This window comes from Pseudoalteromonas sp. S3260 (assembly GCF_005886925.1).
GTDB lineage: Bacteria > Pseudomonadota > Gammaproteobacteria > Enterobacterales > Alteromonadaceae > Pseudoalteromonas > Pseudoalteromonas tetraodonis.
The window spans coordinates 1-57,671 of the sequence record NZ_PNCV01000035.1 but is presented as its reverse complement, the minus strand read 5'-3'; the positions used below and the strand labels follow the sequence as shown (position 1 = coordinate 57,671).

The following is a 57,671-nucleotide window of genomic DNA, read 5'->3' as shown; positions in this document are numbered from 1 at the left end:
AAAGTTTAATTATTTTGAGGCACTACAAAATTGTTTTAATTGGCAACAGCAAAGCGAGCTAAAATCTTTACTCCCACTGCGGCTAACAGTACCAAGTGGCTCTAACATAAAAATTGAATACCAACTTGATGGACCTGCCAAGCTTAGTGTGCGCATGCAAGAAGTATATGGTTTAACCAGCACGCCTATGTTAGCTAACGGTAAATTAACACTGCTAATGGAGTTGTTATCGCCAGGCAAGCGTTCACTACAGTTAACTCAAGACTTAGCGCATTTTTGGAATAGTAGTTACCGCGAGGTACAAAAAGAGATGAAAGGGCGCTACCCCAAGCACTTTTGGCCAGACGATCCTGCCAATAGCGTTGCCACCAATAGAGTAAAAAGCAGAATGTGATCACGCTTCCTTAATGTCACTTAATGTTAAACGTTGACCATACAAATAACGAACATTTTTGGGCGTTTTACAAGCGACTAAACTATTATTACTTTAATGCTGATATTTTACAGAGTAAGACTTACTACGCTAGTGTACATATGAGTCGTAAGGTAGCGAGCGTTTGTAACTAATTGAAGATGCAGCTAACAATCTAAAAGTGATAATAGAGGGAAGATGCATGAAAGGCGTTATCTTTAGAGGGCTTGAGGCACTGGTTATTGAAAAATGTGGCATGGCTGCATGGGACGACTTACTTGAAAAAATGCACCTGAAGGTCGTGTTTATATTTCTGCAGAAAGTTATCCAGATGAAGAAATAGTTGGTTTGGTACAAGATGTAGCCACTGCACTTTCTATGCCAGAGGTATTAAAGGCCTTTGGAGAGTATTTATTTTCTCACTTAAAGGCACGTCATCCAAGCATTGTTGCTAACTTTAATTGTTTTGCTGATCTCATTATTGGTATTGATAAAGTAATTCATGTTGAAGTAGCTAAGCTTTATAATGAGCCTAATTTACCTGAAATTGACGCCCAAATTATTGAAGACGGGTTTATTTTAATGCGTTACAACTCTAAGCGACAGCTTTGTATGTGCGCCGAAGGGCTTATTTTTGGTGCTGCGGCTCATTATGGGGTTGATGCTAAACTTAATCATGCCCAGTGTATGCATGATGGGTTTGATTCGTGTTTAATTGAAATAAAATATGAGACTCCCCATGGCTGAAGACGACTACAATTATAAAAAAGCGTATTTGCGCGAAAAATCAGCCAGAGATCAATTAGAAACCCTACTAGAAGACAAAACACGGGCATTGTTTATTGTTAATCAAGAGCTGGAAGAAAAGCTCGAAACGGTTAAAAACCAACAAATAACCTTAATGCAAAGCGAAAAAATGGCCACGCTAGGGACACTCTCTGCTGGGATGGCCCACGAAATAACCCGCTTGCTTACATAACCAGCAATGTAGAAAGTATAAATTTATAAAGCCCGTGTTGGTTTCGTTAATGACGGCGGCTCAACAAATTGTAGATATATCGATTTCAGTATCGCAGTTAGAGTCTATTTTAGTTCAGCTCAATCAAGAGAACGATTTAAGCTTTATTGTGGACGATATTGATGACTTAGTTGATGATACCCAAGAGGGATTAGAGCGTATAGCTCATATTGTTAGTAACCTTGTCGACTTTGCAAGCCTAAAAGACAACGTAACTGCAATGGCAGATATTACAGAATCACTCAATGGCACACTAAAACTACTCGACAACCAGCTAGGGACGTGTGCTATAGAGTTACACATTGAAAAGTTACCTCTAACACGGTGTAATATTTCATCTATGAAACAAGTGTTTGTAAACTTATTAATTAATGCCAAACACGCCTGCGACGATTTGCGCGATCAGCAAGGAAAAATAAGTGTTAAGCTGTTTGCCAATGAAAACAATATTTACATAGAAGTGGCAGATAACGGCTGTGGGATGGGCGCTGGTACACTTAAACAAATGTTCGATCCTTTCTTTACCACTAAACCCGTAGGCCAAGGCACAGGTATGGGAATGGCTATAGTTTACAATGTACTTAAAGAGCACAATGGCACTATAGAGGTTGAAAGTGAAGTGGGTAAGGGGTCTTTAATACGTTGTGTAATACCTATTACTACATAACTTTGTAAGCTTAAAGTTTTAAAATGTAGGCATGACTACAAAGTGTGTTGTGGCTATTGAGCGTAGGTATAAGTATCTTAACTCGATACTTCTTGTCCGCCGTGTTGCTCGGCTAAATCATCAAGTTCGGCAACGGTATAATCAAATCCGCTTTCATCATATTCGTAGCTTACTTTAACGCTGTCGCCGCCATTAAAAAGACGTGTTTTTACGTCATTGACTGGCCAATCTTTTAATTCGTGTAAAAAGCGGTTGGCTACTTGAGATGACTCAAACCGGTAACTAATCTCTGTTTTCATAAATAATAATACCCTGATAATTTTACCCCCGTAGTTTGTTGATTTTTACCAAGGAGTCAAGTTATCTACTTTAAAAGGGCAATAAATTATGACTTTATAGATACTTATCGGTCATAGTAATCTAAATTGGAGTGTTAACAGTATAAAGCTGTTTAAAAAACAATAACCATATAACAATAACGGAGTAGGCAATAAAATATTTAGTGACCTTAGTTGGGCTTATCGCTTTTTTAATGGTGGTACTACCGGGACCTCTTTATAAATTTAATATGGTTGAGCTAGGTACTGCCTTTGCTGGTTTTAGGTTAGGCGTTTATGTTGGTGGGGCAGCATTAGCCTTATTGTTAGTTCAAGTGCTATTCATGCGTAAAACAGTGAGCCTAACCAGTGCAGTGATCACGGTTATTTTTGCAGCTGTTGCTATTGCAATGCCGATTAACATGATGAATACAGCAAAAAGTGTTCCGCCAATTCATGATATTTCTACCGATTTAATTAACCCACCTAAGTTTGTTGCGGTTGTGCCTTTACGTGCTGATGCACCTAACCCTGTTGCTTACGCGGGTGAAGAAACGGCAGCGCAGCAACGTGAAGCGTACCCAGGACTAAAACCGCTCGAGTACAACCAAACCCAAACAGAGCTGGTGGCAGCAATTACTAAAGCCATGGAAAACTTAGGCTGGGAACTGGTTAATAGTGATGTTAATAATGGCATTGTTGAAGCAACAGACACCACGACCTGGTTTGGCTTTAAAGACGATGTTGTGGTTCGTATTAACGATAAAGGCAGTAAGCGTGTGGTCGACATACGTAGTAAATCACGCATTGGTAAAAGTGATTTAGGTAAAAATGCACAGCGTATTAAAACACTGATTGAAGAGTTAAATGCCGTTGTTGTGGAATAATTGAATACTAATAAACAGCCCTTGCATTTTTCAGGGCTATTTGCAGTTGCACATGATCAGCTTATGTTCATAGCTGACAGTGCATACTGTGGATGATTTTTAATAAACTATGGAGTTATTATGAAAACAGTCGGATATGCAGCAAAAAGCCAAGGTTCTGAGCTTACAGAGTTTTCTTTTGAGCGCCGCGATTTACGAAATAACGATGTAGCAATAGAAATTTTATATTGTGGTGTGTGCCATTCAGACTTACACGCAGTGCGTAACGACTGGGGGGGTAGTAATTACCCATTAGTTCCTGGGCACGAAATTGTAGGTAAAGTAATATCAGTCGGTAGTGATGTAAAAAAATACAAACAAGGCGATACAGTTGCCGTAGGGTGTATGGTTGACTCCTGCCAAAGCTGTGACCAATGTGATAATCACGAAGAGCAATTTTGTCGTGAAGGCATGGTCGGTACTTACAGCGGGACCGATAGAGTTAACGGCGAAATGACTCAAGGTGGTTACTCTAAACACGTTGTAGTACGCGAAGAGTTTGTATTATCAGTGCCTGAAAACTTAGAATTATCGCGCGTGGCGCCGTTACTTTGCGCCGGTATTACTACTTATTCACCGTTACATAAATGGGGTGTAAAAACAGGTAGCCGTGTTGCAGTGGTAGGCCTTGGTGGATTAGGTCATATGGCGGTTAAAAATGCAGTAGCAATGGGGGCAACAGTTACTGTTATTGGTCGTACTGAGTCTAAAAAAGAAGATGCAATTAAGCTCGGCGCACAGCATTATTTAGTATCAAACAATGATGATGAAATGAAAAATGCGCAGTCAGCGTTTGATGTCATTATTGATACCGTGCCTGTAAAGCATGACTTATCAATTTACACACCACTACTTGATATCGATGGCACGTTAGTGATTGTTGGCCAAGTAGGCCCAGTAGATGAGCTAAACACAGTTCCTCTTTTAATGGGTCGTCGTCGTGTGGCTGGTTCGTTAATTGGCGGAATTGCAGAAACACAGCAAATGCTTGATTTTTGTGGTGAGCACAACGTACTGCCAGAGTGTGAAATGATCAACATAGACGAAATTAACACCGCTTATGAGCGTATGGAACGCTCTGATGTGCGATACCGTTTTGTTATTGATATGTCATCTATTAGCGTTTAATACGCTAAAGAGTAAAATGTAAAAAGAGCCGCTTAGCGGCTCTTTTTGTTTTTATTAACAAGGCTGTGCCTGTTTAGTTTTGTTGCCGCTAATTTGTATATAACTAAGCAGCCACATTAACAGCCCACCTAAAAATAAAGCCGCAGCAACATAGCCTGTTTGATTTGGCGCTGCCCCTTTTGCAATAGCAATGCCGCCAACCCAAGGGCCAATAGCATTTGCAATATTAAACGCACACTGCACTAATGCCCCAATCATGGCGTGGCCGTCAGGTGATACATCCATTAATAGCGTTTGCACTAAGGTTGATAGCCCTAAGCTGCAGCCAATAAAAAATATAACCGCATACAGCAGATAAATATTATAGCTGGCACTGACATATGCAAATGCAAAAACAATGGTAGAGGCAAGCGTAAATCCGGTGGTTTTAATCGCTGATTTATCGGCAGCTTTACCTAGTACGTAATTACCGAGCGTAGAGCCAATACCAAACATCACCATAGCAATTGAAATTGTATAGGGCGCGCTCTGAGTGACCTCTAAGATCGTATCGGCCACATAGGTATAAATACAAAATACGCCACCAAAGCCAATAATAACAATCCCTAATATTGACCAAACCAGTTTGTTTTTTAGCACCCCTAATTCGTTGAGTAAGTTAGAAGTATGGGTGTTTTTAACATTAGGCACCACGTTATACACAAAAATAAAGGCAATAAACGCCAACACCCCAGCTGCAGCGAGGCAATAACGCCAACTAAGATTTTGCCCAACCAATGTCACCACCGGCACACCAACGATAGTGGCTATGGTTAAGCCCATAAACACTTTTGACATAAAGCTAGCGCGTTTTCCTTGCGGTGCTATATCAGAGGCCAGTAATAACGCGGCACCAAAATAAGCGCCATGGGGAAGGCCACTTAAAAACCTAAACAGCACCAGTTGTTCTAACGAGGTCGCTAATGCACTTAAACTGTTTGAAATACACATTAAGCTTAAAAATAATAATAGCGCTCGTCGTTTTCGCATATTTGCCGTTGCCAACATTAAAATGGGTGCGCCAACCACCACCCCAAGAGCATAAGCACTAATAGCATAACCACTTTGTGACGGAGTACTGCCAAATGCCTCACTAATTAATGGCAACATAGGCATCATAGAAAATTCAGATAACCCCAAAATAAAAGTACCCAACGCCAGCACAATTAAAATAGCGGTTCTATTGGGCTGACCCGACGGCGATGTAGTATCAACGGCCATATAAAATCCTTGAAGATAATAAATAAAATTTAATAACAAACTAAATGCCAGTGCGTTTAAAAATAAAGCACACGCGCTTATTTAGTTGAATGTGGAAATGAGGAGTAAAGAGACGTGCATTTTAAATTAAAAGCTCTCTTTCGTCATGGACTAAACCATAATTTAAGATGAATAAAATTTAACTTAAGCCAACCAAAGGATGGTTAAGTAAGTTCAGCAAAGTATTAACGCAATCAAAAATAAGCAGTGTTAAATTTAAAATGTAATGTTAACTTGACTTTTTGTAAGGCATGAATGATATTTGTAAAATAAACATTACTTTTAAAAACAGGATAAAGGCAATGAAAGCAGAATTAAATTTAAAACAACGCCAAATTAAAAATACCAGTTACCTAGCTAAATGGACCTTAATATGGCTTTTTACTTTAGCTATTTGCAGCTTTGGCCCCACTTTAATCTGGGATCGTTCAGCGCTAATTAGTGGCTTTTTTATTATTATAAATTTGGCTGCTGGCGTAGGGATGATTTTAGCCAACAAGCGCTATTTGCAAGGCATGGATGAATTAATGCAAAAAATACATCTCAGTGCCATGGGGTTTACCTTAGGTGCAGTGTTAGTAGGCGGGCTGGCATACACCAATTTAAAATTGAGTGGTTTAATTGATTTTAAAGCGCAAATACCCGACTTAATGTTTTTAATGGGGGCGGTGTATTTAATTAGTGTGTATGTGCTTAATAAACACTATTGCGCAGGTGATGAATGAAAAATAGATTAAAAGTGTTAAGAGCCGAGCATAATTTCACTCAAGCAAAGTTGGCCGAGCTGTTGGATGTATCGCGCCAAACGATTAATGCCATTGAAAAGGGCAAGTTCGATCCCAGCTTGCCACTGGCTTTTAAGGCCGCAAGGTTGTTTAAACTTAAAATAGAAGACATTTTTGATGACGAACAGGATTAAAAATTAACAAAGTGCGACAATATGTCGCGCTTTTTAACTTGCCGCAGCACGTATAATTTACCCACAAAATTTTTGTGGTAAATCAATAATGACTGATAAAAAAAATCCCCTAACCTCCTATTTAGTATCGCCTTTGGCACTTGTTATAAGTGGCGTACTATCGCCTGTTGCCTTTGCAGATGACGCCTCAATTGAAGTTATTGAAGTACACGGTCAAGCACAAAACAAACACCTATCGTTAGGTTCATCTGAATGGTTATTAACTGATTTAGGTGTGGACTTTTCAGCCGCCGGTGGCATGGCTAACTTACCTGTTTTAAATGGTTTAATGGGCGATAGAGTGGCGGTACTGGTCGATGGAGCGCAAATCAACGCCGCCTGTGCTAACCAAATGAACCCGCCACTGTCGTATATTTCAGCCAATCAAATTAGTAGCTACAAAGTAATTGCGGGTATTTCTCCAGTAAGCGCCGGTGGCGATAATATTGCAGGGGTGATCGCGGTTAATTCTATTTCACCCCAGTACAGTGAAAGCAAGCAACTTGGCTGGCACTCTGGCTACGTATCAGCCCAATACAATACGCTAGATAGCGGCAAAAAGGTCGGCGCAGGTATGCGCATTGCCAGCGATGTATTCAGTTTTAATTATCAAGGTGCGTTTAGCGATGCTAACAGTTATGAAGATGGTAACGGCGATTTAGTGCTCGATACCCTGTACCGCGCGCAAAACCATAGTTTAAGTGCTGCCATGCGCGATGATAAGCAAGAATTAGTGGTTAAGCTAAGCCATCAAAAAATACCCTATCAAGGCTTTGCTAACCAATATATGGATATGACAGATAACACCAGCTATGGCGCTGTTGCCCAGTATAAGCGTGCTTTTACAAACAGTGAGCTTGAAGCGCAGTTAAACTGGCATAGCGTAAAGCATGAAATGGGCTTTTTCAGCGCAGAAAAAACCGGAAAAATGCCAATGAAAACCGACGCCGAAGATATAAGCACTCAGTTAAAATGGCGATTAGCGCTTGATAACAACAGCCAGTTATTACTCGCCCAAGAGTACCATTATATGAATATTGATGATTGGTGGCCTGCGGTTGAAGGCTCAATGATGATGGGGCCAAATGACTACAACAATATTAATAACGGCCGGCGTCAGCGTATTGCCCTGCTTGCTGAATATGAAAGCCAACTAAATACTCGCTGGTGGTTAAATGCAGGCATTCGATTTGAAAATGTAATGACCAACACCGACGATGTACAAGCATACAACGCAGGTATGGCCGCTAAAGAGTTTAATGGTCAGAACAAAAAACAAACAGACAACCTAGTCGATGCAAACGTGCTGATTAACTATCAACTAAGCAATAATGACGAGTTACAAATTGGTTTAGCTCGTAAAAATCGTGCGCCTAATTTATACGAACGCTACAGCTGGGGCGTAGGTAATATGGCCACCACTATGATTGGATGGTACGGCGATGGCAACGGCTATATTGGTAATATAAACCTTAAACCAGAAACCGCACACACGCTTAGCAGCACGTACACCCGCATGGCAAAAGACGACAGCTGGCGTATCAGTGCTAATGCATGGGTGAGCGACGTGAATGACTATATTGACGCCAATATAGTAAGAAGCTTTAACCGCACAGCGCTTGCTGCCAATACTCGTAATGTACTTATGTTTAATAACCTAGATGCCACGCTTTATGGAGTAAAGCTAGATGCGGTTTTAGCACTGCATGAGTCTAAGCAGTATGGTAGCTGGTCGTTAAAAGCTAATATTAGCAACACCCGTGGTAAGCGCGACGATACTAATCAGCCGCTTTATCAAATTAAGCCGCTGCAAACCCAATTTGCGATTAACCAGCAAGTTGGCCGCTTTGAAAACGCTCTCACGTGGCAGTGGGTCGATAGTAAAACCCGCGTAGATAGCAACCGCCTAGAAAACCAAACTGAGCAGTATCATTTACTTAATTTAAGCTCTAAAGCCAGTTGGGATGCATTGACCGTGAGTGTTGATATTACCAACCTGCTTGATGAGTATTATGAATTACCATTAGGTGGCGTAAGTATTGCAGAATTTAAACAAGATATGTCGCAAGGCTTTAATCAATTAGCTGGGCAGGGGCGCTCTATAAATTTAGCCATGAGTTACGCGTTTTAAGATGAGAGAGTAAGTTAGTACCAGCCGTCAGATTCGATTTTAGGTTAATCGAGTCTGACGGTTTATTGCCATTAATTTTTAAGTTTGCTTGTGACAAAATTCTATAAACTGCGTTAACAGTGGGTTTTTGTATTTGTCTTTATGCATCACTAACCAAAACTGCCTTTGCATGGAGTGGTTTAAGTTAAGCTGCGTAACGCGGCCATCGTTTAAAGCGTACTGTGCCGCGAGTGACGATAAACACCCCAGCCCTAACCCTTCTGCAACGCTGTTGATCAATGCCTCTGTGGTATTGAGCTCAAAGCTTTGACTCCAATTATCGATATGCGTAGCAAGGTTTTGTAAAAAGAAGGAACGCGAGCCTGAACCAGTTTCTCTTAATACCCATTGGCTACGATTAAAGTCGTTAAAGCTAAGTTGCTTTTTTGCAGCCAATGGGTGGTTTATTGGCGCAATAATACACATGGCGTCATGGCTAAACACATTAGAGACTAAATCGCTTTGGTGGGCTTGGCCCTCAATAAGTGCTATATCGAGCTCGTAATCTATAAGTTTTTGACAAATAAGCGTCGAATTGGAAATCAGTATTTGTTGCGAGTAATGCTGTTGCTGCGCTCTAAAGTTGCTTAACAAAGCAGGCAATACATGATTACCAATCGTGTCGCTGGCACCAATTTTTAAAGTTCCGCCGGCAGGAGCGTTGTCTAAAAACAAGTTATCGATAGTATTTGCCCGATTTAATAGTTCATCAGCAAGGGGCAGTAGTTTTTGCCCTTCTTGATTTAATAATAAGCGATTATTTACACGATCAAATAATGGATGGCCTAACTGCTTTTCAAGTTCGCTAAGCGCCATACTCACCGCCGCTTTAGATAGAAACAATGATTCAGACGCTGCTGTAAGGGAGCTGTGCTGGGTTATGCCTACAAATACTTTAAGTTGCTTAAGTGAAATATTCATTATGCTATGTTTAGTTTGCCTGAACGTGTGTTCTGTATAATTAGATTTAACTTAACAAAATGCAAGCGTAAACTTCTCTGTAAGTTACAACCACAGGGTGGAATAGAGATGTTTAAACATATAAAAACAAAAGTATCTGGTGCACCAACACCAATGGGCGGTTTGGCATTAGGTATTGCCAGCCTAGGTTGGGCTTGGGAGAGTATGGCTAACCTAAATGGCGTAGCACAATATGCCGGTGCCGCTATTGCGAGCGTATTATTGCTATTGTTAACACTTAAGTTTTTATTACATCCTAAGCTGCTTAAAGCCGATTTAGCCCATCCGGTTGTGGGAAGTGTGGTGCCTACTTTTGCTATGGCTACTTTAGTGGTGTCTAATTCTTTAAGGCAGTTTTACTCCCTTGCGGGAGATGTGCTTTGGGTTGGTGCATTTTTATTGCATTTGGTGTTTTTAATAAGCTTTATTGCTCATCGCGTGATTGAATTTAAAATTGAGCATATGGTGCCAAGCTGGTTTGTACCGCCGGTTGGGATCATTGTTGCCGATGTCGCGTTTTCAGGGAATCCGGCTCTGCTATTTTTAGCACAAGGGGCGCTTTATTTTGGCATGCTGATGTATGCAGTTATGTTGCCTATGATGATTTACCGGATCATTTTTGCTGCGCACATTCCTGATGCTGCGCAACCTACACTGGCTATTTTAGCGGCGCCAGCAAGTTTATCGTTAGCTGGTTACTTTACAGTTATCAGCGAGCCGTCACCGGTTATTATTGGCTTGTTATTTGGAATTGCGGTACTGATGACCTTTATAATTTACGTCGCATTTTTTAAATTACTGCGCCGTCCATTTTGCCCAGGTTACGCTGCCTTTACTTTCCCTATGGTTATTGGTGCTACTGCGTTATTTAAACTCGCCGCATGGATGCATGCAGAGGGTATTGATTTACAGTTTGTTAAACAAATACAGTATTTAGCAACGTTTGAACTGATTGTGGCAAGTGGGGTAGTTTGCTATGTGGCGGTTCGTTATTTGGCTCACTTTAAGCTTTTTAACACTCAATTTAAGCCTCTCACCCTATCGCAATAACAATTAAACGCTTGTTTGCACTACTTCGTTGGCCGCGTGCTCAATTGCTTGTTCGGCATCTTGCTCAGCAAGCTTTGCGCGCTCTGCTTTTGAAACATAAGTCGGTTTGTTGCTTTTATGCAGCTTGGCATTAGCGCGCTTATCTTTCTTTTGAAACTTAGTAACGATTTTTTTTCTGCGATTCATGATTAACCCCGTAATTTTGAGCTGCGCATTATACAGGCATCTTGTTCAAAGCTGTTAGATAAATTATAAGCTTTGCTTGTGGGTCTGCCGCAAAGCGCTGTTTGTCACTTTACAAGGAGGTTATAATTAGTGTTCTTTGTTGTTAATTAAATGGAATCTGTTTTGAACAAGCTAGCTTTAGCAAGTATTGCCTTATGTGCATTTAGCGCTCATGCACAATTAAATAAACACAGTGAAAGCGTGGCCGATTACGCAGTTAATAACTATCAAAATGCACAGGTGCATACGCTTACTAATTTAGTATCGTTTCCTACGGTTAATAAAAGTGAGATCAGCGCACCACAAAACCCCGACTTTATAGGCTTTAAAGCGTTATTAAAAATGAAAGCCGCTGAACTTGGCTTTGACTACCAAGATTTAGGCTATACCGTACTCATAGGCATGGGTGAGCAAAAAGAAAAAGTAACCATAGTGACTCACGGTGATGTACAACCTGCAAACGCCAGCAAATGGAAACAAAGCCCATTTATTATTGATACCTCAGAGCCGGGTAAATTAGTTGGCCGAGGTACCGAAGACGATAAAGGCGCTATAGCCACCGCTTTATATGCGATGAAAGCCATAAAAGATAAAGCCATAAAAGATAAAGGCATAACCCTTGATAACCGCATTGAGCTGATGGTTTATTTGGCCGAGGAGTCTGATTGGGGGCCGTTAACTGAGTTTATGAAAACTTATCAGCAACCAAAGTATGCGATAACCATTGATGCCTCATACCCTGTAGTGGTTGCTGAAAAAGGCTGGAGCTTAATTGCGCCAACATTTGATGCAACATCACCACAAACAGGTGTGTATGTCAGCAATGTAACGGGTGGTGCCTTTGCTAGCCAAATCCCTGAAGATGCCAGCTTAACTTTGCATAATGCGAGTCCTGAATTGGTGGCTCAATTAAAACAAACAGCCAAGGTTCTTAAGCAAGTAGAATTTACCTTTGATGATCAAACAGATGGAACTTTAATTAGTGTTAAAGGCATGTCGGCTCACTCATCTGAGCCAGAGTCAGGTGTTAACGCCATTGCTTATTTGGCTGAACTATTTAAAGCCGTTGAGCTTGAAAACAACAGCGATGGGCAGCTCATTAAGTTTGTAAATCAGCTAATTGGCCTAGATATTCACGGTAAACAGTTTGGTGAAATTGCTTATGAACATAACTTTATGGGGCCAATGACCGTAGCGCCTACGGTTATTGAACGTGAGGGTAATAACCTAACGTTAGCGGTTAATGCTCGTCGTCCTATGGGTAAAGAGGCTGACTTACTAAAACAGCAAATTAATAGTGCGCTTACTCAATGGCAAGCTGATAATAAAGTAACATTAGCCAATGTTAAAACCACCATTGGTACACCCATGTTACTTGATGACGCGCCCCATGCGCAGAAGTTACTTGATATTTTTAAACACTTTACTGGCGATCAAGACGCAGATTTTGTCTCTATTGGTGGTGGTACCAACGCTAAGTTATTTGATAATGCCGTATCGTTTGGCCCATCTATGCCGGGCAAACGCTACACCGGGCACTCAGAACATGAGTTTATTACCCTTGAGCAATTAGCACTTAATTTACGTATGTACACCGCAATGATGATAGAGCTGGGGAATATGTGATTTTGGATATATAACCTATATCTAATACGAAAAAACCGCCGTAACGGCGGTTTTTTTTATAGCAACGGTGTGCTATTGAAAATCAACTTCTGGCAAGCATTCAAATCCAGGTTTTGCAAATAAATAACCTTGCATTAGCTCAATACCTGCGTGTTTTAACCACTGATATTCTTCAACGGTTTCAATGCCTTCAGCCAGAGCTGTAACATTTAGCGCGCTAAACATGTTTAAACAGTGGGTAACGATTGCCTGGCGATTTTTATCTTTGTCGATATTTCTGATCAGCGCCATATCAAGCTTGATAATATCAGTTTGAAAATCGGCTAATAGGTTTAATCCAGAATAGCCTGAACCAAAGTCATCGGTGGCTGTTTTAAAGCCTAATTCTTGGTAATAGCTCACAACACGTTTTACATGTGCGCTGTCTTCTATTTTTTCGACTTCTGTAAATTCAAACATAATATTTGTTGTAGGGAAGTTATACTTTTTAGCGGCTTCTAGGGTGGTACGAATACAACGCTCTGGCTTGTAGATAGCGTTTGGTAAAAAGTTAATACTAAGCATCGAATCTACACCTAGCTTTGATGCAAGTGCAATCGCTTTAATTCTGCATAACTGATCAAACGTATAGCGGTTAGTATCGTTAACACGAGAAATAATAGAGTAGGCCGATTCATTATTTAAACCACGGACAAGTGCTTCATATCCAAAAATAGTATTATTTTGACAATTTACAATAGGCTGAAATGCCATGGTAAAGTCAAAATCTAGTTCATTCGAATCAGCGCAATTGCTACAAGAAACTTTTTCGCAATTTAGTGATTTATCATTCATTCATCGTACCCTTTGTTTTAACCTACAAAATAAGGTGTGGTTAAGCCTGCCCTTAATCCTAACAAAGTATTGATATTTTACATAATCTATTTAACTGTTTTTGTTTAACCTTTTTGTAACTCACTGCGATTAAATAGTGCCTTTATTTCTATGATTAATGAAAAAGTAGCAATAAGGTTATGGCTTTTTTACATGCGCATAACCTTACTTTTCATGAGCTTTAAGCGCTTTGCGCCTAGCTTAATACACTCGGTATTTACTTAAGTGTGGCGTTAAGCGAAATCTCAGTATTTAATAATTTTGAGATAGGGCAGCCTTTTTTGGTTTGTTCGCACAATGCTTGAAATTGCTCATTTGAAATATCTGCAATGGTTGCATTTACTTCAAGGGCAATGTGCGTCACGGCAAAGCCATCATCCACTTCATTTAAACTAACCACTGCTTCGGTGTTTATGTTCTCAGCGGTAAAGCCCGCTTCACCAAGTGCCAGCGATAAAGCCATACCAAAACAGGCACTATGTGCTGCACCCACTAACTCCTCTGGGTTTGAGCCTGGCTTATCTTCAAAGCGAGTATTAAACCCATACGGCTGGTTATCGAGAGCACCACTTTGAGTTGATATAGTGCCTTTACCACTTTTAATATCGCCAGACCAATTTGAGCTTGCCGTTTTTTTAATTGTCATCATGTTCTCCTTGTTGAGGGTGTAGGCTTTTTAGGTTAATTAGTCATACCGTGTAGTGTTTGCAATACGTTGTAAACACTACACGGTAAAACAGCTAAAAAGCGTTATTTACATAGATAGTTGCAAAATAGAAGCCAAATAATTTAATAAACAAAACTCACGTTACGTTTGGGATTATTTATTATCCCGAATTTAAGTTATGTCAGCTATTTGCAGGTGATAAGGAGGCGTACTTTCACGGTTTTGAAACGCTAAAATAGCGTTGTTTTTAATTATTCCGTGTTCAATATTGATAGCGCGGCGAATGGTTTCGTCTTTTTGCCATTGCTCTGGACCGGCTAAAACAGTTGGCAAGTATACAATGAGCGCGGCAGAAATAGAGCGCGTTGCACTTTCCCATAAGTAGCTAGGGGTATGATCAACCGCGTAATAATCCGTGGTTTTATAGCTAAACATCGGGTGTTTAAATGTTGTTGGCTTTGCAAAAAAGAATCCCATTCCTTCATCACAACTTACATCTATTATAAGGCTATTGGGTTTTAAGCAATTGGCTTCAGATTCAATCACAAAATTGACGGGGTTTGCGGTTTCTTGGTAGGTGCCATTAACAATAATGTCAGCTTCGCTAATAAGCTCAGTAAGCGGGCGCTGCGACCCATCGTGCTCAACCACCATCATGCGATCTTCGCCTTCAATGCCTGGGCGTACTTTAACATAATGACAATCAAGTACTTCTTCACGCACTTCATGATCGGGGCGCTGTATACAAATTGTAATATCTCTAAAACCATGAGCTTTTAATGCATAAATAGCGCCTCGGCTAACAGCGCCAAAACTAAAAATAATGGTTTTACGTTGATTACCGTAATGGCCATCAATGCCTTTTAGTTGCAGAGCATGTAACACCGCACAATAACCGCCATTTCATTGTTTTTATAAAAAGTATGACGGCCAACATTTCCCTGTGGTGACCATACAAACATGTCTTCAAAGGCAATAAGAGTAAGCTTTCTATCAAGGGCAGCTTGGGTAATTGCTTGTTGTTGTACGCAATGTACATAGCCCCAAATTGTGCCGCCTTCTTTAAGTTCTTGTAAATCAGCAAGCACTGGTTTGGCAATAATGACGGTGCCTAATTGGGTTAAAATATCACTGCGGGTGGCAATGCCGCCTGTCAGTGCTGCAATTTCTTCGTCGCTCATATTAAATGCCGCGCCATAACCTTGCTCAAAAATCATATTTTTTCTGAGTTTTTCAGGTATACGCATTAAATGCGCAGGATGAATAGGGTAGCGTCTTTCATCTGTTTTACGTGATGTTCCAATTACGCCAATAGTTAATTCACTCATGCTATATCCTTGATTAAAGTATACTGAGTTTATAAACGAATAATGCTACATCGCTAACAAACAAAGAGGGGTTTTACAGGCAAGCTCACGCCATGGCTGTAAAAATAATGCTTGGTAAAGGGTGTTCTTTTAATTAGCTGTGCTAGGTGTAATGAATGTTGAGCAGGCAGAGGGTAGAGTGTTAACTTGCATTGAATAACAAGTTGAAACGTTAACCACTATAACAGCTATGTAAGATATAAAGTGAGATTAAAGCGAATATGCGTGTATTGGTTTTTATAAGCGGCTATTTGCTGCGTTTGCACCGCTCTGAGCAATAAATAACGTTATCCCAGTCTCGTTGCCATTTTTTACGCCACGCAAACGGTTTATTACACACAGGGCATATTTTTTCAGGTAGGGTTAGTTTTTTATGTACCATAGTTATTTGCCTGACTGCTTTTTGGATTTACGTACCGAGGGAGTGATGGCTACATGTTTTTTTAGTATGGCATGAATAGCACGTTTAACATCGCTACGCTCTCGGTATTGCCACAATCGCTCGCGTGCCTCTTTAGATGCTCGAGTTAAATCAAGCATCGGCTCTGGGTAATCTTCACCAAGTTTAAAGTCATTAAATAATGCTTCCATGGGCGTTTGTTCCCAAGGTTGATGTAAATATTCAATGGGGAGCTTTTCAAGTTCGGGGCACCATTTTTTTATAAATGCGCCGGTTGGGTCTTGATCCTCCGATTGCTTAATTGGGTTGTAATGACGAATAGTATTAATACCGGTGACAGAGGCTTGCATTTGAATTTGCGGATAATGAATACCTGGCTCAAAGTCTAAAAAGTAATTAGCCAGCGGAAAACTTGCCTGTTGCCAGCTGATGTTTAAATGATGGGTTACAAAGCTCACCAGCATAGCGCGCATTCTAAAGTTAATATAACCGGTGGCTTTTAAACAACGCATGCAGGCATCAATAATAGGAATACCGGTTTGCCCCTGTGCCCAGCGTTCAATATCGCTAGTAACCTTAGCGTCATCACGATACGGAAATGCATGGTAACCCGGATTTAAGGCTTTAAATTCCATGCTGCATTCGCTTTCAAACTTTTGCATAAAATGGCAATGCCAATGTAGGCGAGATACAAACGCAGCAAGCGGACGCTTCCAGCCTTTTTTATCGGGATGGGTTGAATGGTATGCGTCTATCGCCATTTGATACACTTGCCTCAGGCTGATATTTCCCCACGCTAAATAGGGCGATAACCTAGAGCAATGCGTACGGCTTAAGCTTGGGCTGGATATTCCTTTTTGATAACCCTTACCGCGTTCAGCAAAAAAGCTTTGCATTACTTCACGGGCAAGTCGCGGCCCTCCGAGTTGAAAATTGTCATCGTCAGTCGTGTAATTGTCTGGTAACTCTGGCGATTGGTAGTGTGTGAGTGTCACTGTTTTAATGTGTTTCCAATCTGGGATGGCAATTGGCGCTTGCATTGTTTGTTGCCAGCATTCATTCCAATTATTGCGATTTTTTTTACCCCGAATGACAGCCCCCGTTGGTGACTCTAACCAGTTAATCTGATTATGTTGGCACCATGCTTTAATCGCTTTATCGCGCTCAAATGTATTATTTAAGCCGATTTCTTGGTGACTAAAGAGATTAATTATTTCAAACTGGGTGAGTAGCTCTTCAAGCAACGACTGCATATTTTGTTTAAATATGTACACGCAGCTATTAAAGCGATCAAGTTGTTGGTTTAAATCACATAGTGACTGATACACAAAGCGCCAATGTCGCTCGTTATAATGAGCATCTTCGAGTAACAGCGGCTCAAAGTTGTACAGCAATAATGTTGGAAGCCCATTGCTAAACGCATGTTTAAGCGGTTGATGATCGCTTAAGCGTAAATCGCGTTTAAACCAGACAATGTTTATTTTTTGGCGCATGAAATTAAACTATTTGCTAACGGTGTAGTATTAATGAAGATCCAATCTATAAGTACGTATTGCCTAGTACTAGGGTTTAGTTTTTAACTTAAAAGTGAGAAATAATGTTTTTAGATTTAATTCAAAACAACAACCGCTCTGTTTATAGCTACTTAGTTGGCGGTATTAGTCCACGACCGATTGCATGGATAAGCACCCTAAGTAATGAGGGGGTAAGCAATATTGCACCTTACTCTTTTTTTACCGTAGCAAGTTGTCAGCCTGCAGTGCTAAGTGTGACTCAAGTTAACCCCAGTGATAAAGCCAATAAAGATACACTGACAAATTTACTAGCCACCAAAGAATGTGTGGTTAATATTGTTAGTCATGCCTTAGTAGAGCAAATGAACCAAAGCTGCGCTAATTACCCTAATAATGTCAGTGAGTTTGATGAGGCCAGCATAGAGAGAGTCCCAAGCCAGTTAGTTAATCCGCCGAGTGTTGCAGCTTCAAAAGTACGCTATGAATGTAAGCTTCGAGAAGTGATCACTATTTCAGATAAACCAAGCGGTGGCAAAATGATGCTCTTAGATGTAGTGGGAATTTTTATAGATGACGCCACGTTGGTAAATGGCTACATAGATCCGACACGTTTAGATGCAGTAGGTAAAATGGGCGGCGATTACTTTAGCACCACCAAAGATAAGTTTGTACTAAAACGCCCACAACTTTAAAGGTGAGCGTTTTAATTACATCAGGTTAAACAGCACGCTATTTACTCTGTTTTTGGTAAAAACAGTGCACTCATTGCCCCCAAAAAACCTAACCCACTGTAAAGCAAAATAAGCTCTGCGGTTGATAAAAACGATTCTAATAAGCCTATGCTGCCCAACATCAGTAATAAAACCCCAATAACGGTATTACTAACCGACACATAATCGGTGCGTTTGTTATCCTCTGCCATATCGACGAGGTACGTTTTTCGCCCTAAGCGTACTCCTTGGTGCGCAACTGAGAGTAAAAAGTACAAAATAGGCATAGCCCACCAATTTAGTAGCAGCTCGTTATACCAAGTTGCAATAACAAATACAGCCAGCCCATTAATGGTAACCAAAGTGGCACTGAGTACCAGCACTCGCTGGCTAGATAAGTCACTTAAGCGCCCCCAAATCGGCGCTGAGACTAGGCTTGCAAAGCCGGAAACGGCAATAAAGGTGGCAAGTAAAGAAAATTCAAACGACTGTTTATTGGCTAAAATAATATAAAAAGGGGCACTCAATGCTGAACAAAGCAGTAAGGCACGTGTAATAACAAAATGCGCAAACTGTTTGTCTTGGTATAAAATTTTTAACTTTGAAAACGCGTGCAATAGGCCATTATTAGCTCCTTCGGTAGCGCCACTATATTCGTTAATTTGTGCATAAAAAAACGCGGCAATCAGCCACATTAATGCACCCAGTAGTAAAGCGATGATCACAATGTCTTGATCTTTTTGCTGTGAAAAAAACCACATCATGATACCAAACGTTAAGGTGGCAAAACCGGCAATGCTCGCAGCAAGCCCGCTAATGTTACCGCGTTGCTGTTTAGGAATAACTTTGCCCAGCACATCTTTTGCAGCGACAGAGTTAAACCCTCTGGCAAGGCTAAATAAAATTAATAAGCCAATAATGGCGTAGCCTGCTTGTGCGCCCTTGAGGGTGAACGCCACCGCAACCATGGCTAAAATGCATCCTGCTTGCATCACTGCACCTATTACCCATACCCATTTACGAACGGGGAGTTTGCGAATAACGTTAGCAATAGCAAGTTGGGGCAGCAATGAACCCGATTCTCTAATTGGTACTAACCAAGCAATAAAACTCGCTGGTACATTTAAGCTTTGCATTAACCATGGCAGCGTTATTTTTGGATTAAGCAGTGCATCGGCAAATTTACTAAACAGCTGGCTAATGAGTAAAATAATAAAATTACCAGGTACTTCCTGACAGGCATTGTCGTCGATGGCCTTGCAAGCTCGGGCGTCTTCTTCATTGTTTAAGCGTTTATAGATTTGTTCTTTTGTCAGTTTTTTCACAATTAATAACTACGCTATCAGTGTAAATATTTAGATATATTAAGATGGTATGCTTAACTTTTCTACTGTTGGGATTACAAAGTCATTTTACCTGCTAAGAATAAAGGAACCCCAAATAAACACAAAAAAATCAGCTAAGCGCTGATTTTTTGTTTGTACTAAAGCAGCGTCTTATTCAAAATCACGAGCACTGTGGCGCTCTGCCATTTGTTCTTCTTCTGGGCCCCAAGTACGATTAACACGGCGGCCTCGTTTTACACCTGGGCGCACAGCTATTTGCTTAGCCCAACGAACCACATGGGTATAAGATGCAACATCTAAAAATTCGGCGGCATCATATAAGTCGCCTAATACCAGTGAGCCATACCATGGCCATATTGCAATGTCGGCAATTGAATATTCGCTGCCTGCCATGTATTCGTTGTCACTTAAATGGCGGTTTAGTACATCTAGCTGACGCTTAGTTTCCATGGTGAAACGGTCAATCGGGTATTGCATTTTGGTTGGCGCATAGCTGTAAAAGTGACCAAAGCCGCCACCTAAATAAGGCGCCGATCCCATTTGCCAAAACAGCCAATTACGACATTGTGTTTTAGCTTGAAAATCATTAGGAATAAGCGCATCAAACTTTTCGCCAAGGTATTGTAAAATAGCGCCTGATTCGAATACAGGGGTTGCTGGTGTTGTAGAGTGATCCATCAACGCAGGTATTTTTGAGTTTGGGTTTATATCAACAAAATCAGAGCCAAACTGGTCGCCTTCACCAATATTAATTAAATAAGCATCGTACTCAGCCTCAGTAATACCAAGCTCCAATAGCTCTTCAAACATAATACTGACTTTTTGCCCGTTGGGGGTCGCTAATGAGTAAAGCTGAAATGGATGTTTGCCAATAGGCAATGTTTTATCGTGAGTTGCTCCTGCAATTGGGCGGTTAATGTTTGCAAATTTACCGCCACTTTCACTGTCCCATGTCCATACTTTAGGCGGGATGTATTCGTTGTTTTCACTCATAAATAACCTCTATCTTTATTAAACGCGTGTTTTAGTTGTTGCTTGCTGATCTTTTAATTTATCTGCTTTTGCTAGTTTATAGCCTAAAAACAATCCACTTAATGCACCAAACAAATGGCTCTCAAACGAGATATGAAAACGCTGTAGTAATACGCCCCAGATAAAGCCGCTGTATAAAAATGCCACGATAACAGCGATAAAAATCGATTTAAATGAACGCCTTACAATGCCATAGCATAAAATAAAGCCCCACAAACCATAGATGACTCCGCTTAGACCCACATGAATATTACTGCGAGCAAACATCCAAACTAATAGACCACCTACTAAGGCGGTGAATATAAATACACTATAAAAGCGCTGTACGCTGTACTGGCAAATTAACCAGCTTAATACAGCAAATGGCAACATATTACTGGCAAAATGCCACCAGCTACCGTGTAAAAAGGGAGCACAAAGAATACCAACCAGCCCTTGAATACTTCTTGGATAAATACCTAAACCGTTTAAATTAATGCCTGGTAGGCTATTAATAAGCTGCAATACAAAACAAATAATAATAATGCTAAAAATAGCAAAGCGGGTACTGGTAATAAGTGAAAGCGTGTTTGGTTTAGTGGCCATAGTGTGATCCTAATTTACCGAAAGTGTTGCCAGTATAGGAATTGTATAAGGTAATGAAAAGCAATTAAAAAAGCACAGCATAAAATGCTGTGCTGATTTGAGTTGTTGGCTGCTCTATTAACCTAGTTTAGTTAATAGCTTTTTAGCTGCAAGTTCTGAGCTTGCTGGGTTTTGACCGGTGATCAATAAACCATCTTCTAGAGCAAGTACGCCCCAATCATCGGTTTTTTGGTAATCGCCACCTTTTTTGATAAGTTCGTCTTCAACTAAAAATGGAACAATGTCAGTAAGTTGTACAGCAGCTTCTTCGCTGTTAGTAAAGCCCGTTACTTTTTTACCGGCGACTAATGCATTGCCATCAGCGTCTTTAGCATTTAAAAATACCGCACTTGCATGACAGACGCCAGCGACTGGTTTTTGCTCTTTAATAAAGCTTTCAATGAGCGATACAGAATCGGTGTTATCGACTAAATCCCATAAAGGGCCGTGACCACCAGGGTAGAATACGGCGTCATAATCAGAAGAGTTTACTTCGCTTAAAACTTTAGTATTTGCCATCAGTGTTTGTGCACCACTGTCTGCATCGTAACGTTTGGTTGCCTCAGTTTGAAAATCAGCAAGTGTACTAGTTGGGTCAATCGGTGGCTGACCGCCGTTTGGAGAAGCCAATGTTACTTCAATACCTGCATCAACAAATGCGTAATAAGGGGCTGCAAATTCTTCTACCCAAAAACCAGTTTTTTCGCCTGTGTTACCAAGCTCTGCATGTGATGTAATAACCATTAGTATTTTTTTAGCCATGTAAGGTATTCCTTATGATGATTTAAATTAATTAATCTTGCTTGATAAACACTATATGCACTAAGAGAGCTTTAAACAACGATGATAAATTTAACTTAATTGATTCAATAATTGATACAATTAGGGGTTGAAGTTAAAACCGCATTGGAGCACCTATGAAAGTCTCGTTTGAACAGTTAAAAAGTATGGTGGTATTTGCACAAATTGTAGAGCAGGGCAGCTTAACTGCAGCGGCAAAACAATTAGGGCTTACCCGTGCTGTAGCGAGTTATCACTTAAAAAAATTAGAAACACAGCTTGAAGTGACGCTACTTAACCGTTCTACCCGCACCATGGCGCTAACCGAAGCCGGAATGGCCTATTATGAGCGTTGCCGTGTTATTACAGAGCAAGCTAATGCCGCTAATCAGCAAATAGAAAATATAAAAAGTGAACCTCAAGGGTTATTAAAAATAAGTTGCCCAGTAAATGTAGGGATGCAGTTAATTGTACCGGCAATAAATACCTTTAAACGTCAGTACCCTAAAATTGATATAGATTTACAGCTCACAGATGACGTTGTGGATATTATTAAGCACGGGTTTGATTTTGCAATTAGAGGGGTTGCACTGCGCGATTCGAACTTACAAGCCACTAAGCTCACTACTATGAGTACCTGTATTTGTGGTGCGCCCGATTATTTTGCGCATTTTGGTAAACCCACCACACCCGATGAGTTGGCAAAGCATCAATGGGTGGTTTATCAATTAGGCAGTAAAACGCTGACCTTACAAAAAGAAGGCAAAAAGGTCGATATTACAATGCAAGGTAGTTTAAGCACCAATAACGCTGCTGCACGCACTGCGTTTGTAGAGGCGGGGCATGGTATTGGCCGTATTCCACTTTATGATGCATGGCCAAAAGTACAAGCGGGTTTGCTGCAAATTATACTTGATGATTATAAAAGCAAAGACATTGAGCTTTATGGGGTGTTCCCGCCTGGGGCGGCGGGCTCTAAAAAACTGCGTTTGTTTATTGATTATTTAAAAGCGTATTTTGTAAAGCAACATACCGCATTAGGTATGCTTAAATAATAGCGCTTAAAGCACTCGGTTAAACAAAGCAACGGCTTGCTGATACATGGTGATAGCAAGTGCTGCGTCGTACCGCTCGCCTTCATCACGCATAAAGGCATGTTGCGCGTTCACTTCTTGCCATTGGTAATTAATACCCGTACTAACCGCTTGTTGATAAATTTTGTCGCGACCTTGTTGTGGCACATGGGGGTCTTGTTTTCCCCAAATAAAGTGGATTTCACCTTGTATATCGGCCATACGTTCAAATGAATTATTCCCTTTTTGTGCGGGAAGAGTATCGCTATGAATATCAGTGGGATATAAGCAAAAAGCAGCTTTTATTGCGGGGTTTAATGCGGCCCTATACGCTAAATGCCCACCAATACAAACACCCATTGCACCCACAGAGCCAGTACAATAATCGTGTGTTTGTACAAAGTCGATTAACGCTTGGGTATCGCTGTCGTGAGATTCAAGCGGTTTTGCCCATTTATCGTTATTGCCTTTATCTTTACCTTCGTCATCATAAGCAAGCACTGTCCCGATAGGGTTAAGCTCATGAAATACTTCTGGTACAAGTACCACAAAACCATGACTTGCCAAAATAGCGGCGCTGCGAGCAATAGGCGCGGTTTGCTGAAAAATCTCAGAGTAAAAAATAATGGCTGGGAATTGCCCGTGAGCGTGTGGGCGATAAACCGTAGTGCGCATTAACCCCGTTGGGGTAGGCAAGTCAGCATGGTGGTGTTGGATGATCATAAAAGTGCTCAGTTAAATCATATATAAAATATATGGTAACTGAGCGCGATAAAATAAACACGCCTTAAAGTTTAAATACTTGCAGGCATGTTATTACAACTAGCATAGTAACTTACGGTTGCTGGCCAATCGGAAAAGATACCCATTACACCTACGTCTTGCGCTAACACATCAACCACAGTGAACATATCGCCATCGTTATCTATAACATCACTAATTGACTGATAATAATAACCGCCACCTTGATTTAGAGGGCCTGAGCGCTCAAGACTCCATGCAATGATACTAAGCCCCGCGGCTTTAGCGTCAATGGCATACTGTGAGGGAACAATATTACTGTTGTTATCTATGCTTAATAGCATCCATATGGGTGGCGCAATAATTTTAACGCCGTCGTTTACGAGCTCTGCCATAGATGGCTGCCATGTTACAGCGTTGTTTGGATCAAACCCTGCATTGCTGTCGCGCCCATCTAAATAGACACTCTGCGCTGCAAATTCAGGATTAGTATTAATCCAATATTCTACGTCGGCTAAATTAAATGATTGCGGATACACTCGCGAAGCGGGTACATCCATTTGCGTGTATTCATCCAGCATTTTTTGTGCGTATTGCGTTTGGGTCATACCGTTAAAAGGCATACTTACTTGAGGGGATTTAAGCTCTGGGGTCATTTTTACTCCCAGCTCTTTAAAGAGTGCAATACTTTGTTTGTGGGTCATGAGTGTACCAGAGGTGGCGTATAAGTCAGTGCGCCAACTGGGTGTACTTTTCATGTAATCGCTAACATTGGTGGCACTGGTGTTCGCGCCATCCATCTTGCCCTCAAGAGTTAAAAATTCTGTCAAACTAATATCACTGGTACAACATTTAGCTGAAGCAGGCGTGCCACTGTTAGAGTTTGCTGGGGTAAATGGCTCACTACATTTAGCAGCCAATGTTGGAATGGCTAAAATATTGGTGGTGGTGTGCAAGTCGCACTGAGAATGACGACATACTAGCTCTTTATCATTGGTAAAGGTTACATCGCATTCGACAACACCTGCTCCCATGCGAGCGGCTGCAATATAAGATTCTTTAGTGTGTTCTGGGTATTGCATTGGAGCACCGCGGTGACCAATTGAAAAATCAGTACGATAAAAAGGACCTTCCTTGCACGATTCTAATTTTGTTTTTAGTGCGCTGCTAGCCATAGCGTCAACTAGGTAGTCTGGGCGAGTACCTAGTTGAATATTAGTGCCTTGTGCTACTTCAACAATAACCGGGGTAGATACTTCAACAATTTCAACGTCAGTGTTGGTAACAACCACTTCTTTTTCGACTATTTTTACATCGTCATCACAGCCAGTAAGTGAGCTTAATAATAAAAAAGTTGTTAGAAAAGGTATGCGCTTCATTATTTGTCCTTAAAAATAAAAGTGGACGCTACCTTACTAATTATTAATGACAATTTCACTACAGAGTGATTAATTTGCTGATTTAGTCATTATTTGGTTTACCACTAAGGCAACCAGCATCACTCCCGCGCCAATGCTTAATCTAAGTAGGTCAGCGTCTCGATTCCAAATAAGCACATTAACAATTATACCGGCAGGAATAAGTAAGTTGTTCATCACCGCCAGCGCACCAACATTGACAAGCGTCGCGCCTTTATTCCACATAAAGTAGCCTAAACCAGAGGCCACAATACCTAAATAAATCAGTATGCCCCATTGAGTTGAGGTACTTGGTAATTTGTTAAGATCACCAAATAAGGCGTAACAGGCGCTTGCAACAATTAGTGCGCCAATAAAAAACCAACCAAATACGGTTTTATCATCGAGTTGTTTATTAAGCATTAATCGTTTGTAGGTTACTTGGCCGATGGCAAAACTAATATTAGCGCCTTGAACCAGTAATAATCCGACTAAAAAGTTACTGTCTAAGTTTTCATAACGAATGGTAATAGCACCTAGTACGGCAATAAACGCAACGATAAAAAACTGCGGATTAAACTGTTTATTTAGCGCATCGTTTAAAAGCGTAATGTAAAGCGGGGTCATTACAGTAAATAACAGCACCTCAGGCACACTTAAAAACAAAAATGAGTGGTAATAAAAGCCATACATAACCCCCAGTTGCAGTGCGCCTATCAGCATGAGTTTACATGCAAGCGGGGTGGGGATTTTCTTTAAAAAAGGCAAAAATACTAACGCTGCTAAAGCAACACGAATTAACACACTAAACCATGCATCAACTTGGCCTGCTAAATACACACCAATTAAACTAAACGAAAACGCCCAAAGAAGGGTAACTGCAAATAAATAGCCCATAACACTCATCTTGTCTTAAGTAATGGTGTCAGTTTATCTGTTATATATTGTTCTATAAACAATAAAAGCCCGCAAGCGGGCTTTTATATCAGCTGATTAAAAATATTAATTAATCAACTAAACCACGGCGCTTAAGCAGGGCGTCAGTGGTTGGTTTTTGGCCTCTAAACTCAATGTAGCTTTGCATTAAGTCACGGCTATTACCTTTTGATAGGATCTCTTTACGGAACTTATCGCCATTTTCGCGCGTTAAGCCACCGTTGTTTTCCATGTGAGCAAACGCATCGGCTGCAAATACTTCAGTCCACAGGTAAGCGTAGTAACCTGCTGAGTAACCACCTGCAAACGTATGGCTAAAGTAGTTTGATTTATAACGCGGCGGAACAGGGTAGTAATCAATACCATGTGCCTTTAATGCGTCACTTTCAAACTGCTGTACGTCAGTTATTTTCTTATCAGAACCAAATGAATGCCATTCCATATCCAGTAGTGCTGCTGCTAAATATTCAGTGGTACCAAAACCTTGGTTGAACTTTTGCGACTCAAGTACTTTATCAAGTAGTGCTTGAGGAATTGGCTCTCCAGTTTTGTAATGTTTAGCGTAGTTAGCAAGTACCGTTGGTTCAATCATCCAATCTTCGTGTGCTTGTGATGGAAATTCAACAAAGTCACGTGCTGTTGCAGTACCCGCTAGGCTTGGGTATTTAACGTCAGAGAATAAACCGTGTGCCGCATGACCAAACTCGTGGAACATAGTTGATACTTCGTCAAACGTCATGAGCGTTGGCTCGCCTTCAGCCGGCTTTGGAATGTTTTGTGCGTTGTAAATAACAGGTTTAGTGCCTTTTAAGCCGCTTTGGCTTACGTATGCACTCATCCATGCACCGCCACGCTTACCTTCACGTGCATATGGGTCCATGTAAAATAAACCAATTGCGCTGCCATCGGCGTTAAATACTTCAAATGCCATTACATCGTCGTGGTAAACCGGCAGGTCTTTACGCTCTTTAAAGGTAATACCGTAAAGTTTTTCCATAGCGAAGAACAGGCCGTTATGGATAACCGACTGCATTTCAAAATAAGGCTTAACTGAGGCTGGATCAAGGTCGTATTTTTCAGCGCGTACTTTTTCTGCGTAGAAAGACCAATCCCATGGTTTAAGTTCAAAGTTTTCACCCGAATCATTAATTACTTTTTGAATTGCTTGTGCTTCTGCTTTCGCTTTTTCAACGGCTTTTGGCGCTAAGTCATCTAAAATGCCGTACACGTTATCAGTAGTTTGCGCCATGCGTGAAGTCATTACATAAGAAGCCCAATCTTTAAAGCCTAACAGTTCTGCTTTTTGTGCGCGCAGGTTAGTTTCTTTAATAATGATAGGGCCATTTGTTTTAGCAGCACGATTGGTTGATGCTTTAAAAATTTGCTCACGTAGTTCGCGATTTTCAAGGCTTGCTAAAATAGGCTGTTGCGTGGTGTTTACTAAGGTGATCATGTAGCCATCTTTGCCTGCTTTTTTAGCAGCGGCTGCAAGACCGGCAATTTCACCTTCAGATAATCCCGCAAGTTTGCTTTTATCAGTAACCATAATGACGTCTTCTTTAAACGATTTTAATACGTTTTGAGAAAACTCAGTTGATAGTTTTGCAAGCTCTGCGTTGATTTCACGCATTTTTGCTTTTTCAGCATCGTTTAATTTTGCACCGGCTTTTACAAACTGTTTGTAGTAAAAATCGACTAGGCGTTGATCTTCAGCGCTTAACTTATCTTTATTGTCGTACACCGTTTGTACACGTTTAAACAATGCACCATTTAAATAAATGTCATCAGAGTGAGCCGAGAAAACTGGCGCCATTTTTTTATCAATACGTTGGTATTCATCGTTTGAAATAAGGCCTGATAGGTTATAAAACGCAGCTGATGCGCGGTTTAGTAGCTCGCCTGCCAGCTCCATTTCAACTAAGGTGTTTTCAAAAGTGGCTGGCGCTGGGTTGTTGGCAATTGCCAATATTTCTGCATTGTGCTGTGCAATACCTGCATCAAATGCGGCTTCGTATTCAGTCGTACCAAACTTATCAAACTCAGGTGCCATGTATTGAAGTGGACTTGGTTTGAACAATACATTGCTTGCGTTAATGTCTTGAACTTGCGCTGCGGTTTCTTGTGTTGTTTCTTTAGTGCTCTCAGAAGAGCAGGCAGATAATAAAAGTGCACTAGCAATCGTAGTGGCAATCAGTGTTTTACGCATAATAACTCCATAGAAAAAATAGCCGAAATAGGCTTAGTGAGTCGAAAACACAGTTAACTTACCAAATTTTGACTTATATACAACAAAGTTTATCTATTTAAAGCAGGATTTAAACGCAAATTAGATTGCAAAAATAGCTTTAGTAGATAAAAGCAGCAGTACACAGCCCAAATTACCCCAAGGTCAAGGCAAGCATGTCGACACGAGGCAATCACGGTTGTTTTACCGTCATTATTTTAAACAGACTGTTACTTATTTAATTTAACCACATGCTAGACTCACTCAATTATTAGCATTTACTGATTTACAAACTGCTAGCTTATTTTTATATGGAATAATCATGAATATAGAACAAATTAACGACATACTAGGTTTTGTGCTGTTTAGTTATAACGACGTACATATTACGGTTGCTAAAGTCATTCAAGTCCCACTGATTTTATTTACTATGTGGTTTGTGGTTACACGTATTGGTAAATTGATTAAGAAGTCATTACTTGCTCGAAAAATGAGCCCAGATGCAGTGCATTTATTCACGCGTTTTTATTTTATTTTAAGTATTGCGATTTTACTTTTTACCTCCCTTGAGGTGCTCAACATTCCACTAACCGCATTTGCCTTTGTATCGGGTGCCATTGCCATTGGTGTGGGGTTCGGTGCACAAAATATTATTAATAACTTTATTAGTGGCTGGATATTAATGTGGGAGCGTCCAATCCGCATTGGCGATTTTCTAGAAGTTGGCACTGCAAAAGGGGTGGTTGAAACTATTAACACTCGCTCTACCCGCATTCGCAGAAACGACGGGGTGCATATGCTGATCCCGAATAGCCAGTTATTAGAAAATACGGTTACAAACTGGACGCTCATTGATGGCAATGCACGCTCGTCGGTAAGCGTAGGCGTAGCTTATGGCTCTGATGTATTACTGGTTAAAAAGTTAATTCAGCAAGTATTAGATGAACATGAAGCCATACTCGTAACGCCCCAATCAACCGTGTTGTTTGATGACTTTGCTGACAGCTCGCTGGTCTTTAATGCTATTTTTTGGGTGTGCGCTGAGTCTGAAACTCGCTTAAGGCAAGTGCGCAGTGATATTCGTTTTAGTATTTATGAAGTGTTTGAACAACACGATGTGGTTATTGCATTCCCGCAGCGAGATATTCATATTGATGGTGAAATTGCACTGACGCGTTCTTTAGTGAAAAAGTAGTATCTAAAAAGCACCGCCATATTTGGCTATATTTTTTACTGGTTTATTGTAAGGACATATGTCCGCTTTTGGGTGTTTTTGTTGCTAAAAGTACACTAAAAGTCGGGATAGTGCGCTTAAGTGTTAAAAATAAGTTTATATTTTTCGCGCTCAGTATGCGGTAAATTAATTACAGCATGGTATAATCTCGCGCATTCAGTCAGCCTTATTTATGCCGTTTTTGTACTCTCGGTAATAAGGTCCGCGCCGCATAGAGCAAGTCGCGAAAAATTGACTGAATCCGTAATTATTTAATTGCGCAACACATCAACCGTTGAACAAGAGTGCACTAAAAAGGTTAACCCCGACATGAAAGCAATGAAAAGATCTACGTTAGCAACCCTTATCAATGCAACGTTGTTCTCTGCCGTAGCAGGTACTTCAATTTCAGCTGTAGCCGCTGAGCAAGAAACTACTGCTAAGAAGAACCAACTAGAAGTTATTCAAGTAACAGCTCGTAAACGAGTAGAAAATGCCCAAGAGGTTCCTGTTGCTGTTTCAGCCCTGCAAGGCGATAGCTTAGATGCTTACAGCTCAGCTGGTATGGATATTCGTTTTATGAATGCGAAAATCCCAAGTTTATCTATTGAATCTTCATTTGGCCGTTCATTCCCACGCTTTTATGTACGTGGCCTTGGTAACACTGATTTCGATTTGAATGCTTCACAGCCTGTGTCGCTTGTGGTTGATGAAATTGTACAAGAAAACGCAATCTTAAAAGGTTTCCCTGTATTTGACGTAGCACGTGTTGAAGTGCTTCGTGGCCCACAAGGTACGTTGTTCGGCCGTAATACGCCTGCTGGTCTAGTTAAATTTGATACCGTAAAACCAAGCCAAGAATTTGAAGGCTATGGCTCTGTATCTTACGGTAGTCGTGGTGCTGTTGACTTTGAAGGCGCTGTTGGTGGTTCATTAACAGATCGTTTATCAACACGTGTTTCAGTACTTTGGCAAGATAAAGACGATTACATTGATAATCGTGCACCAGGTTTTGAGCAAAAAGATGCCTTAGGCGGTTATACTGAACAAGCAGCCCGTATTCAATTTTTATATGAAGGTGACGATTTCACTGGATTATTTAATTACCATGGTCGTGATTTAGATGGTTCACCAATTCCGTTCCGTGCCAATACTATCAAGCCTGGGACTAACGAATTAGTTGATGACTTTGAGAATGACGTGGTGTATCACGATGCCGCATCTCGTGCGACGCAACAAGTTGAATCACAAGGTGCAAGCCTTAAGCTTGAGTGGGACTTAGCTAACCATACAGTAACGTCAATCTCTGGTTGGGAAAGTGCAGAAATTTACTCTCGTGCTGACATCGATGGTGGTTTGGATACATCTAATCTTCCTAATTATACGGGACCAGGTTCTACTCCTTTTTCTTCAGAAAGTGCTGATGGTATTCCAGACCAAGACCAATACACGCAAGAACTTCGCTTATCAAGTAACTTTGCCGGTGATGTAAATTACCAGGTGGGTGTTTTTTACTTCGACGAAGCATTAACAATTGAAAACTTTAGCTATGATACAGCCAATAATGGCGTATTAAATGGTTTTGTTAGCCAGCAGCAAGACACTAAAGCGTGGGCTGTGTTTGGCTCAGTTGATTACACCATTACTGATGATCTGAAAGTAACCGCGGGTCTTCGTTATTCAGATGATGAGAAAGAGTTCTCAGCAAATCGTACATTTGGTCCATTACCAGGTGAGGCAGGTGCTCCGTTATTTATTGAGCGTGATGTAAGTGATGATCACGTAAGCTGGGATTTATCAGCTAACTATAAAATCAACGATGATGTAAATTGGTATGGCCGTATTGCTAACAGTTTCCGCGCACCAAGTCTTCAAGGTCGTATCTTATTTGGTAGTGAAGTAACCGTTGCAGATTCAGAGACGGTTACTTCGTTTGAGACAGGTATTAAATCTGATGTGTTAGATGGCCAAGGCCGTGTTAACGCAACCGTATTTTATTACACTATGGACGACCAACAGCTAACAGCTGTAGGTGGTGGTGCTAACTTTAACCGTTTATTAAATGCAGATAAAACAACTGGCTATGGTTTTGAGCTTGATTCTGAGTGGGTGTTAAGTGATGAGCTAAATGCTACATTTAATTTAAGCTATAACAAAACCGAGCTTAAAGACGATACTCTTAGTATTGCTGCACCAAGTCGATTGGAGCTTTTAGATCCAATCATCAATGGTCAAGCTATGCTTGATGGCAACAGCTTACCGCATGCACCAGAGTGGATCTCTAACATCACACTTCGTTACACTAAAGAACTCGCTGAAGGTGAATTCTTCACTTACGCTGATGTGTCGTACCGTAGTGAAATTGACTTTTTCTTATATGAATCAGTTGAGTTTGAAGGTAAGCCATTGACAGAAGTAGGCCTACGTGCTGGTTATGCATGGGCACAAGGCGACTACGAATATGAAGTATCAGCATTCGTGCGTAACCTATTTGACGAGCAACAAGCAATTGGTGGTGTTGATTTCAACAACAACACAGCAATGGTTAACGAAGAGCGTTACATTGGTGCTGAATTTAAAGTTAACTTTTTCTAATAGAAAAATTTAACGTTAAATTGTAATTATTGATAAAAGCCTGCCTAGTGCAGGCTTTTTTATTTTTGTAGAGCTGCTAAAGTAGCGCTCATATGTTTATTAAAGAGAAAAAGTAATGGCTGGATTTTGGAATTACCGTGTAATTTTTTGTGAAGCAACCAAAGATGAAGCAGCGCAATATCAAATACATGAAGTGGAATATAACCTAAATGGTAAAGTAACTAACTGGTCAGAAACGGGTGCAGCGCCGTTTGGTACTTCGTTAGATGAACTAAAAGATGATGCTGAGCGCTTAAAAACCGCATTTGAAAAACCCGTACTTAAAGTGATGCGCAAAGCCCGTGGTTACGAGTTAGTTGATGTAAACACCGGTGAAGACGCTTATGCTGAGCCGCCAGCAGGCTTGACTGAGTAACACACATTAATGAAAGGTGCTTAGGCACCTTTTTTAATATTCAGGGCATAGGCTAAACAGCTAATTTACCGCCTTTAATGCCTTATGCTGCAGATATTTTATTCGCGGTTAAAGAGCAAGGCTTAAAAATGGCGTTAGTAACAGGCAGCGCACGCCATGAAGCTGAGCCAATACTAAAAGGATTAGGGTTTTATGATTTATTTGATACGGTGGTTACAAAAGACGATGTAACCAATCCAAAGCCTGCCGGTGATCCTTATTTATTAGCACTTAAAAATATGCAGGTCGCTGCAAAAAATGAGATTGCTGTTGAAGGTACCTTCACTGGTGTAACAGCAGCAAACAATGCAGCCTTAGCCGTTGTAGCGATTGCTAATAAGCACACTGAGCAGCACGACTTCAGTAAAGCAACACAGCAAATGCATAACCTTGAAGAATTTTGGCAATGGCTTCAATCTCAACTATAGTTTAAGCCATATTTAAATTTGCAAGGATGCAGTTATGGTTACTATTCAAAGATACCTATTTATTTTTTTTACGCTTTTTAGTGCGAGTTTATTAGCGCAATTGCCGCAGGTGCAACTTGCTAATGTTTATGATGAAACTAAGCATGAGGATATTCGCCAATACTTGGTGAGTGAAAAGTTTGACGGCGTTAGAGCAATATGGACGGGGAAACAATTTGTTACCCGCCAAGGTAATCCAATTAATCCTCCTAAGTGGTTTACCGCCCCTTTGCCTGATGTTTGGTTAGACGGTGAGTTATGGACCAAGCGGGGGCAATTTTCTGTTCTCAGTGGTATTGTTAGAACAAAAATACCCAACGACTTACTCTGGCAAACAGTGACTTATCAAGTATTTGATATGCCAGATACAAGCACGCCTTTTCATCGTCGCTATCAAAATTACCTGACACTCATTACTAAGTTAAATAGCCCCCATATAAAGGCGGTTAAGCAATATCAATTTAGCGACAATCAACAACTAAGTGATTACTTTAATGAGGTCACCAAACAAGGCGGGGAGGGCGTTATGCTTCATTTAGCAGAGGCTAAGCATTCGAGTGGTCGCTCCAGTGCATTGTTAAAACTCAAACCTTATTTGGATGCTGAAGCGCTAGTTATTGAACATTTACCAGGTAAAGGTAAATACACAGGTATGCTCGGGGCATTGCGAGTGCAAACCAAGCAAGGCGTAACCTTTTCTATTGGCACGGGCTTTAGTGATGAAGAACGCAAGCGTCCGCCAGCCATTGGTTCAACAATCACTTATCGATACCACGGATACACTAAAAATGGTTTACCGCGTTTTGCTAGCTTTTTGCGAGAAAGACCCGAAAAATAAAGAGTGTAGGTCAATTCAGTATATATTTTTTAGCAATTATGCTAAATTGCGCGGCCTTTTTGGTAATGTTTGGTGATCTATGTTTGTTGGTTTTGATTATGGTAGTTCTAATTGTGCTATGGGTGTTTTAAACGAAGAGCGTGTTCAGCTCATCCCTTTAGAGCAAGGCAAACATTATCTTCCATCAACTTTATACACACATCATAGCGCTTTAGTCGTTGATTTTGTTGCGCAGCATTTGCAGGGCTCAGAGCATGAGCATGCCTATAAAACCGCGCGCCAACCCTTACTTAATACACTCCCGCGAATTAAATCAGACCTAGACTTACAAGCCGGAGACGACACTCTATTTATTGGCCGTGAGGCAATTAGTGAATATGTACAATTTCCTGAAGAGGGTTATTTTGTAAAATCCCCTAAATCATTTTTTGGCGCAACGGGCTTAAAGCAAGGGCAAATCAATTTTTTTGAAGATATTGCCACAGCAATGATTTTAAAAATAAAACAACGTGCTGAATTATCGTTAGGGTATACGCTGAGCCAAACTGTTATTGGGCGCCCAGTGAATTTTCAAGCGGTCGGTGGTGAGCAGTCAAACCAACAAGCCGTGGGTATTTTAACACGCGCAGCAAACCGAGCGGGCTTTAAAGATGTTGAGTTTTTATATGAGCCACTCGCGGCTGGGATTGATTATGAAAGTGATTTAACGCAAGACCAAAAAGTATTGGTGATTGATATTGGCGGTGGTACCAGTGACTGCTCATTTGTACAAATGGGGCCAAGTTTTAGGAATAAGCAACAACGAGATGCAGACTTTTTAGCGCATAGCGGAAAGCGAGTAGGCGGAAACGATTTAGATATTGCTTTGAGCTACCATGGTTTAATGCCGTTACTCGGGCTTGGCAGTACGTTTAAGTCAGGTTTACCACTACCTAATCAAGCATTTTGGCAAGCTTGTAAAATTAACGATGTGAAATTACAGAGCCAGTTTTATAGTGCCCAGCATTATCGTGAACTCAGTGCGCAGTTACGCGATGTCAGCGCTCCTGAACTTTATAAACGACTTATTCACTTACAGCAAAATAAGCAAGGTCACCAATTAGTTCAACAAGCTGAAGCGGCTAAAATTGCATTAACATCCGCAAATAGTTTTAATTGTGATTTAGCCTTTTTAGATAACTCATTAAGCAAAGATATTTCAGTCGCTGATTTAGCGCTTGCTGTTGACGATAGCATAAGTCAGATTGTTACCTTGGCTAAACAGGCAATTACTGATGCGAATACCACTCCCGATGTGATTTACTTAACGGGAGGGAGTGCACAGTCTCCATTAATTAAAGCAGCGTTGAGTGAGCATTTAGGCAACATAAAAATGGTGAACGGTGATCACTTTGGTAGTGTAACTGCTGGCCTTACTAAATGGGCCAGCATACTTTATAAGTAAGCTACTATAGAGATATTTGTCGGGTTGCGAGGTATTTTTCGTAATCTGGCAATGTTCGCTCAAGCTCTATATCCATTAATGGTGAGCTAAGTAGCATATCGGCACTCACTTCATTACACGCCACAGGAATATTCCACACAGCAGCTAAACGTAGCAGAGCTTTAACATCGGGATCATGCGGTTGCGAGGCTAAAGGGTCCCAAAAAAAGACTAATACATGTATTTCATGCTCCGCTATTTTCGCCCCGAGTTGTTGATCGCCGCCCATAGGGCCACTTAATAATTGAATAACATCAAGCCCTGTTGTTTTCTCAATTAAATGCCCAGTAGTCCCTGTGCCATATAAAGTGTGTTTACTTAGAGTGGCCTTATGTTTTTCGCACCATAACTTAAGCGCGGCTTTTTTGCCGTCATGTGCTACTAAGGCTATATTTTTTTGCGCAGGTAGAGATTGTATTTTTTGATCCATGCTGATTCTTATTAGTTAGAGTAATAAATTGATAGCCAAGGCAATAAATACAATGCCTGTGAACCTATCAATCCAGAGCTGGCTATTTGGGTGATTTCTAAAAAATTGAGCTATTTTATCGCCGAAATAAATATACGTGCAGTCAATCGGAAAAGCAAAGATTGGATACAGTAGCCCAAAAAACGCCAGCTGAAAGGTTGCAGATGACAAGCTAGGGTCAACAAATTGTGGGATAAAAGCAATAAAAAACAAAGCCACCTTAGGATTAAGCACTTCTGTCATCATGGCTTGAAACATGACATTTTTGTTTTTATTGGTTGTAACATGCGGTTTATCGCTTTGCTCACAAGATGGTGGCATAAACGTGCCTTTAAGCATCATAAAACCTAAGTAACATAAATAGGCTGCACCTGCATATTGTACGCTGGCATAGGCAGTTTCAGAGGCTTTTAAAATAGCGCTTAAACCGACAACCGCAAAAAATGTATGTACTACGCCACCTAACGCAAAGCCAAAAGCACTCTGCATACCTGCTTTTCGCCCATTTGCAAAAGTTTGCGCCATTAAAAACGCGTTTGATGGTCCAGGCGCAACGGCCATTAAAAAGCTAGCGAGTAAAAATGAAAGTAAAAAGTCAGGATTGATCATTAAACAGTACGAAAAAGAAGTGATGAGTGATTTTATCAAGCAAATACAAAAATAAAAAGCGGGCATATTGCCCGCTAAGTTGAGGATACTAAGTTGTTATAAAACTAGCCGTTATGCTTTTAAACATAACGAAGTGCTAAATTTATTAAAAACTAACGGTGATATTATTTGAGCACACCGTAGTGCTCAGCGCTTCACATACTTGATATGTATAGGTGCCGCCACCTTTAGTATTTATACTGTCGGTGTAGGCATTATTATTTGCAGTGGTAATGACTTTGCTACCATTGCGGTAGATATCAACTTGGCTTGTTGCTGCGCCATTCCAACTTAAATCAACAAATTTAGTGCCTTTTGATTTGTAACCTGAAGCGCTAAGAGAAATATCATCAACGCCTGGCTCGGGATCAACACCACCAGTATCGCCACCCGCACAGCCGTTTGCTGTAAGGTAAGCATCAGCGTCAGCCGCTTTTACAATACCATAGCCAAAGTAATCATCACGACCAGCAGCCCCTTGATCTTGCGCAGTTGCCTTTAACGCATCGCGAATTTCTGTGCCTGTACAGTCACTATGATTAGACCATACTAGCGCAGCAATACCTGAAACTGCAGGCGTTGCCATTGACGTTCCACTCATAAAGCCATAATCAGTTGCGCCAATATTAATTGTCACGTTTGTACTAGCGACTAATGCACTACGATCTTCAAATGCAGCGCCTACAGCGGGAATTGTAGTATCGTTGGTATCACCTAGTGTTGCGTATAACATGCCAGCTTCATTGTTGATAATAACCGCACCTACACCGCCTGAGTTTTCACAGTTAGCGACTTTGTCATAAAATGAAATAACGCCGCGGTCAATCATACATACTTTACCAGCCGCCGCTGGATCAACTGTTTCGCCAGTTCCCATAAAGTAGGTACTCGCAGTGATTTGACCTGCATTTTCCATTGCTGATGAATTATATGCTGTGCCATCGGCTGACATACTCGCTGCTGTAGCCATACCTGCAGGGTAGGTCGATACCGTATCAACACCACCAGCAGTTACTTCAACACAAATTGTTTCATCATTAGTTGCGCGTTTACCACGGCCAGATGAACAGCTTGGGAATTGTGAAAAGTCAGCAATTTGATTATCGGCATCATTAGCGCCGACCATCATAACTGATGGGTAGCCTACAGGGTAAGAACGTACGTTATTACCATCATTACCCGCGGCAGCAACTACAAGGCCGCCAGCATTAGTAAAGTTAGCAAAAGCATTTGATTCTGTACTGTTTGAGCCGCCGCCCCCTAAGCTCATGCTAATAATATTTGCACCTGCTTGAGAACATAAATAAGCCGCTTGAGCTAAATCAGATGAGTAACCCCAGCCTGATTCGTTAAATACTTTAATAATGTGCATTGCCACACCCGGTGCCATACCTACCACACCAAGGTTGTTGTCTGCAGCACCAATTGTACCGGCTACGTGAGTACCATGTGGGCCGCCATTATCAAACCAATTACCGGTGCCACTGTCGTTATCACCGGTGATGTTGCCCCAAATAAAGTCAGGGTTTGAGCTATCTAAGCCGGAATCGATAACACAGACTTTCATGCCTGCATTGGCATCAAAAGTTACTTGATCAACCTGTGATTAATAAACGGCATAAGGCGTAATTTGCTGCTGCATTGCATCGCCTACATCATCGTTAAATAATGACATTGGAACGCGCTTATGATCTTCTTCAATGAGTTTAATATGTGGGTTGTTGAGTAGGCCTTTTAAGCTACTTAAATCTTGACCAGTAAATTTTGCGGCAATAAATCCATTACCATCTACTTTAATCTCACCACCTAGTTTTTTAGTAAGCGCTTTAACAACACCTTTTTTATTATTATCAACTTGAATGATGAAGCGATCGTTTGCAGCTTGGGCAGTTCCGGCTGCAAAAATACCAGTAAGAACTAATGCTAAGGCGAGTTTATTCTTTTTCATATTATAATATCCTAGAATTAATTGGTTAACTTTCTGTTAACTTAAACCGACATTAAAATAATAAAAAGCAAAAAACAAGGTGTTTTATCTACAAAAACGAAATTGTTTAACTTTAAAGTAGCCAGTATTAAACAAAAAATATACATTTGTATTTGAATTAGGGGGCGGCTAATCAGGTAAAACCTGAATTAGCCAAAATTGAAGAGTAATAGAAAACGCTTTAGCGCCTAAGCATATTTAGTATAACGAAATAGTAAGTAAGAAAAGGGAATTAATAATAAAAAGTGTGTGCCTATAAGCTCGGGTGTAGATAAGTTTAAATATTGAGTAATAAACACCAATAAACTTGCCCCACTCATTTGCATCGCTCCTAAAAGAGCTGAGGCGGTGCCAGCTTGCTTAGGGAACAGACTTAAAGCTCGTCCAGCGGCAGAGCCAAGTGTTAAAGCAAAACCAAAGGCAGCAATAAACATAGGGATCATTAATGCCAATGGCGTTTTATATTGGCTTAATAACAACATAAGTAAGCCGGCACTCACTAGCACTAAAAGGCCTATTTTTAAGGCTCTTTTAGGTTGGCGTTTAATGTAAATAGGCATAATAAAACTAGCAAGAATACTAAGCACTGCATTGAGCGAGAACCAAAAGGTAAAGTCGGCTACGCTGCCACCTAATTCAGTAATGAGCCAACCAGGAGCCAGTGTTACAAACACTAATATGGCTGACATAGTGACCATACATAACAAGCTATTAAATAAAAATAATGGGGTTGAAATGATGGGGAAAAAGCGTCTTAAATCTAAAATATGCCCCTGGTAATGACTGTCTGCTGGTCGTGTTTCCCTAAACAAGAATAAAGTGACAATAAACCCCAGTAATGCAAAACCGGTTAAAAATAGAAAGTTCATTTGCCAACCAAACTGTACGGTTAGCCAAGCACCTAAAATGGGCGCTAATGCTGGAATAAAGCAAACTATACCGTTTAGATAGGTAATTATTTGGCCACTGCGTTCACTACCAAACTTATCTCTTACTATTGCAAAAGCGACAACAAAGGTAGCGCACGCGCCTAACCCTTGAATAGCACGAGCAAACATCAGTACTAAAAAGCTAGGAGCATAATATGCACCCAATGCCGCCAGTCCATACAAGGCGACCCCAGTTAAGGCGACGGGCTTTCTGCCAAAACGATCAGCGAGTGGACCTGCAATTAATTGCCCCAAACCAACAGTAAGCATAAAAATAGCCACCGTTTGCTGTACTTGCTTTTCGCTCACTGAGAATTGCTCTGCGATAGTGGGAAAGGCAGGCAGGTAAATATCAATGCCCATCGGACAAAAAATGACGAGTAACGCTAAGATAAGTAATAAAGTAAAATTGGGTTTAGCGGGCTGTGTATGCATCAGGTCTCCTTTTGTCGGTATTTTAAGTGGCGACTGATGAAAAAGAAAGGGCTTATGGCCGATGTATCAGCCAAGTTACCTACTTTTAACCTTATTATGATTATTTTTGTTTAAGTATCACACTTCTTTAAACTGATCCGATGTGTTAATTTGCTTTTTAAGCAAAGACAACGGAAAAATAATAATGAGTAATGAGTCTGCATTAATTAAAACATGGCATAAATTTAAAAAGTGGCCATGCGGTAACTGGCTTTTCAGTAAAGCCGTGTGTTTCAAGGCACCTTATTTTGGCTCTATGAAACCCACTATTTTAGATTTAAAAGCAGGGCACTGTAGTGCAGTGGTTAAAAACACACGCCGTGTACATAATCATATTGGAACAATTCATGCGATTGCTCAATGTAATTTGGCTGAGCTGTGTGCAGGAGTAATGGTGGATGCGACGGTACCGCATAAAACACACCGTTGGATACCTAAAGGTATGACAGTACAATATTTAGCTAAAGTAGACACAGACGTTACCGCGATTGCTGAAATTGAGTTACCTCATCAATGGATTGATAAAGAAGATTTAGTGGTGCCGGTAAAGCTTTACAATACCCGAAATGAGTTGGTGTTTACTGCAGATATAACCATGTACATCACAAAGAAGAAGTAATTGCTAAATTATATTTTTATATAAAGCACTAAAAAAAATGGTTTAGTTTATTGACTAAACCATTTTTTGTTCAGGTTTAACTTTTTGCAGTAGACGACTTGTTTACAAACGAAAGGCCACTGTCTTCATTATCAACAATGGCTTTTACATCGTTAACCGGTTTTGGTTTATCTTTAGCATGCTCAATGACTTCTTTTTCAAAGCGCTGCTTTAAACTACCTTCAATAATCGCACCGGCTTCTATGCTTAGTGTGTCATGAAAAATATCGCCAAGTACATGGGCATTATTTTCGATCTTCACTTCGCTTGCATTTAAAGAGCCTATGATTTTACCTTTAACAACAACGCTGCTCGCCTCAACAACGCCTTCAACAACACCGGAGGAGCCGATAACTAAATGCTCAGCTTTAATATCACCGTCAATACGTCCATCAAGTTGCACTTCACCTTGGCTAACTAAAGAGCCTGTAATACGCACATCGTTAGAAATAATTGAGGGAGTATGACTCACTCGCTTGATTGATGAGTCCGTTTTTGCTTGTTTATTTTTACCAAACACGAGAAAGCGCCTTTGTTATTTTTAGTGGATTGACATGCTTGTCGTCTATTAATACTTCATAGTGTAAATGAGTACTTGTACTTCTTCCGGTACTGCCCATTAAACCAATGACATCGTGCTTTGCAACAACTTGGCCTTTTTTAACATTAATTTTGTTTAAGTGACCAAAGCGCGTTACAACGCCATTTTTATGTTCTAATTCAATAAAGTTACCATAACCACCATTGCGTCCAGCTCGGCGTACCGTTGCATCGGCAGGGGCAAAAATTTCTGTTTTATGCCATCCAGCTAAATCAACGCCTTTATGAAATGCGCGTCTTTTATTCATGGGATCTTTTCGAAGCCCAAAGTTGCTCGAAATATAATATTTTGCGGCAGGTAAGGGTAATGTGTTCGGCAAGGCGGTTAAAAAGTTTTCTAGCTGATTTAAAACAAGCAACTTATCGGCAATGGCTAAAAATGTATTGGGTATTTTACTTTCATCAAGTATGTCCAGCGGGCCACCTTGCGCCGTTGTTTGTGCCGCTAATGCGAGGTGCTGTGCAAGTGCATTTTCGAGACCTGTGTCTTGCAATATTTCTAAAATAGCGTCGTGGCGTTGATTAATTTGCGCAGCTAATAAGGTAAAATTAGTATCGTATTGCTGGTTTAATAAAGTGTAGCGCTGCTCAAAACTGGTGGCGTTATTGTCGGCCTGTTTGTTTTGTGACTTGTCATCTTCGAGCGGTTCATGGATTTCGCTCTCATTTATAGGGGAGGAGTCAAGCTCACCCTCTAATTTAATGGCGTCTTTGCTAATAGAGGCAGGCAATGATTCAATCATACCTTGTAGTAAAGCTTGTTTTTGTTCTAGTTCAGCTAACTGTTCTTGTTGTAATGCGTAGCGTTGCTGCTGCTGCTTTACTTTTTGCTGCCACTGCGCTTGCTTATCAAGTTGAGTTTGTTCGATATGTGATATTTGATGTGTTTGCATATATACACGAATACTAGAGACACTCATCCACGCAATAGCGGTGATAATAATAGCGAGTACAGAAACTTGTAACCATGGCGCCAAAACCACATGCTTTACTTCGCCATTTTGGCGAATAAGCAGCTGGCGAGCTGGGAAGCTTTTATGAAAAAAAGATTTTATGAATGCAGACATGTCACATATATACTGGCTATTAACGGATTCAAGATAGCAATTTCAACTAAAAAAGCCAGAAAAAAATTGTAACTATGGCTTAATTAATAAAAAAGGGGGCTTATTCGGCCACCCTTTTTTACTAGTTTATTGATTTTGCAATTATTTTGCTGGCAGTACCGTACTCTCCACGGAGCCGAAGCCAATACGTGCAAAACCTTCTTTTTCACACCAGCCACGCATTATCACGTTGTCGCCGTCTTCCAAGAAGCTACGCTGTTCGCCGTTGCTTAAGGTGATTTTTTCTTTACCACCACGAGAAAGCTCAAGTAATGAACCTGCTTCTTCATGAGTTGGGCCTGATTGCGTTCCAGAGCCCAGCATGTCGCCTGGCATAAAGTTACAACCGTTTACCGTATGGTGAGTCACCATTTGTGCCACAGTCCAGTAAGAATGCTTAAAGCTAGATTTAGATACTTGTGTTGGGTTGTAGCCTTCATCACGCATTTTTTGCGTTTGAATTTTAACATCCATTTGAATATCAAATGCGCCTTGATCACGGTTAGCCGTTGATTCTAAATATTCCAATGGTTGCGGATCATTTTCATCACGCGTCCAGCTTGTTCTAAATGGTGCAAGTGCTTCGGTAGTTACAATCCATGGTGACACGGTTGATGCAAAGTTTTTTGCTAAAAATGGACCAAGCGGTTGGTATTCCCATGCTTGTAAATCACGTGCTGACCAATCATTGAAAACACAAAAGCCAAACACATGTTTTTCAGCATTTTCAATGGCAATAGCATCACCCAGCTCATTACCCTTACCCAAGTAAATACCCAGTTCAAGCTCGTAATCAAGACGCTTACACGGACCAAATGAAGGTACTTCTGCGTCTGGCGCTTTAGTTTGTCCTTTAGGGCGATGGAACTGCTGACCAGATACGCCAATAGATGACGAACGACCGTGATAACCAATCGGTACCCACTTGTAATTCGGTAGCAGTGGGTTATCAGGGCGGAATAAACTACCTACGGCCGTAGCATGATAAATCGAGGTGTAAAAGTCGGTGTAATCGCCAATGCGACACGGCAGAGCAAATTCAATCTCGCTTTGCGCAATAAGTGCGTGTGTAAGTTGTTCTTGATGCTCATAACCTTCACGTAATGCTTTCGATAATGCTAAACGTAGGGCTGACCAATATTGCTCACCCAGACCCATAAACTCATTTAGTGTAGGATTACTTGCTGCAGCAATGGCGACTTGAGCATCGCCACTAAAAATAGCGAGTTCATTTACTTTTGCTAAATCAATAACCTGATCGCCAATGGCAACCGCGCCTCGGAAAGCTTCGTTGCTATTTTTGCGACGTACTTCGGCAAAAGGTAGATTTTGGATAGGGAAGTCACATTGTGCATCATTCGCTGATGCAACCCAGCTAGTTAAATTTATATCATGGGTTTCGTTAATTAAACTCATTACATTTCCTTTGGTTTAGTTGGTCGCGCATATCAATTTATTAAATAAGAACATAGCACCAGCAAGTTTTAAATATCTACTAGTTATATGGTGATGAAAAGCGCGATTTAAACACGCAAAGAGAGATAAGCTCTCTTAGTTACGATTAAACGACAAAAGCAGCGAAATACGCTGCTTTTTAGAGTCATAATTTTAATTATAAAACGCCGCGACGTTCTTGATCTCGCTCGATTGATTCGAACAGCGCTTGGAAGTTACCTTCACCAAAGCCACCATCGTCAACACGTTGAATCATCTCAATGAAGATAGGGCCAAATAAGTTTTTAGAGAAAATTTGCAATAAGTAGCAATCTTCGCTTTGGCTATCAACCAGGATTTGATGCTCACGAATCTTTTCTTTGTCTTCTTTAACCCATGGTACACGGTCAAAAATAGTATCGTAGTACTCAGGGATAATATCTAAAGTGGCGATAGTTGATTTATCTAACTTATCAAGTGAACTCACTAAGTCGTCAGTTAAAAAGGCTAAATGCTGTACACCTGGACCATTGTATTCACCTAGGTATTCATCAATTTGGTTATTGTCGTTACCTTTACCTTCATTGATTGGAATAGAGAAAGTGCCACAAGGTGATTTTAATGCATAAGAGAGCAAGGCTGTTTTTTGGCCTTTAATATCAAAGTAGCGCACTTCGGTAAAACCAAACACGTCTTTATAAAAGTTAGCCCATGTTTCCATTGTGCCTTTATATACGTTATTGGTTAAGTGGTCGATACGTAAGAACCCTTTATCATTAACGACGTTTTGCTCAGCTAAATCTTCAAAGTCGTTTGCGTAGATAGAGCCTTTATCGCCAAACTGTTCAATAAAGTATATTAAGCTGTCGCCAATGCCGTAAATAGCAGGGTACGGTAAGTCTTTATTTGCTGCATCAGTAGCAGGCTTAGCGCCACGCTCAACCGCTGCTTCAAACGCCGCTTGAGCGTTCTCTACGCGCCAACCCATAGAACAAATTGCTGGGCCATGATTTTTAGCAAATTCAGCTGAAAAACCATCGCGTTCATTATTTAGTAAAAAATGAATATCGTTTTGGTTGTAATAAACAATGTCTTTACCTTTGAATTTTTTTAACTTTGAAAAACCAAAATCGGTAAACACTTTATCCATGTAATCGGCATCGGGTGTTGCGTACTCGGTAAATTCAATACCAACCAAACCTAAAGGGTTATTTACTTCACTCATTATAATTACTCCCGCAATTAAGCACTGCGATTATTAGTTATCGTATTGCCTGCATGATTAACCAGATTGGTGTTTTGGGGAAGAGGGTGTTGTTATTTAGTAAATAGCGCGTGTGTAAATTTTACGAGACGGTTATCAAAGTATGTTGTTTATTTACATACGAGCAGGTGAAAGTAAAAATTAGGTAGCGAGATAAAAGAGCAGGTTTTCTTGTTAAATTATTGATTATTAATATTTTAATTTAATTTATTTATATGTGTTTTTAGTTTTTTTGCGCTAAAAAAAGTGCGGTTTTTGTATTTTATTATTTACACTTTTAATGAGTTTGGTTAGCTGCGATATATAAAATCAAAGAGTATTGATGGTTTGCTGCTATAAACTCGTTTATGCACAGTGATGAGGTATAAATAATAAACGGCTGAATGTAAAAATTGTGTGGTTTAATCTAGCGGCCATAAAAATACCCCCTGCAGTTAACTACAGGAGGTATTTGATATCATTTATCAAAGCTCATAATTACGCGTGTGATAAATCTAAATTATTGTGTTGGTGCGGTTTGTTCTAAACCTTGTTTTTCCCATATTTTAGCTTTAAAACTCATCAGCACTAAGATGATACCTACACCGATACTAAATAAGGCAATTTGTAGGTAAAGGTTCGGGATTTCTTCAACATTGTTAGGATCAAAGTTACCAGCAAGTAATCCTGAAATAACGTTACCGATAGAATATGTAAGTACGAATACCCCCATCATTTGACCAGTAAAGCGGCGAGGCGATAACTTACTTACAGCGCTCAATGCAACTGGGCTTAAACAAAGCTCACCCACTGTGTGTAAGAAATACGTAGTAACAAGCCAATAAGGTGCTACTTTTAAGCCTTCAGCGGCATAGTGTGCTGCCATAAACATTACTAAAAAGCCTGAAGCCATAATAACGAGGCCCAACGCACATTTTACGCTGTAAGTAGGCGAGACCATTTTTTTAGATAAATTAATCCAAAAAGCGGCAAAGAATGGCGATAGCGCAATAATGAACAATGAATTTAGAGATTGGAACCAAGTCGTTGGAATTTCAAATGTGCCAACCAGACGGTCTGTGTAGTCACGAGCAAACAGATTTAATGAAGAACCGGCTTGTTCAAAGCCAGACCAAAAACAGGCTGAAGCGACACAGACTAAAAATAGCGCCCACATTCTTTGTTTTTCAGCATCGGTTAGTTTGCCTTTGAAGTATATAAGGCCAAAGTAAACGAAAAAGATAACAGTAAATATAACTGCGGTGTACCCTGCAACAATCGATGGGTTAATGACAATAGCACCTGTCATCGCAGCAGCGGTAACACCGGCGGTCGCGATAACAAATGCAGCAATACCGCCCCATGCGCGCGAAGTACCTTTAGGGCTTAATGGGTTAGCAGGTAATGCGCTGTGATCTGGTAAGTTTTTAAGTGTGCGCTTGTATTGAATTAAACCAATACCCATACCAACAGCCGCGGCACCAAATGCCCAGTGCCAACCTACGTTTTCCATAAAGTAACCACACACGTAGTAACCAATTAAAGAACCTAAGTTAATACCCATGTAGTAAATAGCGAAACCACCATCACGGCGCTCATCTTCGTCAGTATAAAGCTGACCAACCATGGCACTGATATTAGGTTTAAGTAAACCAGTACCTGTTGCAACAAAGATCAAACCAATGAAAAATGAATATTCATGTGGCACGGCTAAGATAATATGGCCACACATGATAATAATACCGCCATACCATACTGCTTTTTGGCCACCAAACAATCTATCTGCTAACCAACCACCAGGTAAACCTAAAAAGTATACTGAACCTGTGTATAAGCCATAAATTGCAGCAGCAGAAGCAACGGTAAATCCTAGGCCTTCTTGTTGTAAACTTGCTGTCATAAATAATACGAGCATCGCTCGCATACCGTAGTAACTCATTCGTTCCCACATTTCTGTGAAAAACAGGGTTGAAAGTCCTTTAGGGTGACCAAACCAGCCACTGTCAGAATTTGAACTCATATTTACTTCCTAATTCATTATTGTTTTGATGACCTTGTGGTTTTTTATTTAGCTAAATTTTTACTCATAAAAAGTATAATAAATGCTCGATCATCAGTGTTTTTTATGCAGCTAAGGTAATGGTTTGCTAAACGCAGCTATACGTTTAGGTAAGAGTCACACCCTTATCCTAGTTACAATTGCGCCTAAGTATACATAGACCTTTGTGCGAGGGGAAGCGTTGAGCGCGCTATCATACATCGGTTATGTAATTGTTAAATACCAGTGTGTGAACCCCTATTTGCTGTAGTAAACACCTAAACTTATCAAAAAATATCTTTAACATCATAGGTAACATTGTCATACCAACGTTATCTTTAACACTGTTTAAATACAGCTTGAAAAATAAATAAAAGCTTGTTTTACGGGTAGTTACAGCTACTAAATTTTTAATAATAGTTAACCTTTACTACTTTAATTTAATAATCACCACTTAGATTAAACATGGGCGAATATTGGCGTATGGACAGTAATGATTCGCTCATTGCAGCATATAATTTATACAAGGCCAGCTAGACTAAATTGAGTTGCAATAACCCCGACTTTTAGTGAACAGCCAAACTTGAATGCGTTAAGTGCTTGAAAAAGCCCTCTAGTTAGTAAAAAACATTTTTTCGTCCAAATTTCTTTACAATAAACTATGCTCGAAAACAGAGTTAGCGTATTATTCACGCCAACTAGTTTTTACTTACCTGAGGGTGTATGCGTTTAGATATTCACTGTGCAGACCGAGTTGGTATTGCTCAAGAGATTCTTAATATTTTAGTTAGCTACAATGTTGACTTAAAGGGGATTGAAGTCGACTCAGTAAATTGTCGTATGTATGTGAGTTTTCCTGAGATTGAATTTGAACAATTTCAAAAAATCATGCCGTCTATTCGCTTAATCGATGGTGTACATGATGTACGCACAACCGCGTTTTTACCGTCTGAACGTGAGCACAACGAACTTAACACCTTATTAAGAGCACTTCCTGATGGCGTTATATCTATTGATGCTAAAGGGTGGGTGCGCCTGTGTAACGACGCAGCCTGCAAAGATTTACAATTAACAGAAAAAGAAGTCACCGGTGCTAATATTAATAATTTGCTCAAAGGCTTTAACTTTACCCGTTGGTTAGAGGGCAAAGAAGTACTGGGGCAAACCACGCGTGTTGAAGTAGCAGGTGAAGATTTTATTGCAGATATTCTGCCTATTGCGGTCCCTCAAGGCAGCGAAGGCGATGTGTTAGCGGGCGCGGTAATTAATATAAAATCGCAAAGCCGTTTAGGTCAGCAAGTGAGTGCTTTTAGGCGTTATGGCCAAGAAAGCTTCGCGACTATTCACAATTTTAGTACGGCGATGCGTCGTGTTGTACGCGAAGCGCGAAAAATGGCGCAACTTGAAGCTCCCATTCTTATTACGGGTGAAACGGGGACGGGTAAAGAGTTGCTAGCACGAGCTTGTCACTATGCATCTAACCGCTCAGTAAAACCATTTATTGCTTTATCGTGTGCCTCATTACCAGATGATGTTGCTGAGTCCGAACTATTCGGTTACGCCGGGTATGAAGAAAACGCAGCCCCTAAACGCGGTGTACTCGAACAAGCGGATGGTGGAACGGTATTTTTAGATGAAGTAGGTGAAATGTCGACGCAGCTACAAACTAAATTGCTACGTTTTTTACAAGACGGTACATTTAGAAAAGTTGGCGACGAAAACGAAGTTAAAGTGAACGTGCGTATTATTGCTGCCACGCAAAAAGATTTACCAGCAATGGTGCAAGAGGGCGTATTTAGAGAAGATTTATACTACCGAATTAATGTATTAACACTGGAAATTGCGCCGCTTAGAGATCGTAAAGCGGATGTTGGGCCACTTGCTGAACACTTTATTCAAAAATATGCGCAGCAAAATGGCCATACAGTCCCCGAGTTATCTGAAGAATGTTTAACGTTTTTACAAGATTACCCATGGCCTGGCAATGTACGCCAATTAGAAAACGCGATTTACCGTGCGGTATCGTTGTTAGAAGACAGTGAACTGCGCGTTGAACATTTACAGTTACCCACGTTTACCCATGATTTAGGCTATTTAGAGTCTGATTTTGAGGGCTCGCTTGATCAAGCAGTTAAGCGTTTTGAAGCCACCTTACTGCGTAAGCTTTATCCTGCCTATCCTAGCTCTCGTCAGTTAGCTAAACGCTTGGGATTAAGTCATACTGCAGTGGCTAATAAATTGCGTGATTACGGCATTAACCGCAAAACGGTTAAAGTTTAAAGATAGATACCCAAATATCCTCATTTAATGATTGATTCCTTGGTTTAAAAACAACCAAAGGAGTCAATCGCTATGATACACTGATAAAAACTCAACTGGTAAGACCTCTACTGTGAACTTATATTTTAGACTACTGCTGTTATTTTTTAAAATTAAACGTAATCGTGACTATCAATCGCTGTTAGATACGGTTGATATAGACTACAAAGCATTACCAAGTGACTGCGATATTAATTTGCATTTAACCAATTCACGCTATTTAGCGATGATGGATTTATCGCGTACCTGGATGACTGAACGGGTTGGTTTGCTTAAGCAAATAATGAAACGTCGTTGGTTTCCTATTGTTAATGCGACAGCTATTACCTACATCCGCGATATTAAGCCAATGCAACGTTTTACTATTAGTACGCGTTTGGTTGGCTGGGATCATAAATACTTTTATATTGAACAAAAGTTTCATTCAGAGCGTGGCTTACATGCCATTGCTTATGTGCGCGGCGTGTTTAAAAGTAAGAAAGGGGTGGTCAGTGTTGAGCATATGCTCGAGGTTGCAGGCTTTGACGGGGTTGCCCCCATTTTACCGGCTGAAATAATTCACTGGAAAGAAATGCTTGAGCAAAAAAAAGTAAATAACTTACCTCGCTAAACACAGGCAAAAAAAAAGGCCTAACGGCCTTTTTAACACACACATAAACGTTATTAGAACGAGTATTTAAGACCAAACATAGCTACAACAGGGTCAAGTGACACGGTTGATGTTAATGCTTTTGCGCCATTAGCATAAACAGTCGCATCAGTATCAATATCCATGATAGATACCATAGCGTGTAGGCCCCATTTTTCATCAATCTTGTAGTTAGCACCTACTTGAGCAACAAAACCAAATGAATCATCTAGTTTTACTTCTACATCGTTAGTTCCTAACGTTGCTTTAAGTGCTGCAGAAGGCTGTTCGTCAAAGAACGTCGTATAGTTAATTCCCACACCTACAAACGGACGAAGTGCATAGCTGCTATCTAAAAAGTGGTACTGTGCAACCAGTGATGGTGGTAAATGTTTAATATCAGCAATTTTATTACCAGCTAAACCACCAGTACCTTCTACATCATGAGAAAACGGCGTTGCTGCAATAAGCTCTAATACCCATTGGTCGTTAAATGCGTAATCTACAGTAATACCTAACTGAGTATCTGAGTCGCCTTTTAAGCCTAGAGTAGGTGCTTCGTTAATTTTTGAACCATCGTTATCTGGATTAACATTAATTGCGCCAACATTAACACTAAAGTTAGCGTGTGCTGCAGGAGAAAGAGCCAGTAAAGAAGTAAGTATTGCAATGCTTAGTTTAGTTTTCATGTTGTTCTCCGTGAACTACTGTGTGACTATTTGTTGATTGAGGCTATTATTGCTCGAGGTTAAAAATAAAAACCTGTTCTAGATCAAAGTTTCAAAAGCGGATGAGTAAAGAGCCTCTATTTATTGATTTAGATTAAACTTTTACTTAATTAGTGCTTAAAAATTATTGACTGATCACTTAAATACAAGCCACAAACGAAGTATTCATAATATAATCAGCTAGTTTTGTTAAACTAAGGCTATGTTCACGGTTTAATAAAAGTAAGCGACCTCATGACTCCCTCTGGTCAACTATATCTTCAAGGCTCCATTGCTAAATCGCTGTTGAAATTAGGTATTCCTATTATCCTCATTAATATATTGCAGTCGGCTTATCAGCTTACGGATGCATTTTGGGTTGGGCGATTAGGAGCAGCCCAAGTCGCTGCAGTGTCTATTAGTACCCCGATCACTTTTTTAGTCATTGCTATAGGCTCTGGGCTTGCAATGGCCGGTGCTATATTATCGGCGCAATACATGGGCGCAGGTCAGCAAGATAAAGTGAACCATGTTGCAGCGCAAACGGTGTTAATGGTTGCATTTACCGCCTTAGTGTTAGGGCTCTTAGGTTATATACTTTCCCCATACTTTTTAAAACTGCTAGGCGTTGAGCAGGCGGTTTACAGTGATGCGCTTAAGTTTATGCATGTGTCCTTTATTGGCGTTATTTTTGTGTTTATTTACGCCATGTTCCAATCGCTAATGCGGGGCATTGGGCAAACTAAAGTACCTTTAATCATAGTTAGCACCACCGTGCTACTTAATTTTATTCTCGACCCCTTATTTATTTTTGGTTACGGCCGCTTTGAAGGGCTTGGCGTTATGGGCGCTGCGCTGGCGACTTTGGTTACACAAAGTTTAGCGGCGCTTGCGGGCATTATTATATTTTTACGCGGTCGCCATGGCATTCAATTACAGCTAAAAAGTTTTTATCCCGATTGGCAATATATGAAACGGGCTTTTTTCTTAGGGGCGCCTGGCTCTATTGAATTATCAACACGTGCTTTTGGCTTGATCATCATGTCATTTTTAGTGGCAAGCTTTGGAACCGTTACTATTGCGGCTTATGGCGTGGGCTCTAATATTTTGCAAATGGTGATGATCCCTGCCATGGGTTTATCAATGGCGGTATCAACCTTGGTGGGGCAAAATATGGGCGCCGGAAATATTAAACGGGCTGAGCAAATAACGAAGCTTGCCAGTATGTGGGGATTAATAGGCCTTTCTTTTGTTGGGGTATTGCTTACGTGTATGCTGATACGCTGGTGGCATTTTTTATTCCCGAAGATAACAGTGTAATAAATAAAGGCGCGCAGTTTGTTCAAATGATGTGTTTAAGCTGGGGGGGAATTGGTGTTCAGCTTTGTATTGTTGCTGCTTTTCGTGCCTCTGGGAATATGCTTAATGCCATGATTATCGCGTTATTATCACAATGCGTGGTGCAGTTTCCTGCCGCTTATATTCTTTCTAATCACACTTTGCTTGGCGATCAGGGAATATGGTATTCGTTTGCAATTACGAACATAACCATCGCACTGATAGCGTTCGCCTGGTTTATGCGTGGCGCATGGAAAAAAACCAGATTAACCAAAGAAGATAAACACATTGTGCAGGTGACACGAGAAACATTAATAGAAGAGGGCACACGTTAGCCTGTATTTTCATAATGCGGTCATAAAAAGTCGTTGTAATAAATACACTGCTAAAACGAGGTGTGTTTATTATGACAAAAGCTATCAACAAAAAAGTACCCGCGCCGTACTTAACTATTCCACAGTTAAAAAAGCTCACTCACTTACAAACGCTGATCCGATTTAAGTCAATTACGCCTAATTCGGCAGGTGGTATTGAGTGGCTGGCACATCAGCTAACTAATTTAGGTTTTAGCATTGAGCAGTTTAGTGCCCATAATGTCAGTAATTTAATTGCTAAAATATCTTTTGGAGCAGGTCCTGTGGTGGCATTTTCTGGTCATATTGATGTGGTCCCTGCTGCGCAAGGTGGCTGGTTAGCTGATCCGTTTGATGGAAAAATAATTAATGATGCGATTTATGGGCGTGGTGCCGCCGATATGAAAGGAGGCATTGCAGCCATGCTCAGTGCAACGCAGTCGTTAATACATAGTGCGCGGCAAAAGCAGGGCACCTTGTATTGGTTGATCACCTCTGATGAAGAAGGTGAGGCAGAGCATGGCTCAGTGTTGATTGCGAAACGCCTAGCACAACAAGGTGTTGTACTTGATGGCTGTATTGTTGGTGAGCCTACAAGTCATTTGCAAGTGGGCGACACCATAAAAAATGGCCGACGTGGCGCGCTGTCAGCGCGTTTAACTATTCAAGGAAAAGCAGGACACGTGGCCTATCCTGAAAATACCATCAATGCTGCGCATATCAGCGCTGAAGTAGTAAATAGATTAACCCAAATTGATTGGCTTTTAGATGAGCCAAGCTCAAAAACAAGCTTGCAAGTTACCGGTATTAATATTGATAACGTGCTTGATAATTTAGTGCCTGCTCAATGTGATATTACGTTTAATATTCGCTACAGCCATGGGTATAAAAGTACAGATGTGAAACAGCTGGTACTTACTGCACTGAATGATTTAAACGAATATTTAACGGTGCAATGGGAGCGTCCATGTGAACCTTATTATACAAGCCATAGGGCAGAGCGCTGCTTACTCGCCCAGCTAGAGCAGGCAATATTTAACGTGACAGGAAGCTATCCAGTACTTAGTACCAGCGGCGGGACTTCAGATGGGCGGTTTTTTGCAAGTAAAAACACGCAAGTGATAGAGTGCGGGGTTTTAAACCAGACCATTCATCAAGTTAATGAACATGTGCCCATTAGCGACTTGTTACAAATAGAGAAAATATACACCCAACTATTAGTACATATATTTACTCAGTCTAATAATCAGGGGATTTGATAAATATGAAATTGCCTAAGTTTAAGTATTTAAGTTTAAGCGCCCAAGCTTAGGCGCTTAAGTTAATATTTTAACGGCAAAACTCAGTTTATTGAGGCGGTGTCTTGCGCTCCCAAATAGCGTTTTGCTTTACTCGGTTTTACTTTCTCAAGGTCGACCAATACCAACCCATCAATACAATTATTAAATTGCGGATCAATACTAAAACTTAAAAACGTTACTCCATTTGGCTCACATAGCTCGGTATATTGTTTAAATAGTGTGGGTACATGGGTGCCCATATTAGCCAGTATGTGTTTAAGTTCTACAAAGTCTTCTTTGATGTTGTTACCCATAAAAAAATTAGTGCATTGAATCTGCTGCTCACGGGTATGACGAAAAGCATTGTTAGGCGTTGCGAGTGATTTTTCAGAGCCATAATAGTGCTGATAATAATGCACCAGTAAGGATTTTGCTTGCTCTGGCAGTGCGTTTGACACACTCACGGCACCAAATAAGTAACGATACTGAGGGTAGCGGTTAATAAAGGCACCAATGCCATACCATAAGTAGTCGAGGCTTTTTCTGCCCCAGTATTTGGGTTGTACAAAACTACGGCCTAATTCTATGCCTTGCTTGAAGTATGGCGTCATCTCTTGGGTATAATTAAATAAGCTATCGGTATAAAGCCCACGTTGAGAGTGCTGTTCAATCACATCCTGCGCGCAGGCTAATCTGTAAGCGCCAACTAGTTCGAGTGATTGTGCATCCCATAAGACTAAGTGTTGATAATGCATATCGTATTTGTCTATATCACGGCGATTTCCACTGCCTTCACCTACTGCACGAAAGGCAATTTCCCGTAAGCGACCCAGTTCACGAAATAACGGTGAGCTGCCTTGGTATTGGTATAAATAAATAACCATGCCATCACTGGTTTTACCTAAATGTTCACAGCTTTCGATGGCTTTTTTTAATTCTTTTTTACACTCTGGTGAGGCAATAGGGGCATGAGTTTTTAGTGGCAGTGTTTTTTTAGTGGTTAAACGGTACAGCTGTTTTCGTATAAGCTCGACAACTTCCTTGTCTTTTAAATCGGGTATTAAATAAGATTCAGGAGCAATGGAGGCGCCTATTTCAAATTCGAGCGATTTTTGGCGCTGTTTAAACATTTCTTTGACTAGTAATAGACTGGCAAGCGGTTTATATAGCATAGAGGCACCGTAAAAAAGCGGGCTGTTTCTGGCTTTTATATGTATGGGTAAAATTGGGCTATTGGCTTTTTTAGCGATACGTAAAAACCCGCTGTTCCATTTACAGTCTTTGATCCCTGTTGGTCGAAGTCGAGAAACTTCACCCGCAGGGAAAATAAGTAATGCTCCTTCATTTTTTAAATGCTGGTGGATATTACTAAGCTCTTGTTTTTTACTTTGCCCCGACAAATTATCAACGGGTAGTAATAATGAATGCATTGCATCAACGGTCATTAGCATTCGGTTAGCCACGACTTTTAAATCAGCACGCACCGTCGATAACACATTAATTAATGCAAGCGCATCTAAGGATCCAATTGGATGATTAGCAATAATGACAATTTTCCCTTCACTGGGAATATTTTCTATTTGTTTTGCTTTGTATCGAGTGTCAAAATCAAGTTCATCAAGTACTTGCTCGACAAATTCTATTCCTTGAAGATGGGGATAAGTTGTTGCAAAGTTTGTAAACTCTTGTTCATGTAATAAGTAGCTAAGGCTCTTTTTTACCAGTTTTTTTATTTTAAATGAGTTAGTTAACTGTGGTAAGTTAGTCGCAATTACTTTATCTACACTGATCATACGCACCTCTTTTTTATACTAGGCTAAAGCCAATATGTTTAGCTTAGAGTGCGGATATGACAATACGCGGTCAGTTGTGTGACTTTTTAAAACCGTTTACATACTATTGAATTGAACCATATCAGTACTATTATTCAGGGTTACTTTTTAAGGAATCATCATGTCAGTTTTGGTGGCTATAACAGGTCGAGACAACACAAAATTAATAGCAAAAATGAAATCACGATTGCCTAGTATTCGAATTGAAGAACTTGATGATTGCCAAAATTTAGAGAGTGTAGAGTTCGTTTTAGCGTGGAATGCGCCTGCATCACTGTGGCCCACGTTACCAAACTTAAAGGCTGTGTCATCGTTTGGCGCTGGCGTTGATAGCATTGATTTAAGTTTATTACCTGCGGATGTAGAGGTCGTGCGTATTGTTGATAAACAGTTAGCCAACGATATGGCTGAATACGTACTTACCCATGTATTAGCACAAAAATTGCGATTAAAAGAATATGCAATAAAGCAACAGCAAAGTATATGGAAACCTAAAAGAGCGCATAAACATAATCAAGTAAGCATTTTAGGGTTTGGCGAACTAGGTCAAGCATGTGCACATAGGCTGGTTAATAACGGTTTTAACGTAAATGCTTGGAGCCGAAGCCCTAAAACATCAAACATTGCGACACTCTATCATGGTGATGACGGCTTAACACAGATGCTTGCGCAAACCGATTATTTAGTATGTTTATTACCGCTTACCAGCAGTACCCAAGGCATTATTAATAAACAGTTACTTGAGCAACTGCCTGAACATGCTGTGGTGATTAATGTGGCCAGAGGTGGGCATATAGTAGAAGCTGATTTACTTGATGCACTTAACAATACACGTATACGCGCAGCAACGCTTGATGTGTTTGCCAGTGAACCACTGCCAAGCGAACACCCTTATTGGTTGCATCCAGGTATTACTTTAACACCGCACTGTGCTGCGTTGTCAGATCTGGATAGTGTTATTGAACAAATAGCAGAAAACATTTTGCGTTTAAAAGCGAAACAGCCATTAATAAATTGCATTGATAAGCAGCAAGGTTATTAGTTAGCAGTTGTTGGCCTTCAAGGATTAACATTTGTTTAATTTTTAACAGAAACAGCTTGTTAACATTTGTAATTTTTATTATTGTTAAAAACAGTTATACAATAATAAAAAAATAGGATGAATTATGAAACCCAATCAAGGGGGCGCAAAAATTAGCATCGTGGTTGTATCTATCATTATATTAGGAATATCTGCCTGGTTTAATCAAGCCAATGCGGCAGCGCTGCTGATCTGACTCTTATTTTCACAGCAAGATTTAGCTACGCTTGCTGTGTATTTCTCTGTTTTGATGCTTTTTATCATCACTTTTCTTCAATAAAACATAAGTCGCACCACTTCCTCCATGCTGCCTAAGTGCAGTATGAAACGCTAAAACGCATGGAATTGTTTGTAACCACTGATTTACGTAACTTTTTAATATCCCTGGCTTGGTTTTATTTTTAATACCTATGCCATGGCGAACGAGTACCATTCTTATATTTCGCTGATGGCAGTCTTGAACAAAGGCTAATAATGATGCGTGTGCATTTTTTAAAAGTTGCCCATGTAAATCAAGCGTCGCATCAAGCTGATATTTCGCTAATCTTACATTTTTAAAAACCGCGCTTTGTACACCCTCTTTTTTAAAGCTTAATATGGCAAGTGGATCGAGTAATTCAAGTGGTTCATCCAACGGATTGAACTGTTCAGAGATTAAATCTGATTGTGCTGCTTTATTTTTTTCTTGCTGGGCGATGACCGCTTTATGGTTTTTAGGTGGTAAGGTCACAGTGTCATGCGTTATGGGGGTAACATCTTCCATAGAAGTTAAGAATAAATCGAAATCTGACAATGGCATGGGCTTATCTCAAATTAGGCAAGGGTCTGTTGACCTTTGCGGATTAAAATTTGTTCAAACTAGAGGCGGTTTAATCGCGGCGCGAGGTTTGTAACCTAGTGGGCTAAGTAAAAACCGAGCAACAAAGAGTAAATCGCCCCTAGGCAGAACCCAAAGGGCAGCGCCTGTTTGGCATTGATGCTGCGTTATCACCTATCTATGGGGAATACCACACCACATAGGCTCTGCCTTGCCTAAATACCAAACAGACTGCTGCAA

General features: G+C 40.5%; 49 protein-coding genes and 5 pseudogenes (1 of these 54 running past the window's edge). 24 read left to right on the top strand and 30 right to left on the bottom strand.

Annotation, left to right across the window (positions count from 1 at the left end; all coding sequences use genetic code 11):
• The 3 genes and pseudogenes from hrpB to CWC14_RS06470 all read left to right on the top strand — a co-directional run.
• On the top strand, nt 1-394 hold the final stretch of the coding sequence (hrpB, locus tag CWC14_RS06480; protein ID WP_138561951.1) for an ATP-dependent helicase HrpB. 2,033 nt of this gene lie to the left of the window's left edge; 394 of the gene's 2,427 nt are visible here — the last part of the coding sequence; its start codon lies off the left edge, out of view; it ends in the stop codon at nt 392-394.
• Nucleotides 395-614: 220 nt separating this feature from the next.
• Nucleotides 615-1,159: pseudogene (locus tag CWC14_RS06475) on the top strand (heme NO-binding domain-containing protein).
• A pseudogene (locus CWC14_RS06470) lies at nt 1,152-2,097 on the top strand (sensor histidine kinase). The pseudogenes CWC14_RS06475 and CWC14_RS06470 overlap by 8 nt, the downstream one beginning before the upstream one ends.
• Nucleotides 2,098-2,174: 77 nt before the next feature.
• On the opposite strand, the gene CWC14_RS06465 reads toward CWC14_RS06470, so the two are convergent.
• Nucleotides 2,175-2,396: a hypothetical protein gene (locus tag CWC14_RS06465; protein ID WP_008108632.1), complete on the bottom strand. Its 222-nt coding sequence runs from the start codon at nt 2,394-2,396 to the stop codon at nt 2,175-2,177.
• A gap of 191 nt (nt 2,397-2,587) precedes the next feature.
• Here CWC14_RS06465 and CWC14_RS06460 point away from each other — a divergent pair, with 191 nt between their 5' ends.
• Both CWC14_RS06460 and CWC14_RS06455 read left to right on the top strand, forming a co-directional pair.
• A complete protein-coding gene (locus tag CWC14_RS06460) occupies nt 2,588-3,301 on the top strand; it encodes a DUF1499 domain-containing protein (RefSeq protein ID WP_138561949.1) in 714 nt (237 codons plus the stop codon).
• A gap of 120 nt (nt 3,302-3,421) precedes the next feature.
• Nucleotides 3,422-4,468 carry an NAD(P)-dependent alcohol dehydrogenase gene (locus CWC14_RS06455; protein ID WP_013464412.1) on the top strand — a complete coding sequence of 349 codons (1,047 nt, stop codon included), beginning with the start codon at nt 3,422-3,424 and terminating at the stop codon, nt 4,466-4,468.
• 54 nt (nt 4,469-4,522) lie between these two features.
• Here the strand turns inward: CWC14_RS06455 and CWC14_RS06450 are convergent, their stop codons facing one another.
• On the bottom strand, nt 4,523-5,728 hold the full coding sequence (locus CWC14_RS06450) for an MFS transporter (protein WP_013464413.1): 1,206 nt from the start codon (nt 5,726-5,728) through the stop codon (nt 4,523-4,525).
• Nucleotides 5,729-6,069: 341 nt separating this feature from the next.
• Here CWC14_RS06450 and CWC14_RS06445 point away from each other — a divergent pair, with 341 nt between their 5' ends.
• The 3 genes from CWC14_RS06445 to CWC14_RS06435 all read left to right on the top strand — a co-directional run bounded on the left by CWC14_RS06445 (nt 6,070) and on the right by CWC14_RS06435 (nt 8,856).
• The gene (locus tag CWC14_RS06445) at nt 6,070-6,492 is read left to right on the top strand and encodes a hypothetical protein (RefSeq protein WP_249928714.1); all 423 of its coding nucleotides are present in this window, start codon (nt 6,070-6,072) and stop codon (nt 6,490-6,492) included.
• Entirely contained in the window at nt 6,489-6,686 is a 198-nt protein-coding gene (locus CWC14_RS06440) for a helix-turn-helix transcriptional regulator (RefSeq protein WP_138561945.1), read from the top strand. Before CWC14_RS06445 ends, CWC14_RS06440 begins: the two co-directional genes overlap by 4 nt.
• 88 nt (nt 6,687-6,774) lie before the next feature.
• Complete coding sequence (locus CWC14_RS06435; protein ID WP_138561943.1) at nt 6,775-8,856, top strand: TonB-dependent receptor plug domain-containing protein; 2,082 nt, start codon at nt 6,775-6,777, stop codon at nt 8,854-8,856.
• Between the two features lie 78 nt (nt 8,857-8,934).
• Here the strand turns inward: CWC14_RS06435 and CWC14_RS06430 are convergent, their stop codons facing one another.
• Complete coding sequence (locus tag CWC14_RS06430) at nt 8,935-9,816, bottom strand: LysR family transcriptional regulator (protein WP_138561941.1); 882 nt, start codon at nt 9,814-9,816, stop codon at nt 8,935-8,937.
• Nucleotides 9,817-9,924: 108 nt separating this feature from the next.
• Here CWC14_RS06430 and CWC14_RS06425 point away from each other — a divergent pair, with 108 nt between their 5' ends.
• The gene (locus CWC14_RS06425; protein ID WP_138561939.1) at nt 9,925-10,905 is read left to right on the top strand and encodes a TDT family transporter; all 981 of its coding nucleotides are present in this window, start codon (nt 9,925-9,927) and stop codon (nt 10,903-10,905) included.
• A gap of 3 nt (nt 10,906-10,908) precedes the next feature.
• Here CWC14_RS06425 and CWC14_RS06420 read toward each other — a convergent pair whose 3' ends face one another.
• Nucleotides 10,909-11,091: a DUF2986 domain-containing protein gene (locus tag CWC14_RS06420; protein ID WP_138561937.1), complete on the bottom strand. Its 183-nt coding sequence runs from the start codon at nt 11,089-11,091 to the stop codon at nt 10,909-10,911.
• 162 nt (nt 11,092-11,253) lie between these two features.
• On the opposite strand from CWC14_RS06420, the gene CWC14_RS06415 reads away from it, so the two are divergent.
• Complete coding sequence (locus CWC14_RS06415) at nt 11,254-12,756, top strand: dipeptidase (protein ID WP_138561935.1); 1,503 nt, start codon at nt 11,254-11,256, stop codon at nt 12,754-12,756.
• A gap of 72 nt (nt 12,757-12,828) precedes the next feature.
• On the opposite strand, the gene CWC14_RS06410 is transcribed toward CWC14_RS06415, so the two are convergent.
• The 6 genes from CWC14_RS06410 to CWC14_RS06390 all read right to left on the bottom strand — a co-directional run bounded on the left by CWC14_RS06410 (nt 12,829) and on the right by CWC14_RS06390 (nt 17,556).
• Complete coding sequence (locus CWC14_RS06410; protein ID WP_138561933.1) at nt 12,829-13,590, bottom strand: EAL domain-containing protein; 762 nt, start codon at nt 13,588-13,590, stop codon at nt 12,829-12,831.
• A 256-nt stretch (nt 13,591-13,846) separates the two neighbouring features.
• A complete protein-coding gene (locus tag CWC14_RS06405) occupies nt 13,847-14,275 on the bottom strand; it encodes an OsmC family protein (protein WP_076921448.1) in 429 nt (142 codons plus the stop codon).
• Nucleotides 14,276-14,467: 192 nt separating this feature from the next.
• Nucleotides 14,468-15,181 (bottom strand): Rossmann-fold NAD(P)-binding domain-containing protein, encoded by a 714-nt coding sequence (locus CWC14_RS19715; protein ID WP_249928713.1) that lies wholly within the window; start codon nt 15,179-15,181, stop codon nt 14,468-14,470.
• Entirely contained in the window at nt 15,160-15,624 is a 465-nt protein-coding gene (locus CWC14_RS19710) for a Rossmann-fold NAD(P)-binding domain-containing protein (RefSeq protein ID WP_249928712.1), read from the bottom strand. Before CWC14_RS19710 ends, CWC14_RS19715 begins: the two co-directional genes overlap by 22 nt.
• Nucleotides 15,625-15,910: 286 nt before the next feature.
• Nucleotides 15,911-16,045, bottom strand: a complete 135-nt coding sequence (locus tag CWC14_RS06395; protein ID WP_138561931.1) for a DUF2256 domain-containing protein — start codon at nt 16,043-16,045, stop codon at nt 15,911-15,913.
• 2 nt (nt 16,046-16,047) lie between these two features.
• Nucleotides 16,048-17,556 (bottom strand): cryptochrome/deoxyribodipyrimidine photo-lyase family protein, encoded by a 1,509-nt coding sequence (locus CWC14_RS06390; RefSeq protein ID WP_138561929.1) that lies wholly within the window; start codon nt 17,554-17,556, stop codon nt 16,048-16,050.
• A gap of 104 nt (nt 17,557-17,660) precedes the next feature.
• Between CWC14_RS06390 and CWC14_RS06385 the strand changes: the two genes are divergently transcribed.
• The gene (locus CWC14_RS06385) at nt 17,661-18,269 is read left to right on the top strand and encodes a flavin reductase family protein (protein ID WP_024601926.1); all 609 of its coding nucleotides are present in this window, start codon (nt 17,661-17,663) and stop codon (nt 18,267-18,269) included.
• Nucleotides 18,270-18,310: 41 nt separating this feature from the next.
• Here the strand turns inward: CWC14_RS06385 and CWC14_RS06380 are convergent, their stop codons facing one another.
• From CWC14_RS06380 to CWC14_RS06365, 4 genes are all read right to left on the bottom strand, one after another.
• The gene (locus CWC14_RS06380) at nt 18,311-19,612 is read right to left on the bottom strand and encodes an MFS transporter (RefSeq protein ID WP_138561927.1); all 1,302 of its coding nucleotides are present in this window, start codon (nt 19,610-19,612) and stop codon (nt 18,311-18,313) included.
• Nucleotides 19,613-19,783: 171 nt separating this feature from the next.
• Nucleotides 19,784-20,626 (bottom strand): glutathione-dependent disulfide-bond oxidoreductase, encoded by an 843-nt coding sequence (yghU, locus tag CWC14_RS06375; RefSeq protein ID WP_138561925.1) that lies wholly within the window; start codon nt 20,624-20,626, stop codon nt 19,784-19,786.
• 18 nt (nt 20,627-20,644) lie between these two features.
• The gene (locus CWC14_RS06370; RefSeq protein WP_138561923.1) at nt 20,645-21,250 is read right to left on the bottom strand and encodes a rhomboid family intramembrane serine protease; all 606 of its coding nucleotides are present in this window, start codon (nt 21,248-21,250) and stop codon (nt 20,645-20,647) included.
• A 117-nt stretch (nt 21,251-21,367) separates the two neighbouring features.
• On the bottom strand, nt 21,368-22,051 hold the full coding sequence (locus CWC14_RS06365; protein WP_138561921.1) for a type 1 glutamine amidotransferase domain-containing protein: 684 nt from the start codon (nt 22,049-22,051) through the stop codon (nt 21,368-21,370).
• 155 nt (nt 22,052-22,206) lie between these two features.
• On the opposite strand from CWC14_RS06365, the gene CWC14_RS06360 reads away from it, so the two are divergent.
• The gene (locus CWC14_RS06360) at nt 22,207-23,124 is read left to right on the top strand and encodes a LysR family transcriptional regulator (protein ID WP_033103835.1); all 918 of its coding nucleotides are present in this window, start codon (nt 22,207-22,209) and stop codon (nt 23,122-23,124) included.
• 6 nt (nt 23,125-23,130) lie between these two features.
• Here the strand turns inward: CWC14_RS06360 and CWC14_RS06355 are convergent, their stop codons facing one another.
• The 4 genes from CWC14_RS06355 to CWC14_RS06340 form a co-directional block, all read right to left on the bottom strand.
• Nucleotides 23,131-23,865, bottom strand: a complete 735-nt coding sequence (locus tag CWC14_RS06355) for a dienelactone hydrolase family protein (RefSeq protein ID WP_033103836.1) — start codon at nt 23,863-23,865, stop codon at nt 23,131-23,133.
• Between the two features lie 71 nt (nt 23,866-23,936).
• Nucleotides 23,937-25,262, bottom strand: a complete 1,326-nt coding sequence (locus tag CWC14_RS06350; RefSeq protein ID WP_138561920.1) for a glycerophosphodiester phosphodiesterase family protein — start codon at nt 25,260-25,262, stop codon at nt 23,937-23,939.
• Nucleotides 25,263-25,331: 69 nt separating this feature from the next.
• A complete protein-coding gene (locus CWC14_RS06345) occupies nt 25,332-26,177 on the bottom strand; it encodes a carboxylate/amino acid/amine transporter (RefSeq protein WP_171036830.1) in 846 nt (281 codons plus the stop codon).
• A 109-nt stretch (nt 26,178-26,286) separates the two neighbouring features.
• Nucleotides 26,287-28,422, bottom strand: a complete 2,136-nt coding sequence (locus tag CWC14_RS06340) for a M3 family metallopeptidase (RefSeq protein WP_138561918.1) — start codon at nt 28,420-28,422, stop codon at nt 26,287-26,289.
• A 340-nt stretch (nt 28,423-28,762) separates the two neighbouring features.
• Between CWC14_RS06340 and CWC14_RS06335 the strand changes: the two genes are divergently transcribed.
• From CWC14_RS06335 to yegD, 6 genes and pseudogenes are all read left to right on the top strand, one after another.
• Entirely contained in the window at nt 28,763-29,635 is an 873-nt protein-coding gene (locus CWC14_RS06335) for a mechanosensitive ion channel family protein (protein ID WP_138561916.1), read from the top strand.
• A gap of 348 nt (nt 29,636-29,983) precedes the next feature.
• On the top strand, nt 29,984-32,248 hold the full coding sequence (locus tag CWC14_RS06330) for a TonB-dependent receptor (RefSeq protein ID WP_138561914.1): 2,265 nt from the start codon (nt 29,984-29,986) through the stop codon (nt 32,246-32,248).
• A gap of 115 nt (nt 32,249-32,363) precedes the next feature.
• Nucleotides 32,364-32,663 carry a hypothetical protein gene (locus tag CWC14_RS06325; RefSeq protein WP_016899420.1) on the top strand — a complete coding sequence of 100 codons (300 nt, stop codon included), beginning with the start codon at nt 32,364-32,366 and terminating at the stop codon, nt 32,661-32,663.
• A 62-nt stretch (nt 32,664-32,725) separates the two neighbouring features.
• Nucleotides 32,726-33,130, top strand: a pseudogene (locus tag CWC14_RS06320) (HAD family hydrolase); the annotation flags it as partial.
• A 34-nt stretch (nt 33,131-33,164) separates the two neighbouring features.
• Nucleotides 33,165-34,007 (top strand): DNA ligase, encoded by an 843-nt coding sequence (locus CWC14_RS06315; RefSeq protein WP_138561912.1) that lies wholly within the window; start codon nt 33,165-33,167, stop codon nt 34,005-34,007.
• 79 nt (nt 34,008-34,086) lie between these two features.
• Nucleotides 34,087-35,451: a molecular chaperone gene (gene yegD, locus CWC14_RS06310; protein ID WP_138561910.1), complete on the top strand. Its 1,365-nt coding sequence runs from the start codon at nt 34,087-34,089 to the stop codon at nt 35,449-35,451.
• Between the two features lie 4 nt (nt 35,452-35,455).
• On the opposite strand, the gene CWC14_RS06305 is transcribed toward yegD, so the two are convergent.
• The 4 genes and pseudogenes from CWC14_RS06305 to CWC14_RS06290 all read right to left on the bottom strand — a co-directional run bounded on the left by CWC14_RS06305 (nt 35,456) and on the right by CWC14_RS06290 (nt 39,958).
• Nucleotides 35,456-35,920, bottom strand: a complete 465-nt coding sequence (locus CWC14_RS06305) for a methylglyoxal synthase (RefSeq protein ID WP_013464445.1) — start codon at nt 35,918-35,920, stop codon at nt 35,456-35,458.
• Nucleotides 35,921-35,935: 15 nt separating this feature from the next.
• Nucleotides 35,936-36,568 carry a LysE family translocator gene (locus CWC14_RS06300; RefSeq protein WP_024602846.1) on the bottom strand — a complete coding sequence of 211 codons (633 nt, stop codon included), beginning with the start codon at nt 36,566-36,568 and terminating at the stop codon, nt 35,936-35,938.
• A 145-nt stretch (nt 36,569-36,713) separates the two neighbouring features.
• A pseudogene (locus CWC14_RS06295) lies at nt 36,714-38,555 on the bottom strand (S8 family serine peptidase).
• A 227-nt stretch (nt 38,556-38,782) separates the two neighbouring features.
• Nucleotides 38,783-39,958 (bottom strand): multidrug effflux MFS transporter, encoded by a 1,176-nt coding sequence (locus tag CWC14_RS06290; RefSeq protein ID WP_076921471.1) that lies wholly within the window; start codon nt 39,956-39,958, stop codon nt 38,783-38,785.
• A gap of 184 nt (nt 39,959-40,142) precedes the next feature.
• Here CWC14_RS06290 and CWC14_RS06285 point away from each other — a divergent pair, with 184 nt between their 5' ends.
• Nucleotides 40,143-40,616, top strand: a complete 474-nt coding sequence (locus tag CWC14_RS06285) for a hotdog fold domain-containing protein (protein WP_138561908.1) — start codon at nt 40,143-40,145, stop codon at nt 40,614-40,616.
• 76 nt (nt 40,617-40,692) lie between these two features.
• Here the strand turns inward: CWC14_RS06285 and CWC14_RS06280 are convergent, their stop codons facing one another.
• From CWC14_RS06280 to CWC14_RS06260, 5 genes are all read right to left on the bottom strand, one after another.
• On the bottom strand, nt 40,693-41,175 hold the full coding sequence (locus CWC14_RS06280) for a bactofilin family protein (protein ID WP_013464451.1): 483 nt from the start codon (nt 41,173-41,175) through the stop codon (nt 40,693-40,695).
• The gene (locus CWC14_RS06275) at nt 41,165-42,322 is read right to left on the bottom strand and encodes a M23 family metallopeptidase (protein WP_138561906.1); all 1,158 of its coding nucleotides are present in this window, start codon (nt 42,320-42,322) and stop codon (nt 41,165-41,167) included. The genes CWC14_RS06280 and CWC14_RS06275 overlap by 11 nt, the downstream gene beginning before the upstream one ends.
• Before the next feature lie 141 nt (nt 42,323-42,463).
• Nucleotides 42,464-43,777, bottom strand: coding sequence for a fumarylacetoacetase (gene fahA / locus CWC14_RS06270; RefSeq protein WP_138561904.1), 1,314 nt, complete (start codon nt 43,775-43,777; stop codon nt 42,464-42,466).
• Nucleotides 43,778-43,973: 196 nt separating this feature from the next.
• Entirely contained in the window at nt 43,974-45,020 is a 1,047-nt protein-coding gene (hppD, locus tag CWC14_RS06265; protein WP_016899429.1) for a 4-hydroxyphenylpyruvate dioxygenase, read from the bottom strand.
• Nucleotides 45,021-45,558: 538 nt separating this feature from the next.
• The gene (locus CWC14_RS06260) at nt 45,559-47,058 is read right to left on the bottom strand and encodes a peptide MFS transporter (protein WP_013464455.1); all 1,500 of its coding nucleotides are present in this window, start codon (nt 47,056-47,058) and stop codon (nt 45,559-45,561) included.
• Nucleotides 47,059-47,799: 741 nt separating this feature from the next.
• On the opposite strand from CWC14_RS06260, the gene tyrR reads away from it, so the two are divergent.
• Together tyrR and CWC14_RS06250 are read left to right on the top strand one after the other, a co-directional pair.
• Nucleotides 47,800-49,356, top strand: a complete 1,557-nt coding sequence (gene tyrR, locus CWC14_RS06255) for a transcriptional regulator TyrR (RefSeq protein ID WP_013464456.1) — start codon at nt 47,800-47,802, stop codon at nt 49,354-49,356.
• Between the two features lie 112 nt (nt 49,357-49,468).
• Entirely contained in the window at nt 49,469-50,005 is a 537-nt protein-coding gene (locus CWC14_RS06250; protein WP_016899430.1) for a thioesterase family protein, read from the top strand.
• A gap of 53 nt (nt 50,006-50,058) precedes the next feature.
• Here CWC14_RS06250 and CWC14_RS06245 read toward each other — a convergent pair whose 3' ends face one another.
• Nucleotides 50,059-50,712: an OmpW/AlkL family protein gene (locus CWC14_RS06245; protein WP_013464458.1), complete on the bottom strand. Its 654-nt coding sequence runs from the start codon at nt 50,710-50,712 to the stop codon at nt 50,059-50,061.
• A 273-nt stretch (nt 50,713-50,985) separates the two neighbouring features.
• Between CWC14_RS06245 and CWC14_RS06240 the strand changes: the two are divergent.
• Nucleotides 50,986-52,403, top strand: a pseudogene (locus CWC14_RS06240) (MATE family efflux transporter).
• 71 nt (nt 52,404-52,474) lie between these two features.
• Nucleotides 52,475-53,680 carry a succinyl-diaminopimelate desuccinylase gene (gene dapE, locus CWC14_RS06235; RefSeq protein WP_138561902.1) on the top strand — a complete coding sequence of 402 codons (1,206 nt, stop codon included), beginning with the start codon at nt 52,475-52,477 and terminating at the stop codon, nt 53,678-53,680.
• An 83-nt stretch (nt 53,681-53,763) separates the two neighbouring features.
• Here the strand turns inward: dapE and olsF are convergent, their stop codons facing one another.
• Nucleotides 53,764-55,494, bottom strand: a complete 1,731-nt coding sequence (gene olsF, locus CWC14_RS06230; RefSeq protein ID WP_138561900.1) for a bifunctional ornithine lipid synthase OlsF — start codon at nt 55,492-55,494, stop codon at nt 53,764-53,766.
• 160 nt (nt 55,495-55,654) lie between these two features.
• Between olsF and CWC14_RS06225 the strand changes: the two genes are divergently transcribed.
• Nucleotides 55,655-56,575: a 2-hydroxyacid dehydrogenase gene (locus tag CWC14_RS06225; protein ID WP_076921490.1), complete on the top strand. Its 921-nt coding sequence runs from the start codon at nt 55,655-55,657 to the stop codon at nt 56,573-56,575.
• 256 nt (nt 56,576-56,831) lie between these two features.
• Here the strand turns inward: CWC14_RS06225 and smrA are convergent, their stop codons facing one another.
• Nucleotides 56,832-57,413, bottom strand: coding sequence for a DNA endonuclease SmrA (smrA, locus tag CWC14_RS06220; protein ID WP_076921492.1), 582 nt, complete (start codon nt 57,411-57,413; stop codon nt 56,832-56,834).
• Between the last annotated feature and the right edge of the window lie 258 nt (nt 57,414-57,671).

What these genes read in the sequence shown, in the direction of transcription:
- CWC14_RS06465 (WP_008108632.1), bottom strand. Translation starts at nt 2,396, where the DNA reads ATGAAAACAGAGATTAGTTACCGGTTTGAGTCATCTCAAGTAGCCAAC.
- CWC14_RS06455 (WP_013464412.1), top strand. Translation starts at nt 3,422, where the DNA reads ATGAAAACAGTCGGATATGCAGCAAAAAGCCAAGGTTCTGAGCTTACA.
- CWC14_RS06450 (WP_013464413.1), bottom strand. Translation starts at nt 5,728, where the DNA reads ATGGCCGTTGATACTACATCGCCGTCGGGTCAGCCCAATAGAACCGCT.
- CWC14_RS06445 (WP_249928714.1), top strand. Translation starts at nt 6,070, where the DNA reads ATGAAAGCAGAATTAAATTTAAAACAACGCCAAATTAAAAATACCAGT.
- CWC14_RS06440 (WP_138561945.1), top strand. Translation starts at nt 6,489, where the DNA reads ATGAAAAATAGATTAAAAGTGTTAAGAGCCGAGCATAATTTCACTCAA.
- CWC14_RS06435 (WP_138561943.1), top strand. Translation starts at nt 6,775, where the DNA reads ATGACTGATAAAAAAAATCCCCTAACCTCCTATTTAGTATCGCCTTTG.
- CWC14_RS06430 (WP_138561941.1), bottom strand. Translation starts at nt 9,816, where the DNA reads ATGAATATTTCACTTAAGCAACTTAAAGTATTTGTAGGCATAACCCAG.
- CWC14_RS06425 (WP_138561939.1), top strand. Translation starts at nt 9,925, where the DNA reads ATGTTTAAACATATAAAAACAAAAGTATCTGGTGCACCAACACCAATG.
- CWC14_RS06420 (WP_138561937.1), bottom strand. Translation starts at nt 11,091, where the DNA reads ATGAATCGCAGAAAAAAAATCGTTACTAAGTTTCAAAAGAAAGATAAG.
- CWC14_RS06410 (WP_138561933.1), bottom strand. Translation starts at nt 13,590, where the DNA reads ATGAATGATAAATCACTAAATTGCGAAAAAGTTTCTTGTAGCAATTGC.
- CWC14_RS06405 (WP_076921448.1), bottom strand. Translation starts at nt 14,275, where the DNA reads ATGACAATTAAAAAAACGGCAAGCTCAAATTGGTCTGGCGATATTAAA.
- CWC14_RS19710 (WP_249928712.1), bottom strand. Translation starts at nt 15,624, where the DNA reads ATGAGTGAATTAACTATTGGCGTAATTGGAACATCACGTAAAACAGAT.
- CWC14_RS06395 (WP_138561931.1), bottom strand. Translation starts at nt 16,045, where the DNA reads ATGGTACATAAAAAACTAACCCTACCTGAAAAAATATGCCCTGTGTGT.
- CWC14_RS06390 (WP_138561929.1), bottom strand. Translation starts at nt 17,556, where the DNA reads ATGCGCCAAAAAATAAACATTGTCTGGTTTAAACGCGATTTACGCTTA.
- CWC14_RS06385 (WP_024601926.1), top strand. Translation starts at nt 17,661, where the DNA reads ATGTTTTTAGATTTAATTCAAAACAACAACCGCTCTGTTTATAGCTAC.
- yghU (WP_138561925.1), bottom strand. Translation starts at nt 20,626, where the DNA reads ATGAGTGAAAACAACGAATACATCCCGCCTAAAGTATGGACATGGGAC.
- CWC14_RS06370 (WP_138561923.1), bottom strand. Translation starts at nt 21,250, where the DNA reads ATGGCCACTAAACCAAACACGCTTTCACTTATTACCAGTACCCGCTTT.
- CWC14_RS06365 (WP_138561921.1), bottom strand. Translation starts at nt 22,051, where the DNA reads ATGGCTAAAAAAATACTAATGGTTATTACATCACATGCAGAGCTTGGT.
- CWC14_RS06360 (WP_033103835.1), top strand. Translation starts at nt 22,207, where the DNA reads ATGAAAGTCTCGTTTGAACAGTTAAAAAGTATGGTGGTATTTGCACAA.
- CWC14_RS06355 (WP_033103836.1), bottom strand. Translation starts at nt 23,865, where the DNA reads ATGATCATCCAACACCACCATGCTGACTTGCCTACCCCAACGGGGTTA.
- CWC14_RS06350 (WP_138561920.1), bottom strand. Translation starts at nt 25,262, where the DNA reads ATGAAGCGCATACCTTTTCTAACAACTTTTTTATTATTAAGCTCACTT.
- CWC14_RS06345 (WP_171036830.1), bottom strand. Translation starts at nt 26,177, where the DNA reads ATGGGCTATTTATTTGCAGTTACCCTTCTTTGGGCGTTTTCGTTTAGT.
- CWC14_RS06340 (WP_138561918.1), bottom strand. Translation starts at nt 28,422, where the DNA reads ATGCGTAAAACACTGATTGCCACTACGATTGCTAGTGCACTTTTATTA.
- CWC14_RS06335 (WP_138561916.1), top strand. Translation starts at nt 28,763, where the DNA reads ATGAATATAGAACAAATTAACGACATACTAGGTTTTGTGCTGTTTAGT.
- CWC14_RS06330 (WP_138561914.1), top strand. Translation starts at nt 29,984, where the DNA reads ATGAAAGCAATGAAAAGATCTACGTTAGCAACCCTTATCAATGCAACG.
- CWC14_RS06325 (WP_016899420.1), top strand. Translation starts at nt 32,364, where the DNA reads ATGGCTGGATTTTGGAATTACCGTGTAATTTTTTGTGAAGCAACCAAA.
- CWC14_RS06315 (WP_138561912.1), top strand. Translation starts at nt 33,165, where the DNA reads ATGGTTACTATTCAAAGATACCTATTTATTTTTTTTACGCTTTTTAGT.
- yegD (WP_138561910.1), top strand. Translation starts at nt 34,087, where the DNA reads ATGTTTGTTGGTTTTGATTATGGTAGTTCTAATTGTGCTATGGGTGTT.
- CWC14_RS06305 (WP_013464445.1), bottom strand. Translation starts at nt 35,920, where the DNA reads ATGGATCAAAAAATACAATCTCTACCTGCGCAAAAAAATATAGCCTTA.
- CWC14_RS06300 (WP_024602846.1), bottom strand. Translation starts at nt 36,568, where the DNA reads ATGATCAATCCTGACTTTTTACTTTCATTTTTACTCGCTAGCTTTTTA.
- CWC14_RS06290 (WP_076921471.1), bottom strand. Translation starts at nt 39,958, where the DNA reads ATGCATACACAGCCCGCTAAACCCAATTTTACTTTATTACTTATCTTA.
- CWC14_RS06285 (WP_138561908.1), top strand. Translation starts at nt 40,143, where the DNA reads ATGAGTAATGAGTCTGCATTAATTAAAACATGGCATAAATTTAAAAAG.
- CWC14_RS06275 (WP_138561906.1), bottom strand. Translation starts at nt 42,322, where the DNA reads ATGTCTGCATTCATAAAATCTTTTTTTCATAAAAGCTTCCCAGCTCGC.
- fahA (WP_138561904.1), bottom strand. Translation starts at nt 43,777, where the DNA reads ATGAGTTTAATTAACGAAACCCATGATATAAATTTAACTAGCTGGGTT.
- hppD (WP_016899429.1), bottom strand. Translation starts at nt 45,020, where the DNA reads ATGAGTGAAGTAAATAACCCTTTAGGTTTGGTTGGTATTGAATTTACC.
- CWC14_RS06260 (WP_013464455.1), bottom strand. Translation starts at nt 47,058, where the DNA reads ATGAGTTCAAATTCTGACAGTGGCTGGTTTGGTCACCCTAAAGGACTT.
- tyrR (WP_013464456.1), top strand. Translation starts at nt 47,800, where the DNA reads ATGCGTTTAGATATTCACTGTGCAGACCGAGTTGGTATTGCTCAAGAG.
- CWC14_RS06245 (WP_013464458.1), bottom strand. Translation starts at nt 50,712, where the DNA reads ATGAAAACTAAACTAAGCATTGCAATACTTACTTCTTTACTGGCTCTT.
- dapE (WP_138561902.1), top strand. Translation starts at nt 52,475, where the DNA reads ATGACAAAAGCTATCAACAAAAAAGTACCCGCGCCGTACTTAACTATT.
- olsF (WP_138561900.1), bottom strand. Translation starts at nt 55,494, where the DNA reads ATGATCAGTGTAGATAAAGTAATTGCGACTAACTTACCACAGTTAACT.
- CWC14_RS06225 (WP_076921490.1), top strand. Translation starts at nt 55,655, where the DNA reads ATGTCAGTTTTGGTGGCTATAACAGGTCGAGACAACACAAAATTAATA.
- smrA (WP_076921492.1), bottom strand. Translation starts at nt 57,413, where the DNA reads ATGCCATTGTCAGATTTCGATTTATTCTTAACTTCTATGGAAGATGTT.